This window comes from Edaphobacter sp. FHG110511_03 (assembly GCF_059115365.1).
In genome coordinates this window covers 692059-749729 of record NZ_JBZYWL010000004.1, presented here as the reverse complement: position 1 = coordinate 749729, position 57671 = coordinate 692059, and the positions used below count along the sequence as shown (strand labels likewise).

35 protein-coding genes (2 of these 35 only partly in view) are annotated in these 57671 nt (G+C 54.6%); 16 read left to right on the top strand and 19 right to left on the bottom strand.

Features of this window, described 5'->3' with window-relative positions; all coding sequences use genetic code 11:
- A protein-coding gene (locus tag AC5S26_RS19755; RefSeq protein ID WP_494186643.1) for an alpha-L-rhamnosidase-related protein crosses the window boundary here: on the bottom strand, positions 1–877 show its 5' end (the start). 1547 nt of this gene lie to the left of the window's left edge; 877 of the gene's 2424 nt are visible here — the first part of the coding sequence; the start codon lies at positions 875–877; its stop codon lies off the left edge, out of view.
- Positions 878–882: 5 nt separating this feature from the next.
- Positions 883–1056 (bottom strand): hypothetical protein, encoded by a 174-nt coding sequence (locus AC5S26_RS19750; RefSeq protein ID WP_494186642.1) that lies wholly within the window; start codon positions 1054–1056, stop codon positions 883–885.
- Between the two features lie 3481 nt (positions 1057–4537).
- Here AC5S26_RS19750 and AC5S26_RS19745 point away from each other — a divergent pair.
- The gene (locus tag AC5S26_RS19745; protein ID WP_494186641.1) at positions 4538–5479 is read left to right on the top strand and encodes an L-lactate dehydrogenase; all 942 of its coding nucleotides are present in this window, start codon (positions 4538–4540) and stop codon (positions 5477–5479) included.
- A 235-nt stretch (positions 5480–5714) separates the two neighbouring features.
- On the opposite strand, the gene AC5S26_RS19740 is transcribed toward AC5S26_RS19745, so the two are convergent.
- The 3 genes from AC5S26_RS19740 to AC5S26_RS19730 all read right to left on the bottom strand — a co-directional run bounded on the left by AC5S26_RS19740 (position 5715) and on the right by AC5S26_RS19730 (position 10272).
- Entirely contained in the window at positions 5715–5876 is a 162-nt protein-coding gene (locus AC5S26_RS19740; RefSeq protein WP_494186640.1) for a hypothetical protein, read from the bottom strand.
- 1424 nt (positions 5877–7300) lie between these two features.
- Entirely contained in the window at positions 7301–9016 is a 1716-nt protein-coding gene (gene dhaL / locus AC5S26_RS19735) for a dihydroxyacetone kinase subunit DhaL (protein ID WP_494186639.1), read from the bottom strand.
- Between the two features lie 299 nt (positions 9017–9315).
- Positions 9316–10272, bottom strand: a complete 957-nt coding sequence (locus tag AC5S26_RS19730) for an alpha/beta hydrolase (RefSeq protein ID WP_494186638.1) — start codon at positions 10270–10272, stop codon at positions 9316–9318.
- 160 nt (positions 10273–10432) lie between these two features.
- On the opposite strand from AC5S26_RS19730, the gene AC5S26_RS19725 reads away from it, so the two are divergent.
- Both AC5S26_RS19725 and AC5S26_RS19720 read left to right on the top strand, forming a co-directional pair.
- A complete protein-coding gene (locus AC5S26_RS19725; RefSeq protein WP_494186637.1) occupies positions 10433–11311 on the top strand; it encodes a sugar phosphate isomerase/epimerase family protein in 879 nt (292 codons plus the stop codon).
- A gap of 182 nt (positions 11312–11493) precedes the next feature.
- On the top strand, positions 11494–12561 hold the full coding sequence (locus AC5S26_RS19720) for an SRPBCC family protein (protein ID WP_494186636.1): 1068 nt from the start codon (positions 11494–11496) through the stop codon (positions 12559–12561).
- A 336-nt stretch (positions 12562–12897) separates the two neighbouring features.
- Here the strand turns inward: AC5S26_RS19720 and bioB are convergent, their stop codons facing one another.
- Positions 12898–13824 carry a biotin synthase BioB gene (gene bioB, locus AC5S26_RS19715; protein ID WP_494186635.1) on the bottom strand — a complete coding sequence of 309 codons (927 nt, stop codon included), beginning with the start codon at positions 13822–13824 and terminating at the stop codon, positions 12898–12900.
- Between the two features lie 704 nt (positions 13825–14528).
- On the opposite strand from bioB, the gene AC5S26_RS19710 reads away from it, so the two are divergent.
- The 3 genes from AC5S26_RS19710 (at position 14529) to AC5S26_RS19700 (ending at position 20572) form a co-directional block, all read left to right on the top strand.
- Entirely contained in the window at positions 14529–15200 is a 672-nt protein-coding gene (locus AC5S26_RS19710) for an SGNH/GDSL hydrolase family protein (RefSeq protein ID WP_494186634.1), read from the top strand.
- A 35-nt stretch (positions 15201–15235) separates the two neighbouring features.
- On the top strand, positions 15236–16510 hold the full coding sequence (locus AC5S26_RS19705) for a helix-turn-helix domain-containing protein (RefSeq protein ID WP_494186633.1): 1275 nt from the start codon (positions 15236–15238) through the stop codon (positions 16508–16510).
- Between the two features lie 495 nt (positions 16511–17005).
- Positions 17006–20572: a TonB-dependent receptor domain-containing protein gene (locus tag AC5S26_RS19700; RefSeq protein ID WP_494186632.1), complete on the top strand. Its 3567-nt coding sequence runs from the start codon at positions 17006–17008 to the stop codon at positions 20570–20572.
- Positions 20573–20697: 125 nt separating this feature from the next.
- On the opposite strand, the gene AC5S26_RS19695 is transcribed toward AC5S26_RS19700, so the two are convergent.
- Positions 20698–22317: a glycoside hydrolase family 32 protein gene (locus AC5S26_RS19695; RefSeq protein WP_494186631.1), complete on the bottom strand. Its 1620-nt coding sequence runs from the start codon at positions 22315–22317 to the stop codon at positions 20698–20700.
- A 410-nt stretch (positions 22318–22727) separates the two neighbouring features.
- On the opposite strand from AC5S26_RS19695, the gene AC5S26_RS19690 reads away from it, so the two are divergent.
- The 3 genes from AC5S26_RS19690 to AC5S26_RS19680 all read left to right on the top strand — a co-directional run bounded on the left by AC5S26_RS19690 (position 22728) and on the right by AC5S26_RS19680 (position 27947).
- The gene (locus AC5S26_RS19690; protein WP_494186630.1) at positions 22728–25298 is read left to right on the top strand and encodes an alkaline phosphatase family protein; all 2571 of its coding nucleotides are present in this window, start codon (positions 22728–22730) and stop codon (positions 25296–25298) included.
- Positions 25299–25837: 539 nt separating this feature from the next.
- A complete protein-coding gene (locus tag AC5S26_RS19685) occupies positions 25838–26509 on the top strand; it encodes a heavy metal response regulator transcription factor (protein ID WP_494186629.1) in 672 nt (223 codons plus the stop codon).
- The gene (locus AC5S26_RS19680) at positions 26490–27947 is read left to right on the top strand and encodes a heavy metal sensor histidine kinase (RefSeq protein WP_494186628.1); all 1458 of its coding nucleotides are present in this window, start codon (positions 26490–26492) and stop codon (positions 27945–27947) included. Before AC5S26_RS19685 ends, AC5S26_RS19680 begins: the two co-directional genes overlap by 20 nt.
- A gap of 29 nt (positions 27948–27976) precedes the next feature.
- Here the strand turns inward: AC5S26_RS19680 and AC5S26_RS19675 are convergent, their stop codons facing one another.
- Together AC5S26_RS19675 and AC5S26_RS19670 are read right to left on the bottom strand one after the other, a co-directional pair.
- Positions 27977–28537 (bottom strand): hypothetical protein, encoded by a 561-nt coding sequence (locus AC5S26_RS19675; RefSeq protein WP_494186627.1) that lies wholly within the window; start codon positions 28535–28537, stop codon positions 27977–27979.
- Positions 28537–31605, bottom strand: coding sequence for a TonB-dependent receptor (locus tag AC5S26_RS19670; RefSeq protein WP_494186626.1), 3069 nt, complete (start codon positions 31603–31605; stop codon positions 28537–28539). The genes AC5S26_RS19675 and AC5S26_RS19670 overlap by 1 nt, the downstream gene beginning before the upstream one ends.
- Before the next feature lie 573 nt (positions 31606–32178).
- Between AC5S26_RS19670 and AC5S26_RS19665 the strand changes: the two genes are divergently transcribed.
- From AC5S26_RS19665 to AC5S26_RS19650, 4 genes are all read left to right on the top strand, one after another.
- The gene (locus tag AC5S26_RS19665; protein WP_494186625.1) at positions 32179–35025 is read left to right on the top strand and encodes a bifunctional YncE family protein/alkaline phosphatase family protein; all 2847 of its coding nucleotides are present in this window, start codon (positions 32179–32181) and stop codon (positions 35023–35025) included.
- A 428-nt stretch (positions 35026–35453) separates the two neighbouring features.
- The gene (locus AC5S26_RS19660; protein ID WP_494186624.1) at positions 35454–37082 is read left to right on the top strand and encodes a sensor histidine kinase; all 1629 of its coding nucleotides are present in this window, start codon (positions 35454–35456) and stop codon (positions 37080–37082) included.
- On the top strand, positions 37079–37801 hold the full coding sequence (locus tag AC5S26_RS19655) for a response regulator transcription factor (RefSeq protein ID WP_494186623.1): 723 nt from the start codon (positions 37079–37081) through the stop codon (positions 37799–37801). The genes AC5S26_RS19660 and AC5S26_RS19655 overlap by 4 nt, the downstream gene beginning before the upstream one ends.
- 32 nt (positions 37802–37833) lie before the next feature.
- Complete coding sequence (locus AC5S26_RS19650; protein WP_494186622.1) at positions 37834–38748, top strand: PP2C family protein-serine/threonine phosphatase; 915 nt, start codon at positions 37834–37836, stop codon at positions 38746–38748.
- Between the two features lie 153 nt (positions 38749–38901).
- On the opposite strand, the gene AC5S26_RS19645 is transcribed toward AC5S26_RS19650, so the two are convergent.
- On the bottom strand, positions 38902–40521 hold the full coding sequence (locus AC5S26_RS19645) for a hypothetical protein (protein ID WP_494186621.1): 1620 nt from the start codon (positions 40519–40521) through the stop codon (positions 38902–38904).
- 404 nt (positions 40522–40925) lie between these two features.
- Between AC5S26_RS19645 and AC5S26_RS19640 the strand changes: the two genes are divergently transcribed.
- Complete coding sequence (locus AC5S26_RS19640; protein WP_494186620.1) at positions 40926–42191, top strand: M23 family metallopeptidase; 1266 nt, start codon at positions 40926–40928, stop codon at positions 42189–42191.
- A gap of 315 nt (positions 42192–42506) precedes the next feature.
- Here the strand turns inward: AC5S26_RS19640 and AC5S26_RS19635 are convergent, their stop codons facing one another.
- From AC5S26_RS19635 to AC5S26_RS19615, 5 genes are all read right to left on the bottom strand, one after another.
- Entirely contained in the window at positions 42507–43799 is a 1293-nt protein-coding gene (locus tag AC5S26_RS19635; protein ID WP_494186619.1) for a nickel-dependent lactate racemase family protein, read from the bottom strand.
- 126 nt (positions 43800–43925) lie between these two features.
- On the bottom strand, positions 43926–44813 hold the full coding sequence (locus AC5S26_RS19630; RefSeq protein ID WP_494186618.1) for an NAD(P)-dependent oxidoreductase: 888 nt from the start codon (positions 44811–44813) through the stop codon (positions 43926–43928).
- A 117-nt stretch (positions 44814–44930) separates the two neighbouring features.
- Positions 44931–47129, bottom strand: coding sequence for an alpha-amylase family protein (locus tag AC5S26_RS19625; RefSeq protein WP_494186617.1), 2199 nt, complete (start codon positions 47127–47129; stop codon positions 44931–44933).
- Between the two features lie 52 nt (positions 47130–47181).
- On the bottom strand, positions 47182–49431 hold the full coding sequence (locus AC5S26_RS19620) for a beta-galactosidase (RefSeq protein ID WP_494186616.1): 2250 nt from the start codon (positions 49429–49431) through the stop codon (positions 47182–47184).
- A 93-nt stretch (positions 49432–49524) separates the two neighbouring features.
- Positions 49525–52914: a TonB-dependent receptor gene (locus tag AC5S26_RS19615; protein WP_494186615.1), complete on the bottom strand. Its 3390-nt coding sequence runs from the start codon at positions 52912–52914 to the stop codon at positions 49525–49527.
- Positions 52915–53274: 360 nt separating this feature from the next.
- On the opposite strand from AC5S26_RS19615, the gene AC5S26_RS19610 reads away from it, so the two are divergent.
- On the top strand, positions 53275–54000 hold the full coding sequence (locus AC5S26_RS19610; protein WP_494186614.1) for a FadR/GntR family transcriptional regulator: 726 nt from the start codon (positions 53275–53277) through the stop codon (positions 53998–54000).
- 164 nt (positions 54001–54164) lie between these two features.
- Here AC5S26_RS19610 and AC5S26_RS19605 read toward each other — a convergent pair whose 3' ends face one another.
- Both AC5S26_RS19605 and AC5S26_RS19600 read right to left on the bottom strand, forming a co-directional pair.
- On the bottom strand, positions 54165–54818 hold the full coding sequence (locus AC5S26_RS19605; RefSeq protein ID WP_494186613.1) for a hypothetical protein: 654 nt from the start codon (positions 54816–54818) through the stop codon (positions 54165–54167).
- A complete protein-coding gene (locus AC5S26_RS19600) occupies positions 54819–56231 on the bottom strand; it encodes a selenium-binding family protein (RefSeq protein ID WP_494186612.1) in 1413 nt (470 codons plus the stop codon). It abuts the gene before it with no gap.
- A 170-nt stretch (positions 56232–56401) separates the two neighbouring features.
- Here AC5S26_RS19600 and AC5S26_RS19595 point away from each other — a divergent pair, with 170 nt between their 5' ends.
- A complete protein-coding gene (locus tag AC5S26_RS19595) occupies positions 56402–56740 on the top strand; it encodes a hypothetical protein (RefSeq protein WP_494186611.1) in 339 nt (112 codons plus the stop codon).
- A 177-nt stretch (positions 56741–56917) separates the two neighbouring features.
- Here the strand turns inward: AC5S26_RS19595 and AC5S26_RS19590 are convergent, their stop codons facing one another.
- Together AC5S26_RS19590 and AC5S26_RS19585 are read right to left on the bottom strand one after the other, a co-directional pair.
- Positions 56918–57475 (bottom strand): outer membrane beta-barrel protein, encoded by a 558-nt coding sequence (locus AC5S26_RS19590; RefSeq protein WP_494186610.1) that lies wholly within the window; start codon positions 57473–57475, stop codon positions 56918–56920.
- 9 nt (positions 57476–57484) lie between these two features.
- Positions 57485–57671, bottom strand: partial view of an NHL domain-containing protein gene (locus AC5S26_RS19585; protein WP_494186609.1) — the final stretch only. It continues 1727 nt past the right edge of the window; only the last 187 of its 1914 coding nucleotides appear in the window; the start codon falls outside the window, past its right edge — the gene reads right to left on this strand; the stop codon is at positions 57485–57487.

The following is a 57671-nucleotide window of genomic DNA, read 5'->3' as shown; positions in this document are numbered from 1 at the left end:
GATAGTTGCCGCCGCGGCGGCCGGGAGTGTAGCCGGTGCTCATGGCTTCGATCTCGGATTCACCGTAGGCGATGGAGAGGGTGGCGATGCAGTCGCAGGCGGATTCGACGAGGAGGCGCCCGGCGACCTCGCGGCCGAAGTCGAGCAGGAGAGATGGGACATCTGCATCGGCGACGACACTGGGCAAGGTGACGGTGAAGGGTGAGGAGGACAGGCGAGTAAGGGCGTCGAGGTTGGTGAGGCGCGAGCGCCCGGCATAGATGTGAGTGACGGCCTGGGGCTTGAGCTCGTATGTGCGGAGCGGCTCGGACATGCCCGTGTATCCGGGCCAGGCGTACATGCCGGCGTCGGCGTTCCATTGGAAGAGATCGGCATTGCCTTCGATGGAGCCTAGGGATGCGGCCAGGGGCCAGTCACGGTCGTTGAAGGTGGGTTCCTGCCACCGCTCAGTACGTGCCGCGGTTGAGCGCCAGTTTTCGTCGGTGAGGATGAGGGTGGGTGCATCGACGCCGTAGGCTGCGGGGACGATCTTGGCAGCGAGGACTTCGCCGTATGCTAGCTGCCGGGTGACGATGGAGCCGCCCTCGCTGGCGACTCCGCGGCCGCGGATGGCCTCGATGGCGAGGGTGTTGTCACCGATCTGGAGCGCCTGGGTCGCGTCGGCGTGGAAGACGCGGAAGTTGATGGGCGCGTCAATGTTGCTGGAGAAGTCGAGGAGGAGATGCCCATTGAGATAGACGTGGGCTTCTCGAGGACCGGCGATGTATAGGGTCGCGACGGCGGGGATGTTTATGAGCTTGAAGCGGGCGCGAAAGAAGTGGGGGTCGGTGCGGAGCTGAGGCTGACTCGTGGGAAAGCTGCTGCGGTCGCGGCGCAAGGCAGTCAGGTCGCCGGAGGTCCAGAGGTATTGCTCAGGAGGGGGGTGCGGAGCGGCTGGGCTGTTGTGATGGAGTTGCGCGTCGGGTCGAGGCGGCCGTCGGGGAAGGTGGTTTGCGCGGGGAGAGTAGCGATGATGAGGATAACAGTGAGTGCGAGGAGAGGTCGCTGGATAAGCATGGGGTCGTGGATGTCGAACGGGCTGCCAAATCTACGTCAATAAGAGTGCCAAGCTTAGATAATGAGATGCAATATGGCCTTGAGACGGCGGGACGAAGGATTCCGGCGAGAAAGGGTCCGAAGAGGGGATGGTTAAACTTCCTCCATGAAAGCGTGAGCAAAGGCGGCGTGGATACGTGATCTTAGCCCAGTTCCTCGAAAGTCCGCTTGTCGGCAGCTTGGCTTCTTGTCTTTTCTTCTCATTGCGAAAGCTGCGGTACCAGATTCATCCGGATGGAAGCTAAGGCATAACTGAAATCAACCAAAACATAGAGAGGTGGCGATGGAAATTGAGGAAATCAACGTTGTCACAGAGAATCTCTGCATGATTTATGGGTGTGAACTCTGTCCCCATTTCTTAACGAGCGAAGATGGCACCCTGTCTTCTGCACACATGAGTGTCACCGAGCCGACTGCGACGCTTCGCAGCTACATCCCTTTTACGATTGGAATTTGTTTGATCAGGCAATGGTCGGAGGAGTAAATTCCCCGGAGTGACTTTGCCAGGCCCCTAAGCGTTATTCACGCACGAACTGGATGGCCGATATGTCTATTCCCCCCTGCCTCGAACTGGAAAAGCTATGCGCGCAATTGGCGGTCGCCAACAGCGATCTGCAAGCGTCTCATACGTTTCAATCACAACAACTCGTTGAGCAACTCCAACGTGCGATGACGAAACACAGAAAATCCTGTTTGCGTTGCACGTGGATCTCCAGAAAGAAAAACCATGCGAACGAAATATTGAAAACGGTCGATCATATCGCTGGTAGATGGTTTTCGCTTTTATTTCGCCTATACCGAATTCATGTCTAACCCCGATGCCCACCTGCCGAGACTAAATCGGAACATGGTCTACCTCGGTGCCTGTCTCATTGCCTCGGTGCCTGTCTCATTGCCTCGGTGCCTGTCTCATTGCAAGGATGCGACTGGCGCGGCAGAAACAAGTTAACGCGCGGTGATTCCCACGATTCAATCTATCGAGGAATCGGTAGACCTGGCCCACGAGGTCTACAACAGAGTCTTCCGGCAAGCTTCTATCTAGGCAGGGTTTCGCATCGGGGGGCTGATAGCAAATCCGAATTGAAGGAGGATGAGATGAAGCCGTCAAATAGATTTGGGGATTGGTTTGACAGATATTGGACGATTCTAGTCATTCTCTTCGGAATTGCATTCACTCTTTTCCTGGCCCTTTTCAAGCCGCACAATGGTTGGGCTAACTACTGAAGGTATAACCATCCAGAAAGGTAGGCTGTTAGCGTAGGAGAAACATGACGACACGAACGGACTCTATCTGTATTGCGGCGCCGGTGATAAGGTTCTTTTCATGATCAGCGAAAATCAACGTTCTTTGATCTGGATGAGGAATTTCTTCACGCCTGAGTATGCCTCCAGAGGTCTTAGAGATGATGGAATCCTCTCTCCAGAGAAGGCTGCTGAAGCCCCTTTCAAACACTATTATTGGACTTAGCTATTTCACGACGGATTTCGTCAAGACTAAAGAGGGCTTCAGATCCGCTTTAAACGTTACGACCTCTTCACTCGAATCTACGTGCAGTCGCTACCACAGACGCAGTGACAAGCAGAAGATTGCCGCGGCGTTCCATGCAACATCCTGCGGGGTCACAGTCCAACCTCGTTCACATGGTCCTCGCAATCCCGACAAGCATCAAACTTCGAATGGAAAGTTTGGCATATGTCTTCGGACAACTACGAGGCAGCCAAGCTCCCTACCGCAGATGGCGAAGGGTTGTATGCGCGGGGAGGCGTTGTGCAGTCCTTCGACACTGAGCAAAAATGCGGACCTGGGAGGTCGTCGTGAGAAGTGTTCAAATGATGACGGCGACCTTCTCAGTGCTGCTATGACTCCGAAGCGGAAACAACCTCACAATGTTGGTGAACTCGACTTCTCGAAACGCTTGGCTGACTCTTTGAGCCAGCCTAAACAGTTAGCGCCTATCGGAGATCGCACACCGAAGCTTGGAGAACAGGTAAGGTGGGCTATAGCGAGACAATTTCGACAATCCTGAGTGTCTCCTATAGCGACAAGAAAGTTAATCTTCCCATACCGAACACCAGCCTGCTGCGTTTCCCCCGCAGCCCACTTGCACATCAAGATTTGATGCCGTGCAGCTAAACTGCTTAATTGAAGCCGGTTGAATCAAGGTAAACTAATTCTTAAATGCAGTTTCCCAACATCATCAAACTAATTGATGAGTATCTTGACCGCCTCATCGAGGTGCGCCGACTCCTGGCAAATCTCGATCTTCCGGCTACTCAAAGAAAGGCATCGGCGGTAATTCAAAGCCGAGCCGCAAAATTGCGGTCCAAAGCGACTGGCAGGTTTGCCGCTGACACTGCAAACCGACCTTCCAGACCCAAATTTGTACCCCGAAAGACACCTAAGCCTGCGGTTCAAAAGCTGAAGTCCGAAATCTTAATAGAGGACTCTATCAAGATTCGCGACACAACTTTGACCGCAGTTACCATGGTGCCTTCCGCCACGGTATTGCCGCCTGAACCAGAGAATCAGAGTGCGGACAAGAGAACTATCGTTCGGACTCGCACAAAGCAACGGCTTAAAAAAGGAGCCTCTCCGGTGAAGTCCCTTGCGAAGGGGAGTGTATTGGCTCTTGGAGGCGCTATACCGACAGGGCCAATTGTTGTTTCGCCACAGCAAATCCGAATCGAACACTCTTTGAGGCAACAGGAGGCCACCGTTAGGCGAGATCCTTTTCCATCTCCAAACACTATTCCTCTGACCGCTGAGTTGCTCAGAAAACACTGGATTCAAGGCTCACAATCTTCTCGGTGAGAACGGAGGCAGCTTGGAGACTATAAAGTCTGACAGTCTGTTCGTCATCACAAGTGGTCCCGGATCACGAAAACCAACTTTGTGGTCGGCTTATGGGTAAGAAGATGCACTGTGCGCTTGCCATGGAGGGTAAGTTCACGAGTGAAAGATTGTCTCCCACCGATTCAGCCGGGGATCTTTTTACGAGCCTCGCGAAGGAACTATTGCAGCAGGACGGCGTTTGTGAGTCTCCGCGCTCGGTCTAGGCCAAAATTGGCCAAGAGGCATCATGATGATGGTTGAGGTTTCGACCTCATAGGCCCGCACAGAGACCGCCTTTGTTCTCGAAAATCCCACAGAGAACAAAAGTTGTTCCCTTCGTGCCGCTGCTCCCGCAATTTACACGCAGATGTCGCTATTTGCGGCTAACAGCAGAACAAAGTGATGCCGGTTGCAGAGAACATCCTGCACCCGCCATCGTTTTGTTTCCCTGGAGGAAGAACCAGCTTAATGCAACGAAACCACTTCCCTGCTGACCGCCAACGAAGTCGAATTGAAACAGTAAGACCCCGAAACCTCGGGTATGATTTCTCTGTTACTGGGGCTCTGATCCTATCTCAGTCCCAGAAAAGGCACTCAACGGATATCGCCATGTCCTCTCACCGCACACGCATCTCGATCATCGGCTGCGGACACGTTGGAACCTGCTGCGCCTACGCCATCCTGCAAAATCACCTCGCCCGCGAGATCGTCCTCATCGGCCACACGGACGATCTTGTCCATGGCGAAGCTATGGACCTCCAGCAATCTGTTCCTCTCGGCACACCCGTCGACATCTTTGCCGGAACCTACAAGGACGCTGGATCCAGTTCCATCGCCATCCTTACCGTGGGCACACCAGCGAAGTTCAGTGGATCGCGTCTCGACATGCTCGCAGGCAATGTCGTTATCGTACGAAGCTGCATCCAGAAGCTCATGGCCGAAGGCTTCGACGGTGTGGTTATCATCGCCACCAACCCCGTCGATGTCCTCACCTTCATCGCCCAGAAAGAGTCAGGACTACCCGCCGGTCAGGTCATCGGCTCCGGTACTCTCCTCGACACCGAACGCCTAAGGTACATCCTCGGCGAAAAACTCAATGTAGATCCACGCTCCGTCCACGCCGCCGTGATCGGAGAACACGGTGACTCCTCCGTCGCGGCATGGAGCGCAGCACAGGTGGCTGGCATCCCCCTGGCCCAATATCCCGGTGCAGACGCCCTCCCCTCACAGGAAGAGATCCTCACCAGCGTTCGTCGAGCTGGCCCCGAGGTAGCTGCGCTCAAAGGCAATACCTGTTTCGCGATTGCTGCATGCGTCAAGCGAATCTGTGAAGCCATTCTGCGTGACGAGCGTTCCGTCCTTCTCGTCTCCACCCTCATGACGGGCCAGTATGGCCTTAACGAAGTCTCCCTCAGTACCCCCTGCATCGTAGGGAGTCGTGGCGCCGAGTCCATCCTGGAGCTACGTCTCAACGCAGCCGAACAGAAAGCCTTGGAAGCCTCCGCGGCGATCCTTAGGCACGCCTACTTACAACTGGAACCGGCCTCGTAAGTCACAAAGTGTTTTTCATCGTTACCTGCGATTTCCACTACCCTGCCTTCGCGCCGGGTTTTTCATTTAGAACGCGCCCATTAAGGATGGCTCTGATGCACAACCATGGCTCATGAATTGTGGTTATAGTTCCTTTCCTTCGACTTCTCCTCTTTTTCACGCCGATCCGGCAGGCTTTTTAGGAGACCGGAGTTGGATTTAGGTTGGAACCTGAACCCCAACGCGATCGCATTAGCTACGGCGTGCCCGTGAACTTCGTCGCTTCCAGGTACGCTCCCACATCAGTCCGCTGATTCATAATCACGCCCAGCCGGTTGATGATGATCAGCTTCAGTCGCTCATTCGTGAGATTACCGGTGCAGGCACAGGAATTGCCACGGTAAACGGTCCCCGGCATTCGGTCACAGCCTGGTACGTAATCGCATCACGGCTGAAGGACTGCCGGTTTCACCAAGCGTTTCTCCACGATCTTTTAGCGCCCTATGGCATAATCCCAAAGATCGTTGAGTCGCCGCAGTCCTGCTCAGTGCAGCTGGCGTATGCGGCTGCGGGGGAGGGCGTTGTTGTTACGACATCCTCGATGGCAACGTTCACATTTCCTCATGTGGTGGCACTCCCCTTCGCCGAACCGTTGGCTCCGATCCAGCTCGGTTTGGCGTCGATCGAATGCAACGAATCGCCGTCAATCCGAATCTTTCGCCAGCTAGTGATGGACTGCGCCCGCTCGACGCTAGAGCACCGCGAGACGCCCCTCCTGCCGGATTCGCACCCCTTATTGGCTCCCCAACTATCTGTGATTCGTCGGGGCGAGGCGGGCTACGCTGTTAAATCTTCTCGGGTCTGACGGAGGTCAGGAACCCCAGCATCTGGATCATCTCGCTTCATAAGCCTATGTCGCAAGCCACGAAGATGACCTGCCCCAATTGCTATCACGGTGACTAACGAGTGTTTTGGTACTCCCCGTATTTCCTCCAGGTGCGTTGGGTACAGGAATCTGATGTGCGACGGCCACCGACAACCTGTTGCAAGTGTCGATATGAAGCTCGAGGTCATCGTCATCCCCGTCTCCGATGTTGACTGCGCGAAGGAGTTCTACGCAAGACCCGCTGGCCTCGACGCCGATCGTTCCGTCCGCGCGGGCGTTCCGCCTCATCCAGTTCACGCCTCCCGGTTCCACCACCACACCGGTTCAGTTCGGCACTATGAAACGTTGCATATTATCTTATGGTGCTAGTTGGATGTCATCGCTTTGGATAGGCGTGCTAAAAACACACCGTAACCGCCGCCCCTTCTGCGTAACGATCACTGCATTTCTCTCGACGTGAGGGTAGACCTACACGAAAAATTGCGGCCTTACGACAAAATATGGTCACGCCATTTTGATCTTGAGTTTGCGCAACGCCTAAGCTATCTCACGGTTGTCTTCATCGCGTCGTCTGTTCTTTCGTGCCCTATCTATTTCGATTTCACATCAGGCTCACATCGTGTTTTAGGACTGAGACGACTTTCGGGCCATTTATTCCAGATATCGACGCTCCGAAGACAGGAGCAGAACAGTGCTTGAGAGCAACCGATACGATTTGCCAGCGCTGGATATTTATCCCGCGAACTAATCAACTTATCTCAGCAATCGCTCTTCCCATCAAGTCGTCGCTTATCATGTCAGTTTAGGACGGCCGGATTATCTCGGAACGGAGAGACCTTCCCTGTAGAAGTGTTTATTCTTCTTGCTCCAAAGCAATCAATTCAGGCTGAGTCTTCGCGAGTTCCTTTGGTGTAAGCACGGCAGAAAATACGCCAAACAGGACTTTGAGCGAGTGCTCAGCGTGGGAAGAGTGCTTCGCAGGCGCAGCGCAGCCAGATGGTGATCGCCTTCGCCCCCGGATCGGGATAGCCGAGCACCCGATCCCCAAGATAACTAGACCGCCCCAAACGTGGCTTCATTCGGGCCGTTGCTTCCATGCCATGCTCCGCCGCATCGATCGCGGATAAGACTGCTTCGCGCGGCGATTTCCGATCATCACTTTTCTTTAGGGCCTTCATAAATGGATCGAGCGCATCCAGCATGGTCCGATCGCCAGGCTTCGCGCCACCTAGTTCGCTGATTGCCTGGCAGCCCTGATCGAGCGCTTCGGCCCACCGCGTCAATCCGATTGCGCCTGAGCCCTCCAGGGCGCTGCCGCAACGCAGGAAAAGCGCGCCATAGAGCGGTCCTGATGATCCACCCAACTCGCGCCGAAGAGTATGACCGAGCGCTTTGAGGGTAGCAGGAAGATCGTCCAGTGGATACGAGTTCACCGCACTTTGGAGGGCCTTAGCTGCGCGCTCCATGTTAGTGCCTAGGTCGCCGTCACCCGTTACGCGGTCCATCTCGGTAAGCTCGCCCTCGGCGTCGATCATTGCCTTGCATGCTGCCTCGATGGCCTCCTTTGTCTTTCTGCTTGCATCCGATTGCACGCTCTTGGTGGCCGGCGAAGTGACCTTTGCGTCGACGTTCGCTACCACTCTCGATTCCGGTCTGCCAGGCGGTTGTTTCAGCAAGTTTGGCCATGCAGGAGCCGTCGTTGCTGCATCGAGCCAGCGCAGCCACTCATCGTTTACACCGAGAACGGAGATCGAGATCCCCGCCATATCAAGGGATGAGAGGAATGTTCCGGAATATGTTCGATCCACAGTGAATCCCCTGCTTTCAAGAGAGAGCATTGCATGACGGGCCACAATCGCCAGCTCCATCTCCGTGGCTGCCCCCAAATTGTTCACCATCATTGCCACGCGCTTTTCGTCGCCAAACTTTCCGTGCTTCAGAATTTCGCTCAGCAATGTCTCTGTCAGCTCGTCTGCGGGTTGCACCCTCATCCGCGTCACTCCTGGTTCTCCGTGAATACCAAGGCCAAACTCCATCTCATCCTCGCCGAGCTCAAAGCTGGGCTTTCCGACTGTGGGAGAAGTTCCCGCCGAAAAAGAAACACCCATAGTCGCCAGAGACGCAACTGCCGCTTTACCCGTTGCCACTACATCGGCCAGACTCTTGCCCTCGGCCGCCGCAGCGCCCACCAGCTTGTGAATGAAAACAGTGCCTGCGAGACCGCGTGCACCCGCGGGCTGATCCGTACTTTTCAGGGCAACGTCATCATCCACGATGACAATTTCGACCGGGATGCCTTCAGAACGCGCCATCTCGGCCGCCAGACCGAAGTTCAGTCGGTCGCCGGTGTAATTCTTAACCACCAGCAGCACACCGGACTTTGTCGCAACCGCCTTGATGGCGGTGAAAACGGAATCGCTGCTGGGCGAGGTAAAGATTTCTCCGACCACAGCAGCACTCAGCATGCCCACGCCGACATAGCCTGCATGAGCCGGCTCATGGCCGCTTCCGCCGCCGGCGATTACCGCGACCTGTTGGTTATTGTCGTGTCCCGCATCTGCGCGCACTATAACTTTATGTCCCAGTAGACGGGCCGAGCCTGGGTGAAGCACGACCAACCCTTGCAGCATTTCTTCCACGGCATCTTCCGGGCGGTTAATGAACTTTTTCATGCGAAATCCAATGTACAGCGTTTCGCGAGGAGAATGGCGAGCAGACTTTTTGAAACATAATGCGCCTAGATGCCAAGATAATTCTGGAGCGAGTGTCAGTTGGTGCTAACAGGGCCTAGCACTCATCGATCCATTTGGATCGGTTGACGTTTCGGCAAGTGCCGAATAGCGAAACGAAGCCGCCGAGTCAAACTGCTGCGTGAGTGAGCGACGTAGATCAACTATGGCGTCACAGTCGGGAGTCAAAGCATTCTCCTCAGATATCTGCGGCCCAGAACGACTGTAGCCACGGCTGGCTTTCAAGGTTTCGTGGGCAGGTAGTTGTGTACACGGAGCCAATTTTCCAGGAGCAGGGGAAAGATACCCAGTTCTGGATACTTCGTCTGATCGTCTCCCATGTGAGTGCCGTGGGGGCCACGTTCAAAGATGTGAAGTTCGGCAGGGACTTCGGCCTTACGAAGCGCATTGAAGAAGACCGTAGCGTTCATACTATTCACCTTCTCGTCGAACTCGGTGGCGTAGATGAAGCTGGGGCTGGTGTCCTTCGTAACATGGTCTACCGGGGAGATGATGTGATTAAGTTCATCGCTGGGTGTAGGACCCGTGAGCGAGGTGATGGACCACGAGCCAGGAAAATCACGGGTGACGGTGAGACGTGCGTAGTTCAAGATGGCGAAGTCAGGGCGAGCGGAAAGCTTGTCGACGGCATCAGCGGATTGCCCAAAGTCCTGGGTGGTGCCAGGAGGCAGCTCTGGCAGACCGTGCGGGTTACCCGTAGCAAGGAACCCGGCAAGGTGGCCGCCGGCGGAGAAACCCCAGACACCGATGGCGTCCGGCTTCAGGTTCCACTCACTTGCATGGGCTCGGACGTAGCGAACGGCCCGCTGGCCGTCGATCTGCGGAATGGGGTAGAGGTAGCGCGGGCCGAGGCGATACTGCAGCACATAAGCCGAGATGCCGAGTTTGTTCAACCAGCGGGCCTCCCGTGCACCTTCTTGCTCGGTGACGAGGTGGTTATAACCGCCACCGGGCAAGACAATCACAGCAGTATGAGGGCCGGGGCCGGAAGCAGGGTAGCTCCAAAGCTTGGGCTGGTCGTCGAAGGTGTCGCCAACCGCCCCAGGCGCACCGTTTGTCCACAGGACAATCGTCTCTTTCGCGTCAGAGGGAATGGTGGTGCCAACAGCAGAAGAGGACTTAGTCGTCTGAGCGACAGCGGACAAGGCTAGAGCAAGGAATAGGGCGGCAATCTTCATGTCCTGAAAAGAATAGATGACAGTATGGGGAGTATGGAAGGTAGAACTATGCCGAATCGACTGATGGAGCCATTTTGGACGATCGTGGGACTAAAAAGGCTTTCTTCGATCAGGAATTCAAGTCAGACGATCACTTTGAAGTAGGGGATAATGGGTCACCATGAAACTCGGTGTCAATACGCTTATCTGGTCCGCTACCTATGACAACTCGGTCGAGGAGGTTCTTCCCACGATCAAGGAAAAGGGCTTCGATGGAATAGAGTTTCCTATCTTCCGAGCAAATGTATCTCCTGCGCGTGTTCGCAGCGCGATGTCATCAAATGACCTTGAATGTAATACAGTGAGCATTTTTGTCGACGGTTTGAGTGCGATCAGTGACGACGCCACGATTCGCAAGCGGTCTATCCAATGGTTGAAAGATGCTATTGCGATTACGGCGGAGTGCGGTGCTGATACCATTGCCGGCCCACTTTACTGTCCCGTCGGATATCTACCAGGCAGGCGCCGTACTGCTGACGAGTGGTCTTGGGCGATCGAAGCGTATCAGCGGGTAGGCGACACGCTGACTGAACACAACGTCTCCCTTGCCATTGAACCCCTTAATCGTTTCGAAACTTACTTTCTGAACACCGCGGAGGATGCCGCCTTGTTAGCGGAAGAAGTTGGCCATCCGAACATCGGAATTCTATACGACACCTTTCATGCAAACATTGAAGAGAAGAGTATCGCAGCCGGATTGCTTAAGGTCGGAAAGTATTTGAAACTGATTCACACATGCGAGAATGATCGTGGAATCCCTGGCTCGGGCCATGTTGAATGGGAAAGCGTCTTCGCCGCGATTCGCCAACTTGAATACAACGGCTGGCTTACTATCGAGAGTTTTGGATTCGCGTTAGGTGATCTCAGCGCTGCTGCAGCAATCTGGCGAGATATCGAATCCAGTCCATCCGCTATTGCTTATGAAGGAATTCGCTTTCTGAGGCAAGTGGCTGGCGGGAACGGCGAGCGATCGCGCAAGGCCGCGAGCCAGACAAGTTAGTTTGGAGATAACCTCCGATCGATCTAATAAACGAGACCTGCTCATCCCAATTATCGTTGTCGAGTTAGCCAAGTTGCTGAAACGCCGATTTCGCGGGAAGATGAACTGGGTCGAAAAAGCCCGACTATTGCTAGGCCGAACGGCCTATCTAAGTGAGCAGCCCTTTCAGGAGATCAAACAACATGCACCAGATAGCCGTCTTGTTCCTAGCAACATTCTCTGCCGCCTCTGTTGCTCAGCAGTCGCCCGCCGTGAACTCTCCCCGCCCCGCTCCTGCTCCGCTGCAAGTGCCAACCCCCCATTATGTGACCTTGGTGTTGACCGAGGACGTCAACGCATCCGCCGACACAGTTTGGGCGCGAGTAGGCAAATACTGTGACATTGGCAAATGGGCATTTCCCGACTGCAAAGTACTTGCAGGCGACGGCGGCTATGCGTCCGAGCGGAACATAGTGAATGAGGTGTTGGTCGGCAAAACCGACCACAGCTACACCTACACGCAGCCCGTACGAAAAGACACCAAATACAACCTTTATCATGGCACGCTGGAGGCGGTGCCCGTTACAGCCAAAACATCGCGCCTCATCTACAGCTTTTTCTACGACAACAGCATGCTCGCTGACGATGCCGCCCGCGACGCCGAAATCGACACCCGCAAGAAGCGATTTACCGTATTTCTTCGGAACATGAAGACGCTGGGCGAAGGCGGGAAAATGCTACCCTCGGCTAAGGAAGCCATTCAACCACCAAGCCCCGCACCGGATCAGTTGCAGACTCAAAATCCCCACTACGTCGCCATACCTATGACCGTCACCGTCAATGCACCCGTGGACACAGTCTGGGCTCGCATTGGCAAATATTGCGACATTGGCGAATGGGGCATTCCAAACTGCACTATTCTCTCCGGCGATGGCAGCCTGGGCACCGTCCGGTCTATCGGCCATGAGGTACTCGTAGGCAAAACGAAATACAGCTACACGTACACCCAGCCGGTTCGCGAAGGCGTTACTTACAACATGTATCACGGCTCACTCGAGGCTTCCCCTCTCACCGACAAAACTACGCGCCTGAACTACACCTTGGTCTATGACAACAGCATGCTCGCCGACGATGATGTACGGAATAAGGACATCAGCAACCGCCGGACTCGGTTCACCAAGATGCTTGAGAACATGAAGGCTCTGTCCGAAGGAGGAACGCTGCCCGTAGGAGCATTGGGTGCAAGTGCTGGCGCCCCCTCGCCCCATTGATCAGCGATAGACCTACATATCCAAATCTGGCCTCGAAGAGAGCAACGATCATCACGCTCGATCTGCAGATCAGTAGCGGCAAGTCGGCTTATCGGTAGCAATCCTGAACGCATTGGCAAAGAACGTAGTTTTCGAAAACTGCTTTTGTGGATCTCTTCTGCCCCAACCGCGCACACCAGGCGAGACATTCTGTGGCCGATGCGAACCGCCTCTAAAGGCGATTTATGCATCTTTCGAACACAAGGAGGGTTCGGAAATCATCTTTTATGACAGCAGCGCCCGACTTCTCTCGCCGCCCCGCCTCAGCAACACCAGCCCATAGAATGGCGATCTTCATTAGCGAATCTCCGTAAGCATTGCATTATCTCGGTCCAAAACAATGTTCGAGGTAGTTAATAGTTTTTCTCCTATAAAGATAGAGTTTGCACCTGCAAAGAAGGCGAGAAGCTGTCCTTCTTTGCTAAGGGTCATTCGACCGGCCGTGAGACGGACGCGGGAGCGAGGCATCAGAATTCGCGCGACTGCAATTGTTCTAACGAGGTCCGTTAACTCAACAGGGGTAGAAGCTTCAAGTGGAGTTCCTGGGATAGGCACCAAAAGGTTTATCGGTACCGACTCAGGTGGTGGCTCCATTTGGGCAAGTTCACTCAAAAGAGAACAACGATCCTCTTCTGTCTCCCCGATACCGAGAATTCCACCGCAACAAACCGTAATTCCCGCTGCCCGAACGAATCTAATTGTCTCCAGCCGTTCATCATATGTACGCGTAGTAACGATATTTGGGTAATGTTCACGGCTCGTGTCTAGATTATGGTTGTAGGCATCGAGGCCGGCTTCTTTCAAACGGTGGGCCTGATCGGCATTGAGCATACCGAGTGTGGCGCATGCCTCAAGGCCAAGCGCTTTAACTTCTCGTATCATCGCAACCACACGTTCGAAGGGTTCACCGTCTGGAGCATTGCGCCATGCAGCCCCCATGCAGAAACGCTGTGCACCCTGCTCGCGCGCCTGGATCGCGGACGTGCGGACCTGTTCGACAGAAAGGAGGGGTACTCGTTTAAGTCCTGTCTTATGGTGTGCCGATTGAGAACAATAGTTACAATCCTCTGGACATCCACCTGTTTTGATGGAGAGAAGAACGCAACGTTGGATCTCTTGAGGGTCATGAAAACTACGATGAACTGTGTGAGCCCGATAGAGGAGGTCGAATAGTGGAAGTCGGTACAGTTGCAAGGCTGTTACCGCATCAGTCGCTGCGCTCAACGTAAAAGACTCCTTAAGCTTCTGTGAGTTTGCACTCACATTTCAGTGTGATCAAGGATGTTTTTGTATTGTTATATATAGTTGAAGTGCTAAACCATATGAACGACGCAACCGTGCCTCGGGGCCAGTGCTTCATAAGCATGCCCAGTTTGAATCCGAACTTCTCCTCGCCTCACATCAATAGCGGTTACAGGGCATCCCTTTTTACAATGTCGCCACTACCACGCGTTACATCGTGCCGACCGTGTTTCTCACCGGGCTCCGCGGACATCAGCAAAACCAGCGAGGGCAAGGATCGCGCAAATCAGGTGGCCGGAGTACCCGTCTTCGCGGATCGCACTGTCACTACAGGAGAGAGGCCACGCCGACCTATCAACACCTCACCAGACGGCTTTTGTATGCCGTCTGCAACATGCGCGTGATATGGCAACGTGAGATTGCCGACGATCAACGGAAGTCTAGGTGATCCGCACGAGCATTTTGAGTTGATTCGGTCGCTGTTTATGCCCGTTCCAAGTCGATCAAACAACTCCGTCCACGCCAATCCTGGATCTAGCGCCCATCTGAATAACCCAACACAGTTTTCAAGGCTCTAAAAGCTGGCAGCGATCCCGCCGCCCGTATATTGGTCTCTGGGACTTCAACGAGAGTAGCAGGAGCTGCCAATCCCTGTTACCAGTACCTTTGGATAAAAGTCATTTCGCATGAATCTTCGTTCTTTGCTTCTGAGTCTCGTCTTCGCCGCAAATCTGAGCGCTCAAGTGCGTGTCATCAACGATGGATTTCCGGGGGAAAACACCTCCGAACTCGACGCTCGTCTTGATAGCGCACTTCAGCAGTTCAATCCTAACTATGTTGTTCTCTTCGCGGGAGGCAACGACGCGCTCAACGAGAAGAAGTTTCTCGCGGCCGACGAGACCGGGGCTCATCTGAAGGCGATGGTTGCTCGCGTAAAAGCCCGGGGCGCTCAGGCCATTCTGGTCACCGTGCATGATCCTGACCTTACCCGGCTGATGGCCCGACATAAGCAGGAAGCATATGGCGATATTCCTCCGTTGCAACGGCTTGCTATGGTCAACGAACAGGTGCGCGGCGTGGCACAGGTCGAGCATGTGCCATTGGCTCCGTTTTCCATTGTGCTGAGCAAGGCCGGAGGGACAAACGCCGAGTTGAGTACCGACGGAGTCCACCTTACGGCGAAGGGCTACGCTCTACTGGCCGGAACGATTCGCGCGCAACTCCCGAAGCACCTTCCCGCCGATGCAATTATCTTATGCTTTGGAGACAGTCTGACGTACGGAATCGGAGTGCGCCCACCGAACAGCTCTGAGACGGCTAAGACGTATCCATCACAGCTCCGCGCGCTTTTGCATTAGGACAAGTGTATCGGCAGCTGGATAGAATGCCATGCATGGCTGCAACGCTTGTACCGCAGGTACCTGAAACGACAGAGATGACCGAGGCTATTGAAGCGCATGTGCATCACGTGCTGCATAGCTCTCACTTTGCGCGAGCCGAAACGCAGCGGAAACTGCTGCAATATCTCTGGGAGCATCGCTCTGAAAGCGTCAGCGAGTACGCACTGGCGACCGAAGCTCTTGGGCGTAGTGCAAGCTTCGATCCCACTACGGATGCTTCAGTCAGAGTCCACATCTCTCGCCTGCGGAAAAAGCTGAAAGAGTACTACCAGCTGGAGCCCGGAGAACCAGAGCTGCTGGTCATTCCCACCGGAACGCATCAGCTAATGGTGCAGGACCAGTCGTTGCACACCGCCGCTCCAGTGAGCAACGAAGTCGAAATTCCGCAAGCCCCTAGACGTTCGTATACAGTCCAGATCCTGTCGGGGATCATCGGGGTTCTCCTCATTGCGATTGTGTGTCTTGGCTGGAAATATAACGCCATCCATTCTGTTTCTGAACGCCCAAAGCCAAATGCATTCTGGAGTTGGTTTCTGACAGGCACAGCGCCGATCAGAATCATCCTCCCAACTCCAGTCATCTTCGGCTTTAAGGATCATCCTACGTACCGGCTGCGCTCTACCTCGGTCAACGACTTTAATGATGTGCCCAAAGACCCGGAGTTCGACAAACTGACCAAGACTCTGGGAGAACGAACCTTCGAGCAGCCTTATACCGTAACGTGGGATACGCTGGCGGCAATCGATATGGCACGCTACCTCGACGGCGTAGGAGCCAAAGATCGTGTCTCATTTAATGTAACCCGCGATCTCTCGCCACTGTTTCTGGAAAACTCGAATGTCATCGCCGTTGGCACGCACCAAACTCTTCAGCCTCTCAACGATTACCTGCAGGCGATGAACTTTTCTCTCGCGCCGGCTGAGCTGCGGGTAACGAATACAAAGCCCCGGCTCGGGGAGCAGAAGACCTACGAGATCATTCATAAGAGCCGCTACCGGGAGGTCCGGCCCTCAATCCTGGCCGTGCTGCCTGGACGTGCACCCGGGCTGAAAGTAATGCTTCTGCAATCTCGAGATACTGGCGCTCTTGTCGCACTTATTTCCTCAGCTGCAGGGTCGAATTCAATCGAGGAGATGTGGAGGAAGGAAGGATCGCCAAAGTACTTCGAGATGGTGACCTATACCGAGGTGGAGGGAAATGCTCCGCTGCGGACCTGGCCTGTTGCGATCCATACATTTACCTCGCAAGTGCCTGCAGATTCAATGTAACAGCGCGTGCCATTCGCTCGAAAAGTCTCCGAGGTATCGCGCGGGTGGCAGTATGTTTTTCCATGATCGGAAAATACAGATCACTGCTCCATTTCGCTTCCATATCCTCATCGCTTCAACATAGCCGTATCGCCAATAGCAGCTTCGACAACAACACCCCGTCGTCTATGGCGGCATGGCTTCGGGTGTAGTTACAGCCTATGCAGCAGCCAAGGAAGGGCTTCAGGCCGTCCAACTCAATCCGAGCTCTCATTTGGCGGTGTGTCACCGGAGGGACATCAGCTCCGAAGTATCGAGCAAGAAGCGACTGGACCAAGCGTCTAACAAGAACTAAGTACATGAAAACAATCATGCTGTTACGTTACGTAACAGCATGGTACTTCCCAATACCACTCTACAAAACGAATAGTGGCGAGCCATAGGGAAATAGGGTGTCCAGCCTAGCTGAAGATGCCCGTTCCGTTTCAGCACCAGCTCTCATCAGATGAGGCCATTATGAAGTTTTGTTTTAGGGCAGTAGCGCATTTCTTTGCTCTCGGTCTGTTCCTCTTCGCTCCGGCTCTCCTACAGGGGCAGGTCGCAAACGGAGTCATCACCGGGCGCCTGACCGACACAACGGGAGCCGTCGTACGCGATGCTCAGGTTACTCTTACCAAAACCGATACTAGATTCACCATCTCTACCCGGAGTAACGGGGACGGCATCTACTCGTTCCCATCGCTTCAGACTGGCCCCTACAAGATCCAGGTGTCGCAGAGCGGTTTCAAGAATGCAGAGACGACTCTCACCCTGGCGGTCGGACAAACGGCCAACATCGATCTGGGCCTCGAGGTCGGCTCCAGCACCGAGACCGTAAACGTCGAGTCGGCCGGCATGGCCGATCTTGAAACCAGCGATTCCACCGTGAGCTATACGGTAGGTACGCGGCAGGTGAGTGATCTTCCTCTCAATGGGCGCAATCCTTATGGGCTGGCGGCCCTCTCTCCCGGCATCAATCCAGGAGGCGGCTTCGGTCAGGGTGTCAGCCAGGTTCGTGGCGCGGTGGTCGCGGCAGGAACCAATAACTTCGAGTCCAACGGTGGACAATCGGGATCGAATGAGGTCTTTTTCGACGGCGTTCCGGCGACCGTATGCTGCCAGGGCCAGCCTGCCCTAACGCCATCAGTTGAGGTGGTCGATCAGTTCAAGGTCATCACTTCGACTCCTCCGGCGCAGTTCGGACGCTCCTCGGGCGGCATTCTTAACATCGTGTCGAAGACTGGCACTAACCGACTGCACGGTACCGTCTATGAGTTTCTGAGGAACGAGAAGCTGGACGCTGCACCCTACTTTCTGAAGTACAACAACACGCCACCCATCCGTGGCCGCAACGACTTCCGCGCGCCGCACAAGTTCAACCAGTATGGCTTCTTCGTTACCGGCCCGGTATACCTACCCAAGATCTACAAGGGCCGTGACAAGACCTTCTTCACCTTTGGGTGGGAGGCATCACGCAACGTTCTCTATGCCCCGGTAACCGCGACAGTGCCGACTGCGCTACAGCGTCAGGGGATTTTTACCGAAGCCCCCGGCCAGGTCTATGACCCCTACAGCACGAGCGGCAATACGCGTCAGCCCCTTCCCGCGGGCTGCAACTCCGCCGGTTGCTTCGGTGCAGGCAAGATCGTCCAAAACATCAACCCTGTATCGCAGAAGCTGTTGCAGTTCTTCCCCCAGCCCAACGTCGCTGGACTGACCAACAACTATGTGTACGCCAACCGCACAAGCGATCAGGTGGACCAGTTTAACTTCCGCGTCGATCACAACTTTTCGTCCAAACAGCGTGTCTTCGCACGTGGCACTCGTGATACCAACACGCATCACGAGAACGATCTCTTCAACCAGGCTACTGGCCCCAGCGGCATCAATCAGACCCTGCGTGCCTATCTCTTAGCAATAGGCGATACGTGGACGATTACGCCGCGGCTGATTCTGCAGACCAATTACGGCTTCGCTTACCAGAAGAACTTCCAGATCCCACAGAACTACGGATATCAAGCGTCTGACTATGGCTTCACCAACTTGGACAGTCAACAACAGCTGGCCGGTCTTCCCTACATCACCATCAACGGTAGTCCCACCAGTGGCGGCTATGCCGGCATCTCAAATGCGGCCAACACCAACCGATGGGAGCATTACAGCCACTTTTTGGAATCGACTGCGCTATGGCAACTCAGAACGCACACCCTTACATTTGGCTATGACGGCCGCCTTATCCTCGAACACCAGCAAAGCGCAGGCAACGGCCCGGGCACACTGTTGTTCGATACAACCCTGACCAACGGCCCTAACGTTACTAGCTCAGCTGCCTCCAACCAAGCACAGTTCGACTCCTTCGCGGCTTTCCTGATGGGAACCTTCACCAGCGCCACTCTCACGCGGCAGGTGCAGCCAGCATACGATTCCTGGTATCACGCGATGTATCTCCAGGACGACTGGCGCGTCAATCCGCGACTGACGCTCAATGTCGGTCTGCGGTATGACATCGAGACCGGCTACGCCGAACGCTATAACCGCTGGGCTGACCTCGATCTAGATGTCGCAAACCCTCTCTCTTCGGCGGCGCTACCATTCACTGGCGGAGCACGCTATCTCGGAAGCGACTTTCCCAACCGCACATGGAAGACCGCCTACAACAAGTTCGGTCCACGTATCGGACTCGCGTTCCAAGCCTCAAATCGAGTTGTGCTGCGCGGAGGATACGCTTTGATGTATCTTCCCACCTCCCAGCGCTTTTATGGCACATCAACACTCGGCTATTCACAGCAGACCCAGACCAACTATACGAGCACCAGTATCCCCACGACGATGATTGCGAATCCTTTCCCTAACGGTGTGATTCTGCCAGCTGGTCCTGCTGCAGGCGTAACCGCGGGTACGGGAACTTCGGTGGGTGGAGCGGTTTATAACAATCCACTGCCCTATTTCCAGCAGATCAACGCCGGAGTCGAGACGCAGATCGCACAAGGCGTCGTGTTACACCTTAATTATGTTGGAAGCCACGGCGTCCATCTGCCGATCAACTACCGACCCAACGATCTGCGCGATCAGTACTGGGGTGCTCCGGGTAGCCAGTCGCAGATCGACTACCTCAACGCACAGGTCGCCAATCCCTTCTATCGCAACACCGCAGCAGGACCGCTGGCTACCTCAGCCACGGTGCAACGTGTGCAGCTTCTCTCGCTCTATCCGCAATACACACCGAACACCGGAATGGCGAATACCTCGCTTACTGTCAACCAGCTCGGCATCGGAGCATCCATCTTCAATGCTGCACAGGCCTTCATCACCATTCAGCGATCGAAGAACCTTTCGGCGACTGTCAGCTATACCTTCTCCAAGCTGATGGGCAACACCTCTCCCCTGCTCACTGGCTTCCTTAATCTCAACCAAACACCAAACTTCCAGAACAGCTACCACATCCGAGACAAGGAATGGTCGATCATGGCCACCGATATCCCTCACCGCTTGGTCACCAATGCCAATTACAACCTGCCCTTCGGACGCGGCCAGCGCTTCGGCAGTAATGTTAGGCCATGGTTGAACCAATTCGTCGGGGGCTGGTCGCTTAATACCATCGTCGCGATTCAGTCCGGTTACGCGCTTGGAATCACGCAGACGGGAGGCCAGGCATACTCTGGCTCGCGTCCCTTCTTCGTGCCGGGAGCAAAGCCGCTCACATCGGGCGATGTACATCAGCGTCTCGGCGGTACAGGGCAGCCGAACGCTTATCTCGACGCCAATGCCTTCCGCAAAGCAAACGCCTTTGAGCTTGGCGACGTGCCCAGATCCTCCGGAAGACTCCGCAGCCCAGCAGGGTTTCAGGACGATCTCTCCCTGCTGAAGAATTTCCCAATCCACGAGAGCATGGGCTTGCAATTCCGACTCGAGGCATTCAACCTGCTAAACAAGGTGCAGTTCGGTGTGCCTAACACGACCCTAGGTTCAGCCAATTTCGGCTGGATCACAAGCCAGGCAAACTCACCTCGCAATATCCAGGCGGCCCTCAAACTATTGTTCTGAGGAACAGCCTCCAATTTTGCCCGGGCCCCGATCGGCCCTTCCTCGGAGATTCACGATGCCATGTAGTTGCGATAGAACGCAGAAAATTCGACCCTCGTCATACGACACCTGGCTTTTCGTCTAATTTATGCGGGAGTGGTAAGGCGGTTCGGCGAAATCGGAGCAATCCGCCACGCAGTTAGCTTCGCCTCATTTTCGTGCGTCCGCACTAAAATGTCGGGGGCGGTTGAGCCAGAATGATAGAAACGCTTGGTGTAGCCAGTGCGCTCGCTCACGTTTAACTCAATCACGGAGCCGTCGACGAAGACATGCAGGATCGGCACGTCGTTGGCCTCCAGCATAATATCCTTACCATCTGCTACAAACGCGTGCTTTTCGGCCGAGTAGCTCACGTGCAATAACTCCACAGAATCTGTGCTCAGCGTGAAATCAAAGGTCTTGCCCTTAATGCCCGAGTAAATCACCTCGCCTGAAGCGTTCCGCAAAACGCTACGCACTCCGGGACGTGCCTTCTCCCGCGGCACAACACCCGCACGCAATGTCGCTGTCTCTGGAAGAGTCCGTAGACGAACGGTCCCGTCTTTATCGAGATTCATCACCCGTGGAAGACTCATCATGCCCGACCACCCAGCCCCTCGCATCGCAGCTTCCGTTCGCCGCTCTGGAATCCATCCCCACAAAATTCTGCGACCCCGGACATCGAGCTGCGTCTTCGGTGCATAGAACGCATCGAGGTCCAGCAACCCCGTTTTCATGCTCTGGAATTTCATCGTTGCCTCATCGAGGACGCCCGACAGCCAGAACACTTTCCCCAGAGTCGAGTAGATAAGCACGTAGCCACCATCCAATGCGAAAAACTCGGGGCACTCCCACATCTCGCCATCGTCACAGGGATTCGCAGTTGGCTTACCATTCCAGGAGCCGCTAATAAGTTCATGCATATACTCCCAGCTTTTAAGGTCCCTTGAGCGATAGAGCAGGACACAGCCCCCAACCTTCGCGATACCCGAACCAACCGTCATGTAGTACCAGTCGCCCTGCTTCCATGCCGAGGGATCGCGAAAGCCGGTAATCTTCATCCCTGCTGGTGGGAGCGGCACAATGGGTTGGGGATCCTTGGTCCATTTCAAGAGCGCGGGATCGTCAGACCACGCCAGGCATTGTGATTCCTGGATCTTGTCCGATCCGTCGCGAATTGTAGCGAGTTCCGGACTGCTCTCCCTGGCGCCGGTGTAGACGACATAGACACGCTCGCCTACCTGAATTGCGGAGCCGGAAAAACATCCATACGCATCTGGACTGCCGGGCGTCGGGGTGAGCGCAAGCGGTAGATGCGACCAATGAAGCATATCGCTGCTGACCGCGTGATTCCAGCTCATATCACCCCAAGTTGCTGCGTGTGGGTTGTACTGGAAGAACATGTGGTAGCGACCGTTGAAATAGATCGGGCCATTTGGGTCGTTCATCCAGTTTTTTGCCGGCAGCAGATGGAACTGTGGCCTCATCGGGTCGTGAGCGAGCCTGCTTTCGACGCCCGTGTCCACAGGTGTCATCATCTGTGCCATCACATCGCGCGACACGATCGCCGAAACTACCAGGCTAGTTGCTGAAGACAAAAAATGGCGACGCGTAGTTGAAGCATGATTTCCCTTCACCTGTCCCCCGTTACGAAACACCAACTGATGGAGCTGTTGTACTACTCCTTCATCGCGGCTCACGCTCACAGTCTTGCGACGCATAGTCATGGCGAACGGCACTCGTGAGAGTGGGCGAGCCACTGGCCTGGTAATTGAAAACTGGTGTGTATAAACGAGCTAACACCTTCATTCGCGGCCTTATACACCTCTCGCGTCGCCTTTGTGAAGATTAGCACTCAATGCGATTCAAGAATGAACATACTACTGCTGCCCAGAAGATTACTCCCTTTCATACAACAGTGTTATGGTGCATGACTGCCACTTTCGTCAAGGCGAATGGGTTACTCATAATCCCGTTCCGATGCTCGGTAGAGGATGGACTTCCGCTACCGGGGCAAGAGCCAAGCTTTGCCAGCGATTTACCTCATGCCCGACAAATCCCATTTTGCTTTTTATCTTCCGATTGCAGGAGCAGTGCTATATTGCCCCACGTAAGCCGGTTAATTATGGGGAGTTTGATGTCTATCGGATTGAGATTTTCTTCGCTCGCAGCGTGTGCGTTCCTACTTGTTTCATCATCGCCCCGCAGTATTGTCTATGGTCAGACGTCAGCGTCCGGCTCGGTGAAGGACCGTGTCCTAGGCTCGCAGACAAGGCGGCTTCCCAAACATTTTGCTGACGGCTCCGACCTGCCGAACGGCTGGCGCATTACACCCGCCGGCAAGGCTGTGGGGGAGATGAACGATCTGGTGCTGAATCTGGTGTCCTCGCCGGACGGTAAGGTTGTGGTATCTGTCAATTCGGGCTTTCTGCCACATGGCATTGACCTGTTCGATGCGAGGACGCACAAGCATCTCCAGCACATTGAGCTGCGGTCGACGTGGCTGGGCATGGCCTGGTCGCAGGACGGCCGTACGCTGTATGTTTCGGGCGGGAATGCATCCGGGGCGAAGAACAAGGCGGAGCCGGTAGCGCCGATCTACACATTCACCTATGCCAACAGCAGGCTGAGCGAACAGCCGACGGGCAAACTGGTGGAGACGATCGATCCTAAGCTGGTGTGGTGGTCCGGGTTGGCTTATCTGCCAAGCAGACATCTGCTGTATGCGGCGAATCGCGGCACGGGAACGGGGCCGGGCGACATCGTGGTATTTGACGCGAAGACACAGCAGATTGTCACGCGAATTCCAGTCGAGACGACGCCGTACGAGACGCTACTTACGCCCAATGGAAAGCTCCTGTTTGTGTCGAACTGGTCGAGCGAGTCGGTGAGCGTGATTGACACGGCAACGAACAAGGTGGTCCGCACGCTTCATGTAGGGATAAACCCGAACGATATGAAACTATCTTCGGACGGACGTCTGTTCGTTGCATGTTCGAACGACAACACGGTGTATGTGATCGATGCGAACAAGCTGGAGGTTATGGAGCGGCTGTCGACGACGCTGACGCCGCTAGCTCCGGAGGGCTCCACGCCCGACGCCCTAGCAATCGACGACGCTCGCAAGCTCTTGTACGTTGCGAATGCGGACAACAACTCGATTGCGGTGGCGCATATTGAGAACCGTTTGCACAGCACGGTGGTGGGCTTTATTCCGACGGGATGGTATCCCTCGGCGCTGCTTTTGACAGAACAAGGCCGCACGCTTTACATCGGTAATGCCAAGGGAGAGGAGGGCCATCCGGACCCCGATGGTCCGCACTTCGGTAAAGAGAGCGACAAGACGCTGCAGAAGAGTAGCCTCGAGGTACTGCCGGTGACGGAGCTAAAAGAGAAGCTGTCGCTGTGGACGCGCCAAGTGACGGAGAATACGCCGTATCATGACTCGCTGCTTGCAGAGGCGCGGATGCCGCAAGAGCCGAGCGTCATTCCACAGCACGTGGGAGAGGCCAGCGAGATCAAGCACATTATTTACATCATCAAGGAGAACAGGACATACGATCAGGAGTTCGGCGATATACCGAATGCGAATGGCGATCCGAAGCTCGTACTGTTTGGCGAGGAGGTGACTCCGAACCAGCATGCGCTGGCGAAGGAGTATGTTGTGCTGGACAACCTCTACTGCGATGGCGAGGTAAGTGTCGACGGACATTCGTGGTCCAATTCGGCGTATGCGACGGACTTCAACGAGAAGCAGTGGCCCCCGGAGTATGGTGGTCACAGCGCTGGATCATACGGCGTGCACGCGATGGTTCCCTCGGCCGGACATCTGTGGGATCTTGCGCGGAGAAAGGGACTGACATATCGCTCGTATGGCGAGAGCGCCGCGCGCGCGAGCACGGCTACCGGCGCGACGATGGAGGCTGCGCCCGGATCCGACGGGCTGGTGGGACATGTCTCAAAAGAGTATGGCGCTGGGCTTGAAAACCGCGATACGGACAAGATCGCAGTCTTCCTGCGGGACTTCAAAGAGTTCGACTCGAACCATGATAGTCCGGATCCAATGAAGCGCCTGCCCAACTACATTGTGATGAGCATGCCGGAAGATCACACGCGCGGCACAGCTCCGGGAGCCTATACGCCACGGGCGATGGTGGCCAATAACGACTATGCGATCGGGCAGCTGGTGGATGCGGTAAGCCACAGCCGATACTGGCCCAATACGGCGATCTTCATCATTGAGGACGATGCGCAGGACGGGGCAGATCATGTTGACGGACGGCGCACGGTGGGACTAGTGGTCAGCCCGTATGTGAAGCGCGGCATGGTGGACAGCACGCTGTACTCGACGAGCTCGATGGTGCGGTCGATGGAGCTGCTGTTGGGGCTACCTGCGATGAGCCAGTACGATGCGGCGGCGATGCCGATGTATGCGTCTTTCGGCACTACGCCGTCCGTGAAACCATTCAACGTGATCAAACCGATGATCGATGTGAATGCGAAGAATACGAAGGATTCCTACGGCGCAAAAGAGAGCAGCAGGATGAACTTCAAAGAGCTGGACCGCGCGCCGATGTATGCGCTGAACGAGATCCTATGGAAAAGCATCAAGGGTAAGGACTCGGCGATGCCGACGCCTGTGCATCGCTTCCGACCGTTGATCGATGTCGCTGAATCGGGCAAGAACGGTAAGGAGAATGACGACTAATGACCGAAACGTCGGAAGGCCTCGGTGATGTCGGAGGCCTTCCATTTTGGCGCAGCATCAATAAACGTTATTAAGCGAGGTCGTTGGTCACGCGTCGCCACGTGGCCTGTGCTCTGACGATGCCGGGAAGGTCAAGAGGATCGACCTAAAGAAATTGTTGGTGCCTCCAAGATAGAGACCAAACCTCCCCCGGCTCATTAAGAATAAGTATATTGTGGAAGCCGCCGCCCGCTAGATTGCTCGGCGTCGCTCTCTTCAACTGGCCGGCAGCACTGTTGGATAACCGCATAAGCACATCATCCGCAATTTCGAGACCTCCTACCATCCATTTTTAACAACGTTAAAAACTTTCTTGTGGCATTTCTTTAATCATTGATGACTCTTTGCTTGATTTGGTGTTCTCCTCGCAGTCAACGCTTCTAGGAACCTTATATTGATTAGCTAATAGAAGGGGGATTCGCCTGCTTCTATTTCGTCTTAAAACCAATAGCCGGCAAGCAGCGAATACATCGATTCAACTGGTCCAAAAGCCATTTCTTATGAAAATTCTGGTTATCGAAGATGAGGTCAAAACGGCCAAGTTCCTCAAGAAAGGGCTAAATGAAGCGGGCTTCGTCGTCGATATCGCCAAAGATGGCTTTGAAGGTCTCCATCTGGCCAAGGAGGCTGAGTTCGATCTGGTCATTCTGGATGTCATGCTGCCCAGCTTGGATGGCTGGCATGTGCTTGCCCAATTGCGTGAATCGGACCGGCGGTCTCTTGTCCTATTGCTGACCGCCCGAGATTCGATACGGGAGCGCGTGCAGGGATTGGAGCTCGGTGCCGACGATTATCTGGTAAAGCCCTTTGCCTTCTCAGAATTGCTGGCGCGTGTCCGCTCGCTGTTGCGCCGCGGGCCGGTTCGAGCCCAGGAAAATATCCGCATGGCTGATCTGGAAATTGATCTGCTGCGCCAGCGCGCAATTAGAGCCGGCCAGCGGCTGGACCTGACTCCCAAGGAGTTCCTTCTCCTGACGCTGCTGGCCCGGCGGGCTGGTGAGGTGCTGTCCCGCACTTTGATTGCAGAAGCGGTCTGGGACATGAACTTTGACAGCGACACCAACGTGGTGGACGTGAATGTGAGACGACTGCGCGCCAAAGTAGATGAACCATTTCCACTGAAGTTGATCCATACCATACGGGGCGCGGGCTATGTCATGGAATGTGACTAGGAGTTTCTCGCTGCCTGGAAAGTGGTGGGACACTCTGGCCTTTCGGTTGACCGCGGGGTATGCGATTTCCGGCCTGCTCACAGTGTTCTTTGCTACCGCGAGTCTCTATGTGGTGCTGGTCTCAGAGCTTGACCGAAGCACTGACTTGTTTATTGCGGATAAGATCAATGTGCTGCGCACCATGTTGCGAGACCGGCCAAACGACATCGACGCCCTGCGGGAAGAGGTCGAACTGGAATCAGCGGCGCGGCGCTATGAACAGTTCTATATTCGCCTTCTCGACGAAAAAGAAAATCAAATAATGGCAACGCCAAGAATGGCGGAACAATTAGATCTGCCGCGATTCATTGCTTTGGCTCAAAAACACTCGGACCACGCCATTGCCATGAACGGGCGGCGAGGACAGGCCTTTCGCGTGACGAGCGCAGAAGTGCCCGTCAATTCCTCCCCGTCCCATACGGACACTATCCAGATTGCGGTGGATGTCTCACAGGAAGAGGTCTTGCTGGAGCGCTACCAACGCTGGTTTGGAGCGATTATGCTGGGGGCCTTTGTGATCTTCCCGGTAGCGGGATACCAGATTGCGCGCCGCGGAATACGTCCCGTGGAAGACATGGCGACTACCGCACGGCATATTAGCTCTACCAATTTGCGCGAGCGCATTCTGGCGGAAGGGTATCCCGTTGAACTGGCTTCCCTGGCCCACACCTTTAATAAAATGCTGGATCGCCTGGAGGACTCCTTCGAGCGAATTTCTAGATTTTCCGCCGATATTGCGCATGACCTGCGCACTCCAGTGAATAACATCCGCGGCGAAGCCGAGGTGGCTCTGGCACGGGCCCGAACGGTGGATGAGTACCGGGATGTGATTGAGTCCTGCCTTGAAGAGGCGGTGCGTCTATCCGATCTCATCGGGGCCCTCCTGTTTCTGGCCCGCGCTGAAAGCCCGTTGGCCCATCCACATCGTGTGCCGGTGAATGTTGGAGAATTACTGGGAGGCGTGCGCGAGTATTACGAAGCTTCGGCTGCAGAGGGCGGCATCTTGCTCACCGCAGCTCAGACTGTCGAACCGGTATTTGCCCAATTAGATCGCACACTCATACAACGGGCCGTGGGGAATCTAATTGCTAATGCCGTGGCCCACACTCCACCGGGCGGTGCGGTGGTGCTGAGGGCTAATGCGGATACTACAACAATTCGTATCGAAGTTTCGGACACCGGAGAGGGCATTCCCCGAGAGGCGCTGCCGAAGGTGTTTGACCGCTTTTACCGCGTCGATAAATCGCGGTCTCAGGCGTCAGGGGGTACCGGCCTCGGGCTATCGATTGTGCAGAGCATCATGGTGCTGCACGGCGGCCGCGTGGAGATTGCTAGTGAACCGGGCCATGGCACATGCGTGACTCTGCACATACCTGCCGCGTGGGGTCCGGCGGACTAGCAGAAGAAGCGAGTTTCGCTTACAGAGACTCATTCAGCGGGGATTTGCCTGCGTCGATAAAATAGAACTTGCTTTTCTCCGTTGGGGCGTTCGCGGATCCTCTCCAGCGTTGCATTGTTCTCGATGAGAGACCACGTCTCTCGCGAATGGAGAATGTTTCCGTCCTCATGCTCCTCGATAGTGAAGATCAGGCTTGAGCCTTTACGGATAACCCTGGTGTGGAATTCGTCTCCGTCCGCTCCTGTTGATACGGAGACTTCTCCATCGATCGTGTATTTCTGGACTGCGCGCCTGGAACGCGCAGAAACATGTGCAATCGATGTTTCAACAACAAGTTCAGCCTCGTGATGTTCAATATGGAGTGTGACCTCTCCGGTGCGTTTCGGTTGGCAACGATCATTGTCCTGCTCCCACAGACCAGAGAAATCCGGAGTTGTCTGAGACCGTGCAGCGGTCGTAATCAGGAACAGGATGAAGCAAACCTTCAGCGAGCGATACATCCCCTTTCTTCTGTTCTTCCTTTGCGCACCGTGCACAATCCTTGCCGCGACCGCCTTCGCGGCTGCGGCAAGGAATCCATCAGCGAACATCAGAACGCCACCCGCAAAGCGAGCTGAATCTCTCGTGGGGTTCCAGAGCCGACTGGGCTCACGGGGGTTGTGGTATTCACTGTCTGGATGACGCTGCCGAAGCCGGGAACACCGAAGACGGACTGCGGCAGCCCGTATTGCGGATGGTTGAAGATATTGAAGAACTCAGAGCGGAACTCGAGATGCGCCCGCTCGGACAGAGAAACAGATTTGGCGAGGCCAAGATCGACCTGCCATGCGCCGGGGCCGCGCAAAAGGTTTCTTGGCGCGTTACCGAACGTTCCAGGAGCGGGCACGGCAAATGCCGCTGGATTGATCCACTGCGCGATGCTCTTTCCTCCGGGTGGGGTTAGGGACACGCCGGGTACGAGATCGGGTCGCTGATCTGTGCTGTTGCCATCCGGGACACTTGCCGAAGAGCGATTCACCAGCACGTTGACGGGGAAACCGGTGCGAGCTTGGGTAGTTGAAGTAAGCTCCCATGAGCCAGCGATGGCCCTAAGAACGCCAGGCCGGTTCAGATATGCTTTATGGGCACCGAATGGTAGCTCGTAAATTGCATTGACATTCAGAACATGACGCGCATCCCAGATGCCGCTGGCACGTTCGCACGACGAGCATGCTACGTTTTGAGGGACCAGTGAGTCGCCATCTCCACTGCCGTTCGAGCCGTTATCGATTTCATGCGACCACATGTAATTGGCTGCGAACAGGAATCCGTGCGAAAAGGATCGCTTTATAGCAGCGGAGAATCCCTGGTAGCTACTGGTATCTTTGTTGCCACGCCAACTCACCTGACCAAAATTAGGATAGGGACGAGTTCCCGTAGCTGCATTTACAACATTGACTTCAGAGAGAGTCAGAAGGTTCACACCGTGGCTTCCAACATAGGAGAGCGTACCCACGAACTCTGCCGGAAGCGGATGTTGCACTGAGAGTCCCCATTGCTCTACGTAGGTGTCCTTGCGCTGCCGGTCGTCGGCGCGGGGGGAGACAATTCCGGTGGTACCCGATAGGAACGGGGTGATGGGATAGCTGAGATTCGGGATGGTTTTGTTCGACAAGGAGTATGCAAAGACTTCATTGCTGATAGGAAGGTTCTGATCGTCGAGCTGTCCGTCTTCGTGATAAATTCCAAATCCGGCCCGAATCAACGTCTTTCCATTCTTTACCGGAGCCCACGCGAACGCGATCCGTGGATCGATATCGCCGTAGTTGGGCTGACCAAAGCTGGCCCCTATGCCGCAGAATCCCTGCGGCCCGCATGTAGCGAAGTCGAATGGATTCGCCCGTCCCTGCGCCTCGTGAAAGATGTTGAAAAAGCTGTAACGCACCCCGAGGTTCAGGTTGAAGCTGGGCGTCCATTTGAATTCGTCCTGAATGTAGCCGTAGAACTGGGTCTTGCGGAGACCGTTGACAGGCAGTGTGCCATTGAGAGTAGCTGAACTTACGCTGTTGGTATCGAAGGCAGCCGTTGAAGCGTAGGTGATGGTTCCACTCTGAGTGTTTCCCTGATTCAACTGAATGCGCCGGATCTCCACGCCGGCCTTCAAGGTATGCCGTCCGTCGATCCATGTCAGATTGTCGATCCATGAAAAGGAGTTTCCAACGCCCGTGCTGATGCGATTGTTGTTCAGCGTGGTAAATCCGGATATCGACACGGCATAAGGACTGCCAGTGTGATTGATGTCGTAGGTGTTAGCCGTGCCGCGGTTGAACCCGACCTTGGTTTCATTCACTAGATAGGGACTGAGGATGTGTAGCCACTCGATGGCCCCGTTCACCGGTGCCGATGTGAGCTGCTGCAAATCTTCGAGGTAATTGCCCGAGCTTGCCAGCGGCTGCGTGTTGACAGCCCGGTCAAAGTTGAAGCGCACGTAGGCTGTGTCTTTTTCCGAGAAGTGCTGATCGAGTCGCATCATGGCTGAGTTCTCGTTCACCACCTGCGTGCCATTGCTGACAAATTGATCTATCTTGGGGTCGCTGGTGGACATGTTGCCGAGCGGAAAGCCACTCACGATCGACTCCAGCTCGGGCGAATCTGCAAGGACCTTGGCGCGGAACGCACGGCTTGGCACGTAGCCACTAAGGGGAAATCCCCAGCGTTGTCGATATCCTTCATAGGACAGAAAGAAAAACGTTCTGTCGGGCCGGATAGGACCGCCCAGCGACCCGCCAAACTGGTTGAGACGCAAAGGCTGCTGCGGTGTCGTCGTCGCAGGTACTGGCTGCCGAGCGTCAAAAACATTATTGCGTAAAAACTCGAAGACATTTCCATGCCACCGATTGGTGCCCGAGGGAGAGGTGACGGCCGATTGCGGCCCTCCTGTAGCAGCAGCTTCGGCGGTTCCCAGCATTGAATCGATACGAAACTCCTGGATTGTGTCCAAGGGGATGGAAAGCCGCACGTAGGGCTGTTGGGCCTGATTGATAACGTTGGTCGCATCGACTCCATCGAGCGTAAAGTTGTCGTCATCGCGGCCTCTTCCCACGAAGCGAATCGAGCGCTGGTTGCTGCCCCCGGTATCGACGGCACCAGGCACCAATGCAGTCAAATTTGCCCAGTTGCGGCCATTGAGCGGCAATTTATCCGCCTGAATCTTCTCTATGCGTGTTCCCAGCGCGTCAGAGCTTCTGTCGATCTGCTCTGAGATCGTAGAAACCTGCACTTGCTCCTCGCGCCCCGCTACCTGCAGGGTTACGTTGAGAGTGCGCGTTTGTCCGATCGCCTGCTTCACCTCGACAAATGTCAGCGGTTTGAAGTCGGGATGATCGAAAGTGATTTTGTAAATGCCCACCGGCAGCTCGGGAATGTCGTAGCTCCCATTGGAGGAAGATACAGTCTCCCGACGCAGTTGCGTTGCATCCTGCACGGCTGTAATCCGAGTGCGGGGCAGCAACTGGCCTGTGGAATCTGTAACGATGCCCGTTAAACCACTGCGATCGACCTGTGCGAAGCATGATGTGGCAAGAAAGAAGAACGCATTGAATGCGATTAGTACGAAAAGACTACGAAGCTCAAATGGTCTTCCGACGAACGGAAGATCAAGCTTCACACTACGATGCATACAGCCTCCCAGCGGGGAAATGGGGTGCCAAAAAATGAGAACAGAAAGTGGGAGTATCGTGGCACTGTTTGCCACTACGGTCGTCTTTCAGGCTCAAGTTACTGGAATAGATAAAGTGACAATTCTGTAATTATCGGGAAATCATTAGAGCCGCGTGACATCGATGTTAACGCTGTATCAATACCAGCGTCCTCGACAATTCCTTTGAGCACACGAGTTGTCGTTGTCGATTCCTACACCGCACAGCTTCGATCCGATGACTGCGAACGAGGCGCTGGCCGTTGGCTATTCGATCGCGGAGAAGAACAACAAGAGAAAGAAATGAGCTGTTGACTGGGCCCCCACCCGAGTTGTGGCGCCGGCAAGATGACAAATCTGTAATTTCATTGTCATGCTGCTGTGCGGCACTCCTTTCTACCTTCGCTTCTATACGCAGTTCATAGGCCCGCTGCGCACCGTCTGGAAGATTTTTTAACTATGGTGTGCAGTCGGCTGCTGATTCTACTTCCAACCCCAAATGTCGCACGGCTGATTTCGGCTGAGCGATGAAAAGCTCTAGGAGAAGAACGGTATATGCCCCGAAAGACGTCTCGAAACTCCCCCCGAACCAACTCTCGGTTCGACCGTCTACGTCCGCTCGCCGGTCTGGTAGCGACAATGCTGAGCGCTCCAACGCTCTTTGGTCAATCCCAACAGTTTCCAACCTACTCCACTGGCCCGCAAACGAATGGATCGTGGGTAGTCAGCAATGGCCAGATCATTACGCCAGCCGGAAAGCAGGTCGATCTCGGCATCCGGGTCCGTGCGAAAGCTATCGCATTGAATCCGAATAAGAAGAATCACACCGCTGCCGTTCTCACTATGGGAGCAGCACAGGCTGTCGAGGTGATCGACACCAAAACCGGCGATGTACTACAGAACTACATCCCATTCGGACACGATTCAAGCGGCAGCTATAGCGGCATCACTTATTCGCCCGACGGCAAGTACCTCGTTTTCAGCCAGGACAGCAGCAACGTTACCATTGCCAATGTTTCTCAAGAAGGCCTGTTACAGGACAACGCCCAGGTCAAAGTGCCAGCGAACAGTTCCTTCGTTGATTGCTTTGCGAACAGTCCTGCTGGCGATGGTGTTCCCTGCGGCACGTTCTGGACCGGCGGCACCTCCTATCCTGGCGGCGTCGCAGTCTCGTTGGACAGCAAGACCGCTTATGCCCTGCTGAACCAGAACAATACTCTCACCAAGATCGACCTGACCGCATCCACTCCAACGCAGGGGGAACAGATCCGCGTCGGCAACGCTCCTCACAGCATTGTGATCTCAAGCAACGGAAATACCGCCTACATCAGCAACGAGGGTGGACGGGCCGCTACGGAAGGTGACTTCCAGATTTACTCGGCCGGAACTGAAGTCGTCGCGGACCCGCAGGTTGGCGCTGCGATTACGGGTACTGTTTCAGTGGTAAATCTGAAGAAGATGAAGGTGACCGCCACGATCCAGACCGGTCTTCACCCGACCGGAATGGCATTTTATGGAAATACTCTGCTGGTCGCCAATACCTATAGCGACACCATCTCGGTAGTCGATATGGACACCAATCAAGTGGACCGCACGATCGATCTCGGACTACCGATCAAGCTGCCTGGTAGAAAGAACTCGATCTACGGAGCCGCCCCTAACTCAATCGCGGTCGACGCGAAGAACGGCATTGCGTATGTTGCGCTTTATAATGCCAACGCGATCGGTGTGATCAACCTTGCTCGAGGCGTCAATCCCGTCATGGGGATGATTCCAGTAGCCTATGCACCGAGCTCCGTGGTACTGGACGAAGCGCAAAAGGTACTCGTTGTTGCCAATGATAAGGGCATTGGCGCACGCAATTCGTTCGAGACCGACTTTGGAGTTACCGACTACAACACTCACCAGGACAACGGTACCGTCAGCATCGTTCCCGTGCCGAATAACCAGAAGCTGGAGGCTATGACCAAGAAGGTCTTCGAGAACAACCACTGGGATCTGAAAGAAAACATCAAGGCAGCCTCCGGCGGTAGCCAGGATGCCACGCCAGTGGCAATCCCGAAGAAGATCGGCGATCCCTCGCTGATCAAACACGTCTTCTTGATTATTCGTGAAAACCGCACCTACGATCAGGTTCTGGGTGACGTGACCTCTGGCGATGGCGATCGTACTCTGGCGGTATTTGGCGGCAAGGACACGCCGAACGCCCATGCACTGGTGAAGCGCTTCCCGCTCCTCGATAACTTCTATGACCCGAGCCGCCAGTCGGCCGATGGTCATCAGTGGATTACTGAGGGCATGGCGCCTTACTCTGACGATATCCAATCGCCGGACTGGGTCCGCAGCTATCCGGGCGGAAGCGCCGGCGATGCACTTGCATATCAGAACAAGGGCTTCCTGTTCTCTGAAGCAGCAGCCAAGGGTTTGCCTGTAAAGATCTTCGGTGAATATGTCGAGAACGATACGTACAAGCAGCCGAACGGATCAACCAGCGAACCAAGCTGGAGCCAGTTCTATGCTGACTCACAGAAATTTGAAGCTGGACTTGAGAATACGCTGTACTACGGCAAGACGATCCAGGCGTACTCCTCACTTCCTGCAGTAGCCGATCACCTGGTCACCAACTTCCCGCTCTTTGACCTGGGCATCCCCGATCAATTCCGCGTAGATGTGTGGCTGCAAGACTTCAAGAAGGATGAGGCTGCCGGTACCGTACCTGCGCTAAGCATTCTCTGGGTCATGTGCGATCACACCGGTGGTCCCCCGACTGCTGATGCTGAACAGGCCGATAATGACCTGGCAATCGGACGCATTGTTGACTATGTTAGCCACAGCAAAGTGTGGAACTCGTCAGCGATCTTCGTCGAAGAGGACGACGCGCAGAACGGCGTCGACCACGTTGATGGTCACCGCAGCCCCGGCTACGTCATTAGCCCTTACACGATACAGAATGGTCCCACCGATCATACTTACTACACGCAGGTCAACATGACCCGCACCATCGAGCAGATCCTCGGCCTGCCGCCCATGAACCAGTTCGACCTCGTGGCGTCACCCATGAGGACTGCTTTTGTTGAAGACCAGGCTCCACCTCAGAACTTCAAACCCTGGACTCACGAACCGAACCAGGTTCCGCTGGACCAGGGCGTTACAACGAGTACAGCCAGCAATACAACGGACAGCAATTCGGTCAAAGCGCTGAGGGTAGCGTGGATGAAAAAGAAGGCACAGATCTTCGCCGGCAAGCTGACGAAGCCCGACGCAGAAGATCCGGACACGGTCAATCACTTGAACTGGTATCAGTCCACCGGGTTCAAGCGGCCCTATCCCGGTGAGAAGACAGTGCGCCCACCAAGTGACTTCAAGAAGGCGGCGCCTACTACAGCTGATCTGGACGGCTAAAACCTGCTGTAACTTCGAAAGCCCTCTCCCCACTGACCAGGGGAGAGGGCTTTGTTCATGCCTCTCACAACGTGGAAGCCATAAGTCGTACATCATCGGATCCTCAATGAGCGCATTCGGCGATTTTGCATCAAGTAAGAGACGCAACATTTCTGGTTGGCAATTCGCGCAACAACGGGATGACGCACTAGTTGCTTCTGAATCAAGAGTTTAGATGTAGAAAATCTTAGCCCGCGGCGCCCTTCCGGATCACTTCTAAGTTCACAACTTTTTGCAATTTGTTGCGTTGTTGTGACATATGGACGAGTGTTCTCGCTTATTCTTCAATCCGATGGACATGGGGTGCTTCTCCTACAGCGCACGGGTGCCTCTCCGAAAGCGCGCTTATGTTGAAGTTTCTAGTTCGACGTTGGTCTGAGCGCCCACGCATGTTGGTGTTCATGCTGGGAGTTATGTTGCCCGCCGTTGCGTTCGTCGTAGCCGGTGTATGGCACCTTAGGGACATACAGCGTAACAAGGCCATCGAGGCTGTCATTCAACGGGAGCATCAACAGGTCCTGGCTATCGCCGAAAAGCGGATTGATAACCACGCTTACGATATCGCCGAGGAAGACAGGGCGAAATTCCCCGCCGTGAGCCAAGGCGACGAACTCGAGGCTTTTCTGGCCTCACACAGCGATATCGCACATGCGTTTCTTTGGACAGGGAAAGGCCACGTTCAGGCTCAATCTCAGCCTGCTCAAATGAACGAACCTGCATTTGGTCAAGAAAGCAAGGAGTTCTCCTCCATGATCGGACCTTGGTTTGACCTGGAGGCCAAAGACTACATCACCAAACTGAAGAAGATCGAGGCGATGGAGGGGAGGCACGTCTACCTTAGGGACAATTGGGTATCCAGGGGTGACAAATGGCAGTATCAGTCTTTGGTGCTATTCATACCTCGCGGTTCGAGTGCGGACCGTCCTGCTCTGGCGGGGTTTGTCTACGATACCGACTATCTGAGGGACAAGTTTTTTCCGCAAGCGCTGAACGAAGTACTGCCAGATCAGAACAAAAACGATACGCCCCATCAACCAGTGATCATGGTACGAACTGTAAAGGACCACGCTCCTTTGGCGACTTCGCTGCGTTGGGATGGAGGTTTGCCTGAAGTAGAGCGTAGTTTTGAAGGTGTCTTTCCCGGGTTGGTTTTGGGAATTAAGCTGCGCGGAACCACGATTGCGAATATCAGCAATCATTTTGTACAGACAGCCTTCCTTATCCTCGGGGCGCTTTCGCTGCTGATGGGCGGAGGAATGCTACTCACCTATCGAAACGTCGCGCGCGAACTTGCACTGGCGAAATTGAAATCCGATTTTGTCTCTAACGTCTCGCACGAACTGAGAACGCCTCTGGCACTCATCCGCCTTTACGCAGAGACGCTGGAACTGGGACGCCTCTCCAACCCGGGAAAGCGTCAAGAATATTACGAGATCATTCGCAAAGAGAGTGAGCGGTTGACTTCGCTGATTAACAATATTCTGGACTTCTCTCGTATCGAGTCGGGCAAGAAAGAATACAGCTTCCGTGAAACCGATGTGGCTGATCTGGTGCGGAGCACGCTGGAATCGTATCGTTTTGAAATCGAACAAAACGGATTCCAGTTCGAACAGAAGATCGACAAGGATCTGCCACGGGTGTATGTGGATCGCGAAGCGATTGCGCGTTCGCTGTTGAATCTGGTGAATAACGCGGTGAAGTACTCGGCGAAAGAGAAATACCTTGGCGTAAACCTCTACCGGCACAATGGCGGCGTCAACCTCGAGGTTGTCGATCACGGAATCGGCATAGCCGCGAAGGAGCAGCCCAAAATCTTCGAGAAGTTCTATCGAGTCGGCGATCCACTGGTGCATGAGACCAAGGGCAGCGGGCTGGGGCTGTCTCTGGTGCGCCACATCGTGCAGGCGCATGGCGGCGCAGTTGCGGTTGAGAGCGAGCCCGGTCAAGGCAGCAAGTTCATCATTACTTTGCCGGTACAGACTGCACTTGTGCAGCAGGCGAAAGGGATGTCGGCATGAGACAGCAAGAAAAAGCGAAGGTGATTGAAGCACCGAAGCCAGCGAGAATTCTAGTCGTGGAAGACGAGCCCAATATGGTGGCTGGACTTCGAGACAATTTCGAGTTTGAAGGCTACGAAGTGATTACAGCGGGTGATGGGATCGAAGGCCTTCGGCGTGCGCTGGAAGAATCTCCCGATCTTGTGGTCCTGGATGTCATGATGCCACGGATGAGCGGACTAGAAGTATGCAAGAAGTTACGCGCTCAACGCGGTTCCATCCCGATCATCATGCTGACTGCCCGCGGCCAGGAACTCGACAAGGTAGTCGGCCTCGAACTCGGCGCAGACGACTATGTAACCAAGCCGTTCTCAATCCGCGAGCTGCTTGCGCGAGTGAAGGCAGTCCTGCGACGCACGGCAGTTGTTCCCAAACATCAGGATCAACACTCCTTCGGTGACGTGGAAGTCGATTTGCGTCGTCAACGCGTGCTTCGATCAGGCAGGGCCCTCGAGATTTCGTCCAAAGAATTCGAGCTGTTGAAGTATTTCCTCTGTCATTCTGGCGAGACGCTTAGTCGCGATCGTCTTCTGGAAGAGGTTTGGGGATACGAGAATTTTCCAACTACCCGTACGGTGGACACGCATCTGGTACGTCTCCGTCAAAAGCTGGAGCCCGATCCAGAACAACCACAATACTTTCTCACCGTGCATGGAACCGGTTATCGGTTCGTCGGCTAGAAACATCCATCAAGATGTAAAAGGGTTGAATTATGAGCAACAGCAGCGTACTACCAAGAAGTGAAGGCAAGTTCCGGACTCACGGCGCGGCACAAAATCACAGAATACCCCAATCCTCGATCGTGGCACTGATGCCGCCACCCTCATCGAGGGTTCCACTGGGCGACGAGGTTGCGTCCCTTCAGCGAGAACGACTTGATCTCCATTCAGAACTGTTCGAGGCCGCACAGATCCAGCGCAAATTAAGCGGCCCGCGTGAATTTCGCCACGGCAGTTTACAGTTCGCGAGCGAGGTATTCGCGGCGCGCTTTATCTCAGGGGATTTCACCACATTTTTGAAAAGTGGATCCCAGGTTCTTATGGCGCATGGAGACATTGCCGGTAAAGGTGTCGCGGCTGGGATGTGGTTTACCAATCTGGCAGGACTTTTGCAATGCTACGGCGATCCCTATTCCGACCCCGCAAGCATCGCGTCGGAAATCAACCGCCACCTCTGCTATCTGCGACCGGTTGCTCCATTCGCCACGGCCTTTCTAGCGCGGATTGACTGCCACCTTGGGGGACTAACCTATTGCAATGCTGGCCATTTCCCGCCGATAGTGCTTCGCGCGGATGGCCGAACTGATCTGCTTGAGAAGGGCGGCCCTTTATTGGGTGCTATCGAACGCGCGAAATTTGAGTTGGGCGAACTAATTCTCGAACCCGGCGACACGCTTGTCGCATACTCAGATGGTGTACTTGAATGCCGCAATACCTCAGAAGAAGAGTTCGGATTAGATCGGATCGTAGCGGCGTTAAAACACGCCGATTCGTCATCGGCTCAGGGCACGGTCATGATGCTCCTTGCCACGTTACAGGACTTCGCAAGCGGTAGGCCACTTTGCGACGACGTCAGTTTGACCGTGATTCAGCGGGACGAGAATTGCCAACATCCACTTGCTGGATGACTCATATTTCAACCTCCGTGAAGCGTGGCGGCCATGTGATCATCAGTACACTCCGGCCAGGGGGCTCTCACAGAAAGTTTGAGAAATCCACTCCTTGATCTTCGAGCTTGCTGGTGTTGCTCCGCTGCAGCAGGAAATCTCTTGTGCCCTGACCTAATTGGTAATGGGAAGGTCAAGAGATTTCTCAAGATTCTCTCGCTGATGTTCGATCAGGTCAGGTGCCGCTCGACGTATTTCGGTATAGGCCAACGTGCGGATTTTTTCGCTCTGCCGAGAGACATATCCGGCAGCCTCGATCAAGCGCGCCGGCTGTCTAGCGGCGATATGTGCAATGGCATTAGCAATCAGCCATGGGTCTGCGGGACTTTTACATACTTCGGCAAGCACATCCACAATTTCCTTACCAGGATCAAAATAATTGAGCAACTCAAGCAGGATGTCCTGTCGCCCCTCTCGCTTCAAAAGAGCACGCGCGCGAAGGGAAAGGCTTGGATCTGTGGCCGGAACACGGTCTGCGAGCCGCTTCAGCAGATCCTCGCGTAGCGTGCCGGATCGGATCCCGCGGGCATCTGGTATGTTCGTTTCGAGCCTGTCCAGGATTGCCTCGTAGAACGATCGGTCGCTCGTGTTGTCTCCCAGTTGCGCCACCATTACAAGGACGCGTGGATCATCGGATTCGGCAAGCAACTCTGCTGCTGCTTTTACGATTTGCTCTTCCGTCTTTGGGGATTGTCTCGCTTCCTCCAGAAATCGCTCAGCCGAGAACCGCTGGCCGCGATGCTCGACCAATCCGCCTTTTGCCCATACTTCCATCTGCGTTTTCAATTCGGCGATCGAGCCGTAAATCCGTTTCCGGGGTACCACATTTTGAGGTAGCGTCACTTCCTCACCTCCAAGGCGCGTCAATGATGTCTGCGTCGTATCCAATGTTCTCGCATTCGCTTGGCTCTGGAATGCCTCATCAGCTTGCGTACGCGCCTCACGCACTTGTTGAACAATAGATATCTCCTCATTTCCCAGCCATTGATTCTCAGGCGTGCCTCCGCTAGCAACTTTGGCCAGATCTACCGAATAGATGTTTACAGAAGGTGAAGCATGCAACGCGGCTGTCATCGGATCGGTCAGGATGTAAGCTTGGACAGGCAGACAACTCGACAGGTCGATCGTCGTAGTGTTCAGGGTTTCCAGAGCATTACCCCCTGTCGCTGCATGCTCATCTGGCGGTCGTTGCACCCATAGCGGACTGGTCATTCCATCAAATGAGACGGGCCGAATAAAACCCCCTTCCGGGAGAGGATTTAGACGGACCAACCCGTCTTCGTACCACTCCGGGGCAAGCGATACGATGTGGCAGAAATCAAAAAAGTCCGAGTTGGCTTGCTCGCGGGTCGGAGGCGGAGAGATCACCATTCGTGAGTCTGGGCTAAGCCAAGATTTTTCAGGGAGCGCTACGCTCCTTGGCTCCAGCATGTCCGAATCGATGTCTCCGCCGGTTGTCACCGCATCTTTCCAGGCTGCGAATACAAGTGGATTTTTCCAATCCACACCGATCCTTTCGCCTTCCAACTCCTTCCAGGTTTGACGGACGTTGAATTGATAGAAGCCCTGAGCGCCGGTCACGCTATAAAGCTGTGAGAAGGGATAGGTATCCACCGGTCCCAAGCCAACCATCTTTGCTCCGGCGCTATTCATGCCACCGTAGAGTGCATCGCCGTATTGCACAGCGTCGGTCGGAGTGTAGAACCACGCAGTTTCTGCCAGAAACTGCTTCACGGATGTCACCACAGACGGGACTGTTTCCCGCTGCGTTTCGTCCATCTTCCGCTCTGAAGCCGTTACCTCTCGAAACTCGTAGCGCAGGTATTCCTCAGCAGGACTTTGTACCGCATACACCGCGTCGATTGATTTCATGACAAAAAATCTAACATAGGACGCGATGTACGGACATCATCACCTATCGATGGATGTCCCCCAAATGGGGCAGACGACGAGCAATGTGCACTGATAAACAAATGACATGCGAGAATGTGGGCTAGAATTGGCCCCTGAAGCATTCGCATCGTCGGTAGGCGACAATGGATGGTTGATGACTCGGCCGAAGAATCTTAAGTGTCAATTTGAACCATTCGCTTTGTCGGTTGTTGTAGTTCATGTCCAAGTCACCAAGGATGCCTGCTATGTTTAAACGCCTGTGCTGTTGGGTTGCGATCGCAACCTTTTCACTCGTCGAACGCTTGCCCTTCCTCGCCGCACAGGGCTCTTCTCAACACGACTGGTACGCGCCACTGACAAACAGCGACGGCCTGCGCTATCCGCTCGAGATCGGGCCACTCACGTGGCGTGTAGTCGGCAGCGGCATTCATCCAGTAGAGGGCTCCGACGGACTGATCCATCTTGCCTACGCGCTGCAGATCACCAACTCATGGAGCCTGACCGCAACCATCAAGTCCGTCGAGCTCGTGGATCCTGCACACGGTAATCAGGTAAGTGGTAAAAACCGCGTGCTCGACATCAAGAACGAAGACGTGACCGGTCAGGTAAAGCTCTTCACTTTGCCGGGAACCATGAACAAAGAGAGCTACACTACCCAGATTCCGAGTGGGCAGTCAGGGGTGATGTTCTTCGATGTCACCTACGACGACATCAGTCAGGTACCAAAGGCGATTGCGCACCGGATCACGGTAACGACTCCTCCAACTCCATTCGGGACGGAGCACACGATCGTCGGCCATTCCATTCCGGTCGGCCGCGAGGCGATAGTGATCAGCCCTCCCCTTAAGGGCGGCGGCTGGGTGAATGGCAACGGGTGTTGCCTGGAGATTGGCCCGCATCGATTCGTTACGAACTCCATGAATGGAACGCTCGATCCCAGCGAGACCTTCGCCATCGACTGGGTGCAGGTTGACGCTCGGGGCCTCGCATACCGGACCGACGGCAGAAAGCCGGAAGACTGGATGTGTTACGGTGCTGAAATTTTGGCGGTCGCTCCGGGCACCGTGGTTGAAGTGGTGCGCGATCTCCCGAACGTGGCGCCCGGGAAGAATCCTGAAGGTTTGACCATCGCCCAGATCGCCGGCAATCGCGTGATCATCAACATGAGCTCGGGGCACTACGCCATGTATGCGCATCTCGCGCCAGGCAGCATTCAACTGCACGTCGGCGACTATGTGCGACAGGGACAGAAACTCGGCCTGCTGGGGAACACAGGCAACTCCAGCGCGCCGCATCTTCATTTTCAGGTGATGGATCGGCCATCGAGCCTGGACGACACGTCTCTCCCGTTTGTATTCGACCGCATGAATCTTGAAGGGCGTTTGTCAGTGGATCTGACAGTTCTGGACGAAAACATGGACAAAAAAATCGCGATGCACATGGACAAAAAGGACGCGAAGCCGCTTATACGTGCGATGCCGCTCTCGCGCGATATTGTTGGGTTTCAGTGAGGTTTCTATGGGTTTCTACGAATCCACCTGCGCGGCCAAGAGCCGGGCTGAGCACACACATTCTGGACCTCAATCCATTGCCGCTATCGCTGAGGTTGAGAATGTTCTTCCAGGCTTGCATATCGGGTTGGTTTAGCCTCAAGCAGTGCATGAAAAGCTTTGTGCGTCATTGCTGTCGCCGCTCAGTTCCCGAATCATCCCGATGACTAGCTGTGATAGTTTGCAAAGGCTGCTCACAGGTTCAAGGTACGAAGCGCCAAACATTTGCCGGCTCACGAAAGCGACTCGCCGGCCTCAAAGGTAGTGCGAACTTGGTCAGGATGCAATTGTTTGACCTTCCAGGAATCGCGCAAAAGTATAAGGACCTTCGGGTACGAGAGCAACCCTGGAGTTTCTCGGTAGACCTTCCAGTGCTGCTGCGACTGCTTTCTCTAAATCCAAATAACTATTCTGTGCGAGGACGCCAAGTTGCTCGCTCTTAGCTCCCGGTGTATAGAAGAATAGTGGGTGATCTCTCCCAATCAGAGCCAACTTTTCGAGTTGCCACTGATCTACGACAACCTCTCCTTGCTTGATCTCATCTAGGTACTCTTCGAAGCCAGTTAAATTTCTTAGCTTTTCGCTGAACTCCGGGGAGCCAATCCCCTCAGGGCACTGACCGACGGTTAAAATCCTTCCCCAGGGCTTGACGATGTGTTGTGCCGCAGTTACACCCTTAATGGTTTGATAGAAGGTCAAGTCAAGCGGATATCCCGCAGCGCTTGTTATGACAGCGTCGGCCAATCCTGTCAGCCTCATCAGGGAGGTTTTTTGCAGAAAGTCCACACCAGCAGCATGAGCGGCGACCGGCTCTCCAGCAAATACGCCGGAGATTTGACGATCTTCGGTGAGTGTCACATCCAAAATGAAATCATGCCTAGCCATTCCGGCAATTTCAAGGAGTTCGGCATGCAAGGGATTGTCCTCAATCGACCCCTCTGTCGCTTTTGGCTCTCGCATGAACTTAGGCGAATGAATAGTCTTAATTGTCCGTTCGCCCGCCACGCCAGGAACGACCAGCTTACGGCCACCTGAAAAACCCGCCATCAAATGAGGCTCTATGAATCCGAGACTTAGATGAAGTTCCGCCTCCATATACCGATCGTCGATGTAGACCGGTGTGCCCTTTTTCGTATCGCCCAAAAAGCGCTGCTGATCCGCTCGACGGGCATCGTGGTTTAACACCTTGTATTGAGCTGCTATCTCTGGACCAACGATGGTCTGAATCTCATCAGGCGTTGCACCTCTGTGAAGTCCGGTAGCAATAAGAATGGAGATCTTGTCGGCACTTATACCCACTTTATGCAACCTGTCCAGAATCAATGGAAGAGTAGTTCGATTTGGCACGGGACGGGTAATATCGCAGACCGAAATCGCCGCAGATTTTCGATTCCGCGCGAGCTCCTGAAACGACGGACCAGCGACAGGATGATCTAAAGCGTGGTTGATCGCTTCAAGCGGGTCAACGATTGCAGACGCGGTCCTGCTCTCAATGAGCTCGTATGTATACCCATCCGGAACGGTTATAGAGATTCCGCTTGTTCCGAATGCAAAACGAACTTTAGTCATTCGATCCTTCTGTAGATTTGAATTTGCGCTTGCTTTCAAAATTAGGCGCACCGCCGATTATCACGCCAAACCTGGCATGAAGCAAAGAGCCCAAACAGGCATGGATGGATGTTTAAGCTGCCTTATTTATTTGGAGCTCCCCAGCACCTCACATCCAGCGAGATCTTCCATAAAGCGAATAGAGCCGCAAATATCATCTTCTCCGTATCCTTTAGCAATCGCGGCACGATACATCTGTCGGGAAAGCGACGTCAAAGGAACAGGAACGTTCAACTCCGCCGCAGAATCCAGCATGAGTTGCATATCCTTCTCCAGCCACTTGACTGAGAATTTTGGATCGAAGTCTCTCTTGAAAACCAGAGGCGCCTTCAAAGAGATAAGGCCGGATTTCGCGGCACTATTCTCAATAATCTCCAACATAAGCTCCGGAGGTACGCCAGCCTTGGTGCTCAAGACAAAGCTCTCGTTGAATGCCTGCAGCAAGTTACCGAGAATCATGTTCTGAGAGAGCTTGGCATGAAGTCCCTGACCAGAATCGCCACAGTAGTAGAACTGCTTGCCCATCGACTCAAATAATGGACGTACGCGATCGAAAACGTCTTTTTTGCCGCCCACCATAAAGGTAAGCGTGCCATTCTCCGCACCGCCCTTCGAGCCCGTGCACGGAGCATCGAGGAAATCAATGCCTGCTGTCGCCAGTTCCTCTGCCATTCTGCGACTCTCTTTTGGCGAGATCGTGCTACAGTCCGCGATGACGAGACCTTTCTTTGCACCTGCCCTAAGGCCGTCTTTGCCAAAGATCACCTCGTGTGACATCGCAGTGTCACCGACGCAAAGGAATACACAGTCGCTCTGCTCAGCAACCTCGCGCGGCGTCGCACACGCTTTACCTCCAAGTGCCTCTGCTTTGCCCTTGCTATGCGACCAGAGCGCCACCTCGTGGCCCGCACCCAAAAGCCGGGTTGCCATCGGTTTGCCCATGATGCCAAGGCCAAGAAATCCAAGTTTCGCCATTTGCTTTGCTCCTGTAAACACTTAGTTTGTATTCCTGTTTGCCGGGATGGAGTTCTCCATAAGCTCGAATCGCCAGCTCTTCTATAAGTCATTATTCTTTGAATAACATAATTGTGATCAAGCGAGATCGATCGCAACCACCTCGTGCAACGCAATCGACGGAACTTCTAACTGGATATATCCGTCCTTATTCGTATAGCTCGGCTTCGTCCCTGCAACCAGTAATTGCACCTGTTTAACCTTGCGACCTTCTGAAACTTGAATTTTAACCTTTTGCTCGGTAATTGGGATGATCTCGCGGATCGGGCCTTTCATCATCATAGGATTGGTCAGATTCACCAGATGGGCAGTCATGGAGTTCTTTTGTGTCCACACGGAGACATCGAGCACTCCCCTGCCCTCAACGGTCAAAGGTGCGGGCTCATCCGTTGCCCAAAGAACAGCGTTTCGAAGAAGTCTGGCCTGATCGAAGTTGAGCGTCTCCCAGAACGTTCGATCGATGTCGCCGGGCAGATAGACGACGCGTCCCTTGCCTACTTGGCGAACAATAGCTCCGGGCTGCCCCACCGGAGCGTCTTTGCGAGGGAAGACCTCCTCCATGGGAAGATCCGGATACGTAGGAACCACCTGCAACGGATATATCCCTTCGCCCGCTGGCGTCACCGTTACTTGGTTCGCTGCATTGATGATACGTACGGCATTCTCAAAATCTTTCAACAGGGGATGGTATTGTCCAGACGAGTCTTTATTCAGGCTCAAATAAGAGTTCTGCATCGGGCCTTCAACTTTGCCGGCATAGTTGACACCGAAGAGCGAGGCAAGGCCAAAATTTGGCTGACGTACACCCCACTCGTTATACAGCGAGGTCTCATAGGTAGCGACCAGACTGCCGCCACTCTGCACAAACTCTTCAAGCTGCTTGCACTGTGCAGTCGAGAGTGCCGCGATATTCGGGAGGATCAGGGTCCGGAACTGACGGATATGCTCGGGATCCAGCAGGCGGTCATGGACCATCTCAAAAGGGATCCGAGCTTCTACGAGGGCTTCATAAAACCCCAGGCTTGGATCCTCGACTTTTGCGTGTGCTTCATCGCCTCCATAGTAGTTGGCAGTCTGTTGCGAATACACCATGCCCACTCTGGCAAGCGGTCGTTCGTTGCGCAGATAAGCCTCATGCGTTGCATGCCATATGTACATCTCTTCTACAACAGGCATCCAACGCGCATCGATCACCTTACAGTCGAACTTTGTAAACCACGGCCGGAGGTCGTGCGCAATGCCATCCGCAACCCACAGACGTATCTCATCGTCACTCTGTACGGAATCCTTCCAACGATATTTATCTTCCAATCCCATGCTGAAGATGCCTACGATAGCTTTACGGCCCAGTGTGGCACGATACTCTTTCCCATTTTTGCCATTAGCCCATGGTGGCATCAGACCCGACCGCCCCTGGCGATCCGCGAAAAGCGTCGGAGCCAGCTTGCCAACCGTCTTCATATCAAGTTCGCTCAGGGCACCGCCGCCTGCATTGGCGATATAGCTTGCGTTGGGATTGATGCTCTGGATTTTGCCGTTCCACAGTCGCCAAAGTTCAAAGAGCCTCTGTTGACGCCAAAGAATGTATTGGCGTCGCGAAGGGTCCTGCGGATTGTGCGTGCGAGGAAGTGCCAAGCCGCTAAAGGCCTGGAAGTTCTTCTGGCAGTGCTCGCAGTAGCACATGCCTGATCCTGCCCAGCGATTCGTGAAGATACCGTCGGGCATGTACTTCGTCATGATCTCCTCGTGAACCGAGGTCATGAACTCGAAGTTGTATGGACCTAGCGCACAGGTCAGCCAAAAGTCCTTGTCGGACGGGTGACGAACTTTATTTCCATTTGCATCCACCATGATCCAGTCCGGGTGGGCATCGTGGACGTCTTGATGGCATGCGTGAGCATCCGTTCGCGCAACGACGATCATACCTAGAGCACGGCAACTCTTCTGCAGATTGCCAAAGGTGTCCATATCGCCAAGCCATTTACTGCGATAGTGCAAGGGAATCTGTGTGGGATAGAACGCAACGGCTCCGCCGGCATTCAACGTGACCGCATCGATATGCAAGCGCTTGAAGTAGTCCAGCCAGAATTGAGGATCGTAATTACCCGGATCGTCTTCAGCAAATCCGATCTGGGCCCATCGCATAGGTCTGTTGTACCATCCGTCTTTCGATGCGCTTGCGACGGGTTGCGCCCACATGCTCATGCCGGGCCTGAGCAGCGTAGTCGCTGTTGCAGCTGCAGTGCATGCCAAAAAAGTACGACGACTGCTTCTCATCTCTTCTCTTCCCCATCCTTCAGTCATGTCCAACGGCTATTGTCAGCGAGCATTATCGCAGTGCAATGACAGCAGCATCCCTCGCAGGCACATTGACCATTGCCTGCTGTCCCGACACCTTGATATTGAGCTTCCCCCATTTATCTTCACCCGCGGAAAACTTGCCGAGGTCCGGAGAGAGTGTGACTGCGATCTGACGCGCAGTCCTGGTAGGGTTTGTCACCCACAGGTAACTTCCCCCTGCCCCCTGATGCACACGAGCTTGCACCTCATTGTCGTTGACACTCACTCTTGGAGTAATGCCAGCCATCTTGAGGAAGCCAGCGAACAACGCCTGGGTCTCTTTACCATGGTGCAGATAATAGCCCCCACCGGGGAATGACCCCATCAGCAAAGTGCGACCTTTCCCCGTTTGGTTCTCAATCGCTGCAATCGTGCCGTTTGGGTAGTGGCCTACAGCCTTGCCGCCCTTGATTTCGTATTGCTGGAAGAAATAGCGGCCATAGATGTTATTGCCGTTAACCTCCATCTTCAGATCGTTATGGATGTCGGCTAAAAACTCGACATAGGTCTCACGACCACCAAAGAGCTCGTCCAAGCCATAGTTCGGCTGCACCTGGCCCACATGACCATGTTCACCGAAGTAAGCAGGGAGACCCTCACAGATTAACGTGCCCCCCTTACTGACATACTCCTTGAGCTTGGCCACTGTCTCTGGCCGCATCATCACCGGATAAGCGAGGTAGATCAGTTTGTACTCATCGATATTCTCGAGCGCAACAAAGTCCGGCTGGATGTTCTGGTCAAAAAATGCCTGATAGGCACCGCGCAAAGACTCTGAGTAGAATTCGGTCGAAAGCTGCTGGACGTAGTTGAAAATCTCCGCTTCAGGAACGAACAGCAAGCCAACATCTCCGCGCACAGGTTGCGATTTCCAGATCTCGGGATGTGCGTTAGCCCAACGTACCGTCTTCCCAACCATCTCGGCGCGAGGCGTCACGGAGCCGTCCATTCCTATGGCTCCAAACGCTCCAAAGAGAGGACCGTCCAACAGCGGACGATAGCGACAGTACAGTAACCCTCGAGCCCCACCCGCGAAGGAGATCATATTCCAGATGCGCACATCTTCCGGTTCTGTAACGCGACCGTCTTCACGTGGCTTTCCAATGAGCTGGGGCTGCATCCACAAGGGTCCGCCCTGCGCCTCTGCGTGCCAGAATGGTTTTCCACGCGCGCCCGCCCGCGTCAGGTCAAAGGATTGCCACTGACGCCATGGCTCCGTGCCGTGACGGGACTGCACCCAAGTCAGGCCGTAAACATCGACTCGTTTAGCTGCCATCCACTCGTTATGTACGGCAGATGGATAGCTCTCGAGTGTTCCCGCAACACCATGGCATGTCACCAGATGTTTTGGGTCGAGTCGACGATAAAGCTCAATCCGCCAGTCAAACAGATCGTAGGCTTTATCAATGCGATGTTGGAGCCAATCCAGGCTCTCCGGATAGCCTGAAAAATCGTGGGGCGGCTCAATGTCTTCCCACTCCGCAAAGCTGGGGCGATGCCAAGTCTTGCAGACTGTGTCCAGGGATCCATACTTCGTTTTGAGCCACTCGTGCAGCTTCTTCTTACTCGCTTCGCAGAAGCAGTTTGTCTTACCGGGCCGACCACCGTCATAGGTAGTCTCATTCCACAGGTCATATCCTAGCAATGCGGGATGGCCGCGATAATGTTCGATCAACTTGGTGTGGAAGTTCTCCGCCAAGGCTTTTACCTCGGGATTATCGAGGCATAGTCCCGGAAATCCGCCCACGCCGCTGCTGGCCGATACGCTACTATGCGCGACCGAATCATCACTCGCCTTATATCGGGCATTCGGAAATTTGCGGAACGCCCACTCCGGTGCTGCGGTGTCGAGTGTCGCGATAATGACCTTAATATTGTTTTGCGCGGCAAGGTCCATCATCTTGTCATAGTCGGCCCAATCCCACTTGCCGGGAGCTACCTCGAGTGCCGACCACATGAACCAGTGACGAAATGTATTCATGCCGAGCTGTGATGCCGTCTTGTGATCGCGCGCCCAATCTTCCATAGGTGGATTCGACTTGCGAAAATAAACGCCGCCCGCGGGGAACACCGATCCCATGTCGACTTGAACAGCTGGCATCGTTACAGCCGAGCCGCCCTCCTGCCCAACCATCGACCCCAAAATGGGTTGCGCGTATCCGGCTGCGGAGGACGCGGTAATCATCGCGGTAGAGAGCAGGAAGTCTCTTCTAGTTATTTCGTTACGGTCATCTATCATTGTCGCTCCGGTGAGGTGGGATGGCGCTGTGTAAGCACCGTCATCTTTTATATGATCAAAGTCTTAACATTCGCTGCTGTCACTTCATAGTTCTCAGTAGTAAATCTTCAGTGAGAACTGTATCTGTCTGCCTGTAGCCGAGCCATTGGAGAGCTTTCCGAAATTCGGATTGCTTGCATTGCAAGCAGCACCGGGAGCTCCCTGACAGGTCAGGCTCACATCATTGGCGGCTGGCAGTGTGAAGGACGGCGTGTTGGTCGTGTCGAAGAACTCCGCACGAAACTCCGCATAGGATCGATCGGAGTAGTGAAAGTCTTTGAATATCGAGGAGTCGAGATTCCTATAGCCAGGTCCTGTTGTTGGGAAATGGCCACAATCGCCAAAGGTCTGAACGCTCTGCCCCTGCGCTCCTACTGTAGTCACCGGAACCGTGAAGGCAGCGGGATTGAAATATCCATTGACACCCGGGTTCGGTAACTTCTTCGAAACGCCAGGCACGCAACTGGCTACGTTGTAGGTGTTGAAGACCGGTGGGAGAACATTCGTACGGATGTCCGTCGGAAAGCCTGTGCGTAGAGTTCCGATACCGTTGATAATCCACCCACCCACAAACTTGTCGAGAACTCCACTGTTGTTCAGAAACGCCCGCTTCTGGCCAAAGGGGAGCTCATAGCTCGCACTCACTGTGAAGTTGTGCATGACATTGATCGGCGCCAGCCCATTCTCTCGTCGAGGTTCATAGGTGCCGATCGCGATGGAGGTTCCACCGTTCTGCGTGAAAGCATTCGGCCCGCTACCCCCAGTTTCAAGATTTTTCTGCAGCGAGTAATTGGCCAGTACGCTGAGACCGTGCGAAGGACGCATCTCGAGTTTGACATTGCCGGCGTTGTAGTTCGAGGTTGCGGTCGCGAAGATCGTCAAGATCTGTCCATTGATATAAGGGAATGGGCGATTCGCCTGCTTGTTCAGACCGGCCAGCGCCTGCGAGAAAGGGATCTGATTCTGGTCTTGAAAGAGAGATGCAAGGTCACTACCTTTCGCGCCACTATAGGAGACTTCCAGGACGGTCTTATTCGTGAGCTGGTACTGCAGATCCAGGTTATATTGCTGCAGCATAGGATTTCCAGCATGGTTGAATGCCTGTGTTCGGAAGGAAGAGCCAAGTGGTTTTGCAGCAGAAAATCCACTGAGATCGGTACTGACCGGCAGCGCCTGAATCGGGGTGTTCATCGTAAAGGGAGGAGTCACCGTCTGGGCTGCCGAGACGTTTGGCAGCGAAACGAGCGGGATGTTTGGGGGATTATCGGAGAACTGTGTGGTCTGTTGATTCTGATCTTTGAGACCATAGAAAATCCCATAGCCTCCACGTGCCACAAATTTAGGTGTGATCTGATAGGAGAGACCGACGCGAGGGCCCCAATTGTTGTGGTCCCCATCCACCATCGCGCAGCTATAGCCGCCCTGACACGGAATCGCATATTTACCGGTGCGAATGTCGAAGAGACTCCCTAAATTGCGAGCATCGATTGGCTGCGTATACAGCTCGTAACGAATGCCGACGTTAAGCATCAGCTTCGGAGTGATCTTCCAATCGTCCTGGATGAAACCACCGAAGTAGGAGTCGCGCTGCCGCCCCCACTGCAACATGGGAGCTCCGAGAATGCTCGATGGATATCCCAGGAGAAAGTCCGCAAAGGGAAGGCCCGAACCGGCAGAATCAGAACTCGAACTAAACACCGCACCATAGTACTCCGCCGCGAAGACAGGCGAGCCGCGCAGAGTATTGAGTCGAGCATTGCGAAGGTCAATGCCAAACTTAACAGCATGCTTGCCGCGTGCCCAGGAGATGCTATCGCCAATTTGGCCGCGGGTCTCGATGTTGTTGTTCAAATCGCCACCGCCGACGGTGGTGAACTCCTGGGTACCAGCCTGTACGCCAGAGTAGTTGAAGTTGATAGTTCCGAAACCCGGCACAGGCCCCGGAAAAAGAGCAAAGTTGTTTTGCTGCGCAAATGGGACACCTGCCTGACCCGTGCCGGATAGGCTTCCATTATGTCGGATCAAACCAAAGCGGAACTCGTTGATCATCGTTTGCGTGAAGAGGTGCACGTCGGTCAGCGCCAGCTGCATCGAATTGTCCACTGCTGGTGAACCTCCACCGAGAAAACCTGTAAAGGATCCGACAGCAGGTTTGGTATTGTTGCTCTTCGAGAAGCTGCCATAAAGAGTGTTTTTGGAGGAGACGGTGTAGTCGATGCGAACGTCTCCCTGATCGGTATTGGAAAACTGCGGTGCTTGATAAAAGTAATTGCGCGAAAGATCGCCCGGACTACCAAAGTTCGGCACCGGGATCATGTTCACGATTGCAAGCGCCGTCTGGTTCAACATCGCAGCGGGGATTCGATTACCCGGAAACGGACTGGCAACAACTGTGCCGTTTGGCCCGATATGCCGGGTTGTGGGGTCATAGATCTTGATAGGACTGCTGGAAAAATCGCCGGTGCGGAACGCCGCTGGAGGAAGACTAGAAATAGAGTTGCCAGATCTGGTGCTTTGCCGCGTGCCTTGATAGTCGACGAAGAAAAAGAGCTTCTTTTTCAGAATGGGCCCGCCCAAGGTAGCGCCAAACTGGTTCTGGTGAAACGGCGGACGTGGAAGACCAGCAAGATTCGTAAAGTAGTTATTTGCGTCGAAGACATTGTTGCGCAAAAACTCGAAGAAGACGCCATGGAATTGATTGGAGCCGTTCTTGAGTGTCGTGTTGACGACAGAACCAGCTGCATGGCCAAATTCAGCCGGGAAATTATTGGTCTCAACCTTGAATTCTTGAACAGCATCGACCGACGGAACAATTGCGATGCCTGTGCGTCCGATGGCTCCCTGATTCGTGACTGTATTGTTATCCACTCCATCCAGCGACACATCAACCGCAGTGAAGCGACCGCCGCCCGCTACGAATGGAAGGTTAGACTGCACACCGAAGAGCTTCGTCGTGTTGCCCACGAGAAGTCCCAACTCGAAGGGATTACGTCCATTCAAAGGCATATTGAGAATCTGCTTCTCCTCAACCACCTGCCCCAGCGAAGAAGTGGCCGAATCGACCAAAGGTGCTGAAGCTTCGACTTCGATGGACTGACCCACCGTGCCCGGTTGCATATTGATCGTGAGGTTGAGGGTTTGGTCGACCCGCAGGGTAATGTCGGTCAAGGTCTTGTCTGCAAAGCCCGTCGCGGTAACGGTGATCGAATATTCGCCCGGCGGAATGACCGGAGCGTTGAAAGCACCCGAATCGTTCGTCTTCGTTTCGCGCATAGTGCCGTTTGCGATGAGCGTTAGCCTTACGTCAGCGTTCGGCAGCGCGGCGCCTGAACTATCCTGCACCTGGCCAGTAATCGTACCCGTGGAAGTCTGCGCAAGAAGTGCGCCCGAACAGAGGATGAAGAACCCAAGAACCAGATGCTGCTTCGTTAGCCCGAACGCCATTGCGAATCTCCTCCTGCTGCCAGAAAGGGGGATGCGGCAGAGTGATTGCTGTTCAATAAACCGCAAAGGTACATTGGACTGACCTTTACGGAAACAGCAAGACGATACGGACCGAACAATCCTCCTGTCAAGGATTTCTCCAAGAAAAACTTTGAACGCCTCTTTGCCGGGTGAACTTCGTTCGCGATTCCGTTGGGCCTTTCGTGGGAACGTCCCTTTTGCTCCACTCAGCGGGATTTGGACGACATGGTACCCTCAGTGTGTTCGGACACTGTTTTGGAAATAATCTAGGTTTAGATCTTTAGCGTTCGCCTCTCTGAGAACCTGATCTCTCAAGAGCATAGGAGATGGAATTACACGATGCCTCGTCCCCTCAAGCCGGTGAGGGCTTTACCGCGTACGACGCTTACCGAGGCCGCCTTCGAGCAACTGATCGAATATGTGGTCAAGGGAACCTGGAAGGCTGGAGACCGCCTCCCTCCCGAGCGTGAACTCTGCCAGCAGTTTGGCATTGCTCGCACATCGCTCCGCGAGGCTCTGAAGGCAATGGAACTCGTAGGCATGCTCGACAGCCGTGTAGGCGACGGAACGTTCGTTTGTCCCCGATCTGAATTTCTCTCCCGTCCTCTTCTCTGGGCCTTTACAGGTACGGATCACGAAGAACTCGTCGAGATCATGGAGGCTCGTGCCCTTGTAGAGGAAAAGCTCGCAGGATTGGCCGCTGAACGTGCATCCCCTGAGGAGGTCGCACGGATTGGAGAGACAATCCGGCAGATGCGCGACGCCATTGCAGCTGGGACATCGATTCTTGAGGCCGATATGGCTTTCCATCTGGCCGTGGCTGAGGCAGCACACAACGAGGTGCTGCGGAACGCCGTTCAACTCCTCCGGAATATTACCCGCCAGTGGCTGCAATATAAGGTTCAGATTCCGAACGTGGCGGCGGCCGTTTTGAAACGACACGAATCCGTCTATCGAGCGATCGCTTCACGCAAACCAAATGCTGCAAGCCTCGCGATGCGAAAGCATCTTGAAGAGACGCAGCGATTGGTCATTCAAATCGTCGCAAAATACGGATCCCGTTGAACATCGTCAGATCGGCAAGGATCGAATAGGATCTCTCCATTTGAGAAATAGCTTCTTCCTCAGACAGGCAACTCGATAGCCTCGTCTGCCGGCAACATCGAGTTCCCTACCCCAACAACCTATATAGATAGGTGCCCATGCGCGCAGGGATGAGGTAACCAAGGCTACATCGCCAAGGTGATCAGGCCAGTGACCACGAGCGCTACGGCCCATATGAGGTTGAGGTTGAGCCATGCCTTGCGCAGGATCGCGAGGCCAAACTTGCTGTAGACCACCCAAGCGATCAGCCCAGTGACTACAAGATAGCCTGTCGTATGGATCCCAGTCGCAACCAGCGCAGCAAGAGGACCGCCGGCCACAGATGTTTGGTGGTGCCCTGCCATGTGGTTCGCCGCCTCGACTGCGTTGCTGCCCAGCAGAACTGGTACCACCATCAAACCCGCGCCGTGCGCCGAGGCTATCAGAAACGACCAAACCGTCAGGTCCCGGAAGCGGACTTGCATGCGGACCCAACGTGGGTGATGATGTCGCACCAGGGAGTAGGCCCCAAGACCGAGCAGGACCGCGGCGACGGGATAGCGTATAGCCTCCGGCCGCAGCCTCATGCCAAGAAACACTGCTGCCAGCACCACGGTTCCGATGGCCAACGCGTGGCCGAACGCGATAGGGACGATCGCTCTCGCAACTGCAATCCCCTTCCCCTCCTGCATACCCAGCGCCACCGCGAAGAGCCATCCCATTCCAGGGTTGATTCCGTGGTAGGCGCCAAGAAGCAGCATTACCCACAGAGCCGTCGCGCCCATCTCCCCGTGCGCCATTTAGGCCTTCGAATAGCAGTAGGAGTCAGAGGAAGCGTCACCGCCTTCCAGTCGGATCTGGTGAGCACGCAGCCCATCGAACTCCACGAAGAATCCTTCGTCGAATTTCATTCCGCCGTTCGGATCAGCATCAAGCTTTACCATCCAGCTCTTTACCCCATCGGGATAGAACTGCTCATCCCACGTAGAGTAGAGCGAGTTGGTGAAATACACACGCTTGCCGTCGCGGCTGACTTCGACCATCTGTGGGCCACCGTTGAGAGCCTGATTGGGTTTGGCCGGGTGGGCCGCGTGGCGCACGATGCCGCCGATGTGGACCGAGCCTGTCTTCTTCGGCTTAACAGGATCGGAGACGTCATACTGGATGAACTCACCAGTCCCCCAGCACGAAACATAGAGAAAGCGGTCGTCGAGTGACAGGTTGATGTCCGTTATCAGTGGTGGCACTGCCTTGAAGCCCTGCAGCAGGGGCGGCAATGTTTCTGCATCGGCAGGCTCGGCGGGGATCTCAATAACTTTGCGGACGCTCCACTTGCCGTTCTTGCCCCCATCTTCGCGATACCACATCCAGATCGAAGCAGAAAGGTCCTTGAGTGAAACGACCACACCCGCGAATCCGTACGTCTTATTCGGATCGTGGGAGGGCCGAAGCTCGAGCACCATCTGTTGCTCTGAGCCCAAGTCAATCTCTTGTAGATGGCGCCGTTTGTCCAAATCCCAGATATGAAGCTTGTGGCCGTACTTGCCGCCCAGCAGTAACTCCGGGTTCACCCCGTCTTTCACCATGTTCGGCGTGCCCCATTCGGACGTGATCATGGTGTCGTGCCCCAGGTGCCACCAGAAGTCATAGGCCAATTGCTGAGGTCCGCGATCCTGTTCCCACGACCCCTTCAACTCAAAAGTGTTTGCATCCATCAGAAAAATGCCGCCGGGGCCGTCTCCGTTGGCCGATCCGAGTGCACTGCCATAAATGCCGTCCGGGCCACAATGAATCGTGTGCGGTGACGTATAGCCGGTATTCTTGATGAACTCTTCGGGCTCAATCACCTTCACGATCTTCGGTTGCTTGGGATTCGCCTTGGTATCTAGTACGTAAATCCGCGATGACCCGATGCCCGGTACGATCAGATAACGACGCTCCATGTGCGGGTGCGAAGCCTGCGGGCAAAGACACGCGCTGCAAGCATTCCAGCCGAAATGGTGTAACTCATTATCGCCACGCGGAAAATCCACTTGTCCGACAAGCCGACCATACTCGGCTGAACCTGGATCGAGGTCAATGACGCCCATGGCGTCGTGCTGATCATTCTTGCCGACGTTCAACAGCGCAACGTAAGCAAGGCGTTCTGGTGGGGCCTGCATCGCCATACCAGGTGAGGGATAAAAGGTGGGGTCCGGACGCATTAAAGGCATATACATATCCTCCCTCGGCGGAAAACCTTGACTGGGCCCATGTTTCATTCAGTGGGTTTCAGTCACGAAGGCCAAAGGAAAAAGCGTGACCGAGGAACCCGTACAGCTGAGGCAAAATGTCTGGCCGGGAGACGCCTCCCAACGTCTGCAAACCCTAAGGAGGACATCAAATGCGCAACTCTCGCCTTGCAGCGATATTACTCGCCCACCTCCTCCGGCGCCACTTCGCGCACAACTTCCAATCGGTGCGCAAATCAGCGATTCGAGACATTGCGGTGAATGGACACAGCACCGGCAAAGTGAAGTATGGCTCGCCCTCTCACCCGGACGACAGGCAAGCCGGAAGCTCGGTACTCGCCTCACAAACGCTTGGCAACGCATCTTTGCTTGTGCTCGAAGGATACGGCCACACCAGCGACGTCGATCCCAGCGCCAGCCGTTCCCTTGAAACGCGAAACCCAATCCGACAGATATCCACAAGAAAAGTCTTGACGCGCCTGTTAAAATAGATCCAGAGACAAACAAAAAAGCCCGGTCTGTGCCGGGCTTTTCTCATGCTCTAAAAAAGCGGGCGGTGCAGGTCGAAGTCCGGACCTAAAGTCTCTACTTTGAAGACTTTGCGCAAATTCGTATGGGGGGGGGGGGACAGACTATTCACGATGCATGACCGCTCGAGTAAAACATCTCTACTTCATTCGAAAGACGATGCCCGCTCCGATGCGCAAACTATTCTGTTCATCGTTTGCATTGTTGGGTAAATATGTCCTGAGGTAGTCGACCTGCACGACGCGCACACCGATGTGACGCGAAAGACCGTAATCCAGTCCGCCGCCTGTAGTAAATGCGAAAGAGTTTGCGGAGGAGACGGCTCCGCCGGGATGAGGAAATGTCGAATCGAAGCCGTGAACGCCCCCAATGAGAAACTGCGCGAATGGCTTTAATCCATGTTTCAGATGCAGTGAATAGCGAGGGCCGGCCAAATAAGTGAGAAGCGAGAGATCCACACCCGACCCGGTGATATTCGATGCATGAGCGCCGCTTATCTCCCCTGCAACAGAAAACCTTCCGAACACTCGATAAGAGCCATCCGCCCTGCCTCCCTGCAGGCTAAAGCAGCCGCACTCTCCTGCAGGACCGTTGGAGCGCTGCAATTCGTAGCTGACGGAGGCATCGATCTTCGATTGTGCCGAGGCTGTCAGTGCTCCACAAAGCAGCGCGCCAACCAGCAGTTTGGTTGTTCTCAAGTCTCTCTCCTACTGCACAGTCAGAGTTACGGTTGTGCTCTGGCTTACTGCGGGACTGGATCCTGCTGCGGCGCCGGTAGCCGTAACGGTGAGGGTGTAGCTCTTCTGCGGCTGCGTAAAGAATCCGCCGGAACCACATCCGGACAGGGCTGCAGCTCCCGCGAGAAGGAGCAGGCAAAGGATACGGCTGCTTAGC

What these genes read in the sequence shown, in the direction of transcription:
- AC5S26_RS19615 (WP_494186615.1), bottom strand. Translation starts at nt 52,914, where the DNA reads ATGGCGTTCGGGCTAACGAAGCAGCATCTGGTTCTTGGGTTCTTCATC.
- AC5S26_RS19630 (WP_494186618.1), bottom strand. Translation starts at nt 44,813, where the DNA reads ATGGCGAAACTTGGATTTCTTGGCCTTGGCATCATGGGCAAACCGATG.
- AC5S26_RS19750 (WP_494186642.1), bottom strand. Translation starts at nt 1,056, where the DNA reads ATGCTTATCCAGCGACCTCTCCTCGCACTCACTGTTATCCTCATCATC.
- AC5S26_RS19635 (WP_494186619.1), bottom strand. Translation starts at nt 43,799, where the DNA reads ATGACTAAAGTTCGTTTTGCATTCGGAACAAGCGGAATCTCTATAACC.
- AC5S26_RS19695 (WP_494186631.1), bottom strand. Translation starts at nt 22,317, where the DNA reads ATGACTATGCGTCGCAAGACTGTGAGCGTGAGCCGCGATGAAGGAGTA.
- dhaL (WP_494186639.1), bottom strand. Translation starts at nt 9,016, where the DNA reads ATGAAAAAGTTCATTAACCGCCCGGAAGATGCCGTGGAAGAAATGCTG.
- AC5S26_RS19690 (WP_494186630.1), top strand. Translation starts at nt 22,728, where the DNA reads ATGTCTATCGGATTGAGATTTTCTTCGCTCGCAGCGTGTGCGTTCCTA.
- AC5S26_RS19600 (WP_494186612.1), bottom strand. Translation starts at nt 56,231, where the DNA reads ATGCCTTTAATGCGTCCGGACCCCACCTTTTATCCCTCACCTGGTATG.
- AC5S26_RS19730 (WP_494186638.1), bottom strand. Translation starts at nt 10,272, where the DNA reads ATGAAGATTGCCGCCCTATTCCTTGCTCTAGCCTTGTCCGCTGTCGCT.
- AC5S26_RS19680 (WP_494186628.1), top strand. Translation starts at nt 26,490, where the DNA reads ATGTCATGGAATGTGACTAGGAGTTTCTCGCTGCCTGGAAAGTGGTGG.
- AC5S26_RS19625 (WP_494186617.1), bottom strand. Translation starts at nt 47,129, where the DNA reads ATGAGAAGCAGTCGTCGTACTTTTTTGGCATGCACTGCAGCTGCAACA.
- AC5S26_RS19710 (WP_494186634.1), top strand. Translation starts at nt 14,529, where the DNA reads ATGAATCTTCGTTCTTTGCTTCTGAGTCTCGTCTTCGCCGCAAATCTG.
- AC5S26_RS19655 (WP_494186623.1), top strand. Translation starts at nt 37,079, where the DNA reads ATGAGACAGCAAGAAAAAGCGAAGGTGATTGAAGCACCGAAGCCAGCG.
- AC5S26_RS19605 (WP_494186613.1), bottom strand. Translation starts at nt 54,818, where the DNA reads ATGGCGCACGGGGAGATGGGCGCGACGGCTCTGTGGGTAATGCTGCTT.
- AC5S26_RS19745 (WP_494186641.1), top strand. Translation starts at nt 4,538, where the DNA reads ATGTCCTCTCACCGCACACGCATCTCGATCATCGGCTGCGGACACGTT.
- AC5S26_RS19700 (WP_494186632.1), top strand. Translation starts at nt 17,006, where the DNA reads ATGAAGTTTTGTTTTAGGGCAGTAGCGCATTTCTTTGCTCTCGGTCTG.
- AC5S26_RS19660 (WP_494186624.1), top strand. Translation starts at nt 35,454, where the DNA reads ATGTTGGTGTTCATGCTGGGAGTTATGTTGCCCGCCGTTGCGTTCGTC.
- AC5S26_RS19705 (WP_494186633.1), top strand. Translation starts at nt 15,236, where the DNA reads ATGGCTGCAACGCTTGTACCGCAGGTACCTGAAACGACAGAGATGACC.
- AC5S26_RS19720 (WP_494186636.1), top strand. Translation starts at nt 11,494, where the DNA reads ATGCACCAGATAGCCGTCTTGTTCCTAGCAACATTCTCTGCCGCCTCT.
- AC5S26_RS19670 (WP_494186626.1), bottom strand. Translation starts at nt 31,605, where the DNA reads ATGCATCGTAGTGTGAAGCTTGATCTTCCGTTCGTCGGAAGACCATTT.
- AC5S26_RS19595 (WP_494186611.1), top strand. Translation starts at nt 56,402, where the DNA reads ATGCGCAACTCTCGCCTTGCAGCGATATTACTCGCCCACCTCCTCCGG.
- AC5S26_RS19620 (WP_494186616.1), bottom strand. Translation starts at nt 49,431, where the DNA reads ATGATAGATGACCGTAACGAAATAACTAGAAGAGACTTCCTGCTCTCT.
- AC5S26_RS19675 (WP_494186627.1), bottom strand. Translation starts at nt 28,537, where the DNA reads ATGTTCGCTGATGGATTCCTTGCCGCAGCCGCGAAGGCGGTCGCGGCA.
- AC5S26_RS19725 (WP_494186637.1), top strand. Translation starts at nt 10,433, where the DNA reads ATGAAACTCGGTGTCAATACGCTTATCTGGTCCGCTACCTATGACAAC.
- AC5S26_RS19650 (WP_494186622.1), top strand. Translation starts at nt 37,834, where the DNA reads ATGAGCAACAGCAGCGTACTACCAAGAAGTGAAGGCAAGTTCCGGACT.
- AC5S26_RS19665 (WP_494186625.1), top strand. Translation starts at nt 32,179, where the DNA reads ATGCCCCGAAAGACGTCTCGAAACTCCCCCCGAACCAACTCTCGGTTC.
- AC5S26_RS19685 (WP_494186629.1), top strand. Translation starts at nt 25,838, where the DNA reads ATGAAAATTCTGGTTATCGAAGATGAGGTCAAAACGGCCAAGTTCCTC.
- AC5S26_RS19740 (WP_494186640.1), bottom strand. Translation starts at nt 5,876, where the DNA reads ATGCCGGGGACCGTTTACCGTGGCAATTCCTGTGCCTGCACCGGTAAT.
- AC5S26_RS19640 (WP_494186620.1), top strand. Translation starts at nt 40,926, where the DNA reads ATGTTTAAACGCCTGTGCTGTTGGGTTGCGATCGCAACCTTTTCACTC.
- AC5S26_RS19610 (WP_494186614.1), top strand. Translation starts at nt 53,275, where the DNA reads ATGCCTCGTCCCCTCAAGCCGGTGAGGGCTTTACCGCGTACGACGCTT.